General features: G+C 64.3%; 55 protein-coding genes and 1 pseudogene (1 of these 56 only partly in view). 29 read left to right on the top strand and 27 right to left on the bottom strand.

Going from position 1 to position 56,134, the window contains the following annotated elements; genetic code table 11:
• Window positions 1–130 precede the first annotated feature (130 nt).
• Window positions 131–1,378 carry an NAD(P)/FAD-dependent oxidoreductase gene (locus AB4118_RS20375; RefSeq protein ID WP_441491461.1) on the bottom strand — a complete coding sequence of 416 codons (1,248 nt, stop codon included), beginning with the start codon at window positions 1,376–1,378 and terminating at the stop codon, window positions 131–133.
• A 263-nt stretch (window positions 1,379–1,641) separates the two neighbouring features.
• Between AB4118_RS20375 and AB4118_RS20370 the strand changes: the two genes are divergently transcribed.
• From AB4118_RS20370 to AB4118_RS20345, 6 genes are all read left to right on the top strand, one after another.
• Window positions 1,642–2,622: a hypothetical protein gene (locus AB4118_RS20370; RefSeq protein ID WP_441491460.1), complete on the top strand. Its 981-nt coding sequence runs from the start codon at window positions 1,642–1,644 to the stop codon at window positions 2,620–2,622.
• A 45-nt stretch (window positions 2,623–2,667) separates the two neighbouring features.
• The gene (locus AB4118_RS20365; protein WP_441491459.1) at window positions 2,668–3,345 is read left to right on the top strand and encodes a glutathione S-transferase family protein; all 678 of its coding nucleotides are present in this window, start codon (window positions 2,668–2,670) and stop codon (window positions 3,343–3,345) included.
• Between the two features lie 53 nt (window positions 3,346–3,398).
• Complete coding sequence (rpe, locus tag AB4118_RS20360; protein WP_441491458.1) at window positions 3,399–4,082, top strand: ribulose-phosphate 3-epimerase; 684 nt, start codon at window positions 3,399–3,401, stop codon at window positions 4,080–4,082.
• Window positions 4,083–4,228: 146 nt separating this feature from the next.
• Window positions 4,229–5,530: an adenylosuccinate lyase gene (gene purB, locus AB4118_RS20355; RefSeq protein ID WP_441491457.1), complete on the top strand. Its 1,302-nt coding sequence runs from the start codon at window positions 4,229–4,231 to the stop codon at window positions 5,528–5,530.
• Between the two features lie 9 nt (window positions 5,531–5,539).
• Window positions 5,540–6,286, top strand: a complete 747-nt coding sequence (locus AB4118_RS20350) for a metallophosphoesterase family protein (RefSeq protein ID WP_441491456.1) — start codon at window positions 5,540–5,542, stop codon at window positions 6,284–6,286.
• A gap of 5 nt (window positions 6,287–6,291) precedes the next feature.
• Window positions 6,292–6,843, top strand: coding sequence for an RBBP9/YdeN family alpha/beta hydrolase (locus AB4118_RS20345; RefSeq protein WP_441491455.1), 552 nt, complete (start codon window positions 6,292–6,294; stop codon window positions 6,841–6,843).
• A gap of 77 nt (window positions 6,844–6,920) precedes the next feature.
• Here the strand turns inward: AB4118_RS20345 and AB4118_RS20340 are convergent, their stop codons facing one another.
• From AB4118_RS20340 to AB4118_RS20305, 8 genes and pseudogenes are all read right to left on the bottom strand, one after another.
• A complete protein-coding gene (locus AB4118_RS20340) occupies window positions 6,921–8,036 on the bottom strand; it encodes a branched-chain amino acid ABC transporter substrate-binding protein (RefSeq protein ID WP_441491454.1) in 1,116 nt (371 codons plus the stop codon).
• A gap of 150 nt (window positions 8,037–8,186) precedes the next feature.
• Window positions 8,187–8,540, bottom strand: coding sequence for a DUF6867 family protein (locus tag AB4118_RS20335; RefSeq protein ID WP_113514111.1), 354 nt, complete (start codon window positions 8,538–8,540; stop codon window positions 8,187–8,189).
• 71 nt (window positions 8,541–8,611) lie between these two features.
• Window positions 8,612–9,343 carry an ABC transporter ATP-binding protein gene (locus AB4118_RS20330; RefSeq protein WP_441491453.1) on the bottom strand — a complete coding sequence of 244 codons (732 nt, stop codon included), beginning with the start codon at window positions 9,341–9,343 and terminating at the stop codon, window positions 8,612–8,614.
• Window positions 9,344–9,369: 26 nt separating this feature from the next.
• A pseudogene (locus AB4118_RS20325) lies at window positions 9,370–10,179 on the bottom strand (ABC transporter ATP-binding protein); the annotation flags it as partial.
• The gene (gene livM / locus AB4118_RS20320) at window positions 10,179–11,561 is read right to left on the bottom strand and encodes a high-affinity branched-chain amino acid ABC transporter permease LivM (protein WP_113514117.1); all 1,383 of its coding nucleotides are present in this window, start codon (window positions 11,559–11,561) and stop codon (window positions 10,179–10,181) included. The gene livM and the pseudogene AB4118_RS20325, both read right to left, overlap by 1 nt.
• A 3-nt stretch (window positions 11,562–11,564) precedes the next feature.
• Window positions 11,565–12,482: a branched-chain amino acid ABC transporter permease gene (locus AB4118_RS20315; protein WP_113514119.1), complete on the bottom strand. Its 918-nt coding sequence runs from the start codon at window positions 12,480–12,482 to the stop codon at window positions 11,565–11,567.
• A gap of 538 nt (window positions 12,483–13,020) precedes the next feature.
• Complete coding sequence (locus AB4118_RS20310; RefSeq protein WP_441491452.1) at window positions 13,021–14,253, bottom strand: NAD(P)/FAD-dependent oxidoreductase; 1,233 nt, start codon at window positions 14,251–14,253, stop codon at window positions 13,021–13,023.
• Entirely contained in the window at window positions 14,250–14,576 is a 327-nt protein-coding gene (locus tag AB4118_RS20305; protein WP_441491451.1) for a cupin domain-containing protein, read from the bottom strand. The genes AB4118_RS20310 and AB4118_RS20305 overlap by 4 nt, the downstream gene beginning before the upstream one ends.
• Window positions 14,577–15,085: 509 nt before the next feature.
• Between AB4118_RS20305 and AB4118_RS20300 the strand changes: the two genes are divergently transcribed.
• Window positions 15,086–15,784 (top strand): GntR family transcriptional regulator, encoded by a 699-nt coding sequence (locus AB4118_RS20300; RefSeq protein ID WP_441476666.1) that lies wholly within the window; start codon window positions 15,086–15,088, stop codon window positions 15,782–15,784.
• Window positions 15,785–15,929: 145 nt separating this feature from the next.
• On the top strand, window positions 15,930–16,448 hold the full coding sequence (locus AB4118_RS20295) for a flavin reductase family protein (RefSeq protein WP_441491450.1): 519 nt from the start codon (window positions 15,930–15,932) through the stop codon (window positions 16,446–16,448).
• A gap of 7 nt (window positions 16,449–16,455) precedes the next feature.
• Here AB4118_RS20295 and pcaC read toward each other — a convergent pair whose 3' ends face one another.
• Genes pcaC through pcaB form a run of 5 tightly spaced genes read right to left on the bottom strand, consistent with a single transcriptional unit; the run spans window position 16,456 to window position 20,687 of the window.
• On the bottom strand, window positions 16,456–16,851 hold the full coding sequence (gene pcaC, locus AB4118_RS20290; RefSeq protein ID WP_441491449.1) for a 4-carboxymuconolactone decarboxylase: 396 nt from the start codon (window positions 16,849–16,851) through the stop codon (window positions 16,456–16,458).
• 10 nt (window positions 16,852–16,861) lie between these two features.
• Window positions 16,862–17,641, bottom strand: a complete 780-nt coding sequence (gene pcaD, locus AB4118_RS20285; RefSeq protein ID WP_441491448.1) for a 3-oxoadipate enol-lactonase — start codon at window positions 17,639–17,641, stop codon at window positions 16,862–16,864.
• Between the two features lie 19 nt (window positions 17,642–17,660).
• Window positions 17,661–18,071 carry an aconitase X swivel domain-containing protein gene (locus AB4118_RS20280; RefSeq protein ID WP_113514133.1) on the bottom strand — a complete coding sequence of 137 codons (411 nt, stop codon included), beginning with the start codon at window positions 18,069–18,071 and terminating at the stop codon, window positions 17,661–17,663.
• The gene (locus AB4118_RS20275; RefSeq protein ID WP_441491447.1) at window positions 18,062–19,321 is read right to left on the bottom strand and encodes an aconitase X; all 1,260 of its coding nucleotides are present in this window, start codon (window positions 19,319–19,321) and stop codon (window positions 18,062–18,064) included. The genes AB4118_RS20280 and AB4118_RS20275 overlap by 10 nt, the downstream gene beginning before the upstream one ends.
• Before the next feature lies 1 nt (window position 19,322).
• A complete protein-coding gene (pcaB, locus tag AB4118_RS20270) occupies window positions 19,323–20,687 on the bottom strand; it encodes a 3-carboxy-cis,cis-muconate cycloisomerase (protein WP_441491446.1) in 1,365 nt (454 codons plus the stop codon).
• A gap of 166 nt (window positions 20,688–20,853) precedes the next feature.
• Here pcaB and AB4118_RS20265 point away from each other — a divergent pair, with 166 nt between their 5' ends.
• A complete protein-coding gene (locus tag AB4118_RS20265) occupies window positions 20,854–21,306 on the top strand; it encodes an SRPBCC family protein (RefSeq protein ID WP_069880024.1) in 453 nt (150 codons plus the stop codon).
• 106 nt (window positions 21,307–21,412) lie between these two features.
• On the opposite strand, the gene AB4118_RS20260 is transcribed toward AB4118_RS20265, so the two are convergent.
• Entirely contained in the window at window positions 21,413–22,756 is a 1,344-nt protein-coding gene (locus AB4118_RS20260; RefSeq protein WP_441491445.1) for a methyl-accepting chemotaxis protein, read from the bottom strand.
• Between the two features lie 358 nt (window positions 22,757–23,114).
• Here AB4118_RS20260 and AB4118_RS20255 point away from each other — a divergent pair, with 358 nt between their 5' ends.
• From AB4118_RS20255 to AB4118_RS20225, 7 genes are all read left to right on the top strand, one after another.
• Window positions 23,115–23,615, top strand: coding sequence for a (2Fe-2S)-binding protein (locus AB4118_RS20255; RefSeq protein WP_113514142.1), 501 nt, complete (start codon window positions 23,115–23,117; stop codon window positions 23,613–23,615).
• 84 nt (window positions 23,616–23,699) lie between these two features.
• The gene (locus tag AB4118_RS20250; RefSeq protein ID WP_441491444.1) at window positions 23,700–26,063 is read left to right on the top strand and encodes a xanthine dehydrogenase family protein molybdopterin-binding subunit; all 2,364 of its coding nucleotides are present in this window, start codon (window positions 23,700–23,702) and stop codon (window positions 26,061–26,063) included.
• Window positions 26,064–26,080: 17 nt separating this feature from the next.
• Window positions 26,081–26,884, top strand: coding sequence for an FAD binding domain-containing protein (locus AB4118_RS20245; RefSeq protein WP_441491443.1), 804 nt, complete (start codon window positions 26,081–26,083; stop codon window positions 26,882–26,884).
• 79 nt (window positions 26,885–26,963) lie between these two features.
• Window positions 26,964–27,347: a RidA family protein gene (locus tag AB4118_RS20240; RefSeq protein ID WP_441491442.1), complete on the top strand. Its 384-nt coding sequence runs from the start codon at window positions 26,964–26,966 to the stop codon at window positions 27,345–27,347.
• Window positions 27,348–27,377: 30 nt separating this feature from the next.
• On the top strand, window positions 27,378–28,286 hold the full coding sequence (locus tag AB4118_RS20235; RefSeq protein WP_113514152.1) for an AAA family ATPase: 909 nt from the start codon (window positions 27,378–27,380) through the stop codon (window positions 28,284–28,286).
• A gap of 108 nt (window positions 28,287–28,394) precedes the next feature.
• Window positions 28,395–28,769: a nuclear transport factor 2 family protein gene (locus AB4118_RS20230; protein ID WP_162768090.1), complete on the top strand. Its 375-nt coding sequence runs from the start codon at window positions 28,395–28,397 to the stop codon at window positions 28,767–28,769.
• Window positions 28,770–28,823: 54 nt separating this feature from the next.
• Window positions 28,824–30,026, top strand: coding sequence for a vWA domain-containing protein (locus AB4118_RS20225; RefSeq protein WP_441491441.1), 1,203 nt, complete (start codon window positions 28,824–28,826; stop codon window positions 30,024–30,026).
• On the opposite strand, the gene AB4118_RS20220 is transcribed toward AB4118_RS20225, so the two are convergent.
• A complete protein-coding gene (locus AB4118_RS20220; protein ID WP_441491440.1) occupies window positions 30,023–30,670 on the bottom strand; it encodes an esterase/lipase family protein in 648 nt (215 codons plus the stop codon). The genes AB4118_RS20225 and AB4118_RS20220 overlap by 4 nt on opposite strands.
• Window positions 30,671–30,880: 210 nt before the next feature.
• Here AB4118_RS20220 and AB4118_RS20215 point away from each other — a divergent pair, with 210 nt between their 5' ends.
• The 6 genes from AB4118_RS20215 (at window position 30,881) to AB4118_RS20190 (ending at window position 35,293) form a co-directional block, all read left to right on the top strand.
• Window positions 30,881–31,204 (top strand): XdhC family protein, encoded by a 324-nt coding sequence (locus AB4118_RS20215; protein WP_441491439.1) that lies wholly within the window; start codon window positions 30,881–30,883, stop codon window positions 31,202–31,204.
• Window positions 31,204–31,833: a LysE family translocator gene (locus AB4118_RS20210; protein ID WP_441491438.1), complete on the top strand. Its 630-nt coding sequence runs from the start codon at window positions 31,204–31,206 to the stop codon at window positions 31,831–31,833. The genes AB4118_RS20215 and AB4118_RS20210 overlap by 1 nt, the downstream gene beginning before the upstream one ends.
• Window positions 31,834–31,836: 3 nt before the next feature.
• A complete protein-coding gene (locus tag AB4118_RS20205; RefSeq protein WP_441491437.1) occupies window positions 31,837–32,529 on the top strand; it encodes an XdhC family protein in 693 nt (230 codons plus the stop codon).
• The gene (locus tag AB4118_RS20200) at window positions 32,526–34,127 is read left to right on the top strand and encodes an NTP transferase domain-containing protein (protein WP_441491436.1); all 1,602 of its coding nucleotides are present in this window, start codon (window positions 32,526–32,528) and stop codon (window positions 34,125–34,127) included. Before AB4118_RS20205 ends, AB4118_RS20200 begins: the two co-directional genes overlap by 4 nt.
• A 222-nt stretch (window positions 34,128–34,349) precedes the next feature.
• Complete coding sequence (locus tag AB4118_RS20195; protein WP_043237212.1) at window positions 34,350–34,619, top strand: usg protein; 270 nt, start codon at window positions 34,350–34,352, stop codon at window positions 34,617–34,619.
• A gap of 77 nt (window positions 34,620–34,696) precedes the next feature.
• On the top strand, window positions 34,697–35,293 hold the full coding sequence (locus AB4118_RS20190; RefSeq protein ID WP_113514166.1) for an exopolysaccharide biosynthesis protein: 597 nt from the start codon (window positions 34,697–34,699) through the stop codon (window positions 35,291–35,293).
• Window positions 35,294–35,305: 12 nt separating this feature from the next.
• Here the strand turns inward: AB4118_RS20190 and AB4118_RS20185 are convergent, their stop codons facing one another.
• The 6 genes from AB4118_RS20185 to AB4118_RS20160 all read right to left on the bottom strand — a co-directional run bounded on the left by AB4118_RS20185 (window position 35,306) and on the right by AB4118_RS20160 (window position 42,610).
• Window positions 35,306–37,531: a putative bifunctional diguanylate cyclase/phosphodiesterase gene (locus AB4118_RS20185; protein ID WP_441491435.1), complete on the bottom strand. Its 2,226-nt coding sequence runs from the start codon at window positions 37,529–37,531 to the stop codon at window positions 35,306–35,308.
• Between the two features lie 85 nt (window positions 37,532–37,616).
• Window positions 37,617–38,366, bottom strand: coding sequence for a proteasome-type protease (locus tag AB4118_RS20180; protein WP_441491434.1), 750 nt, complete (start codon window positions 38,364–38,366; stop codon window positions 37,617–37,619).
• A 100-nt stretch (window positions 38,367–38,466) separates the two neighbouring features.
• Window positions 38,467–39,294: a transglutaminase family protein gene (locus AB4118_RS20175; RefSeq protein ID WP_441491433.1), complete on the bottom strand. Its 828-nt coding sequence runs from the start codon at window positions 39,292–39,294 to the stop codon at window positions 38,467–38,469.
• Between the two features lie 84 nt (window positions 39,295–39,378).
• Window positions 39,379–40,320, bottom strand: a complete 942-nt coding sequence (locus AB4118_RS20170; RefSeq protein WP_069882628.1) for an alpha-E domain-containing protein — start codon at window positions 40,318–40,320, stop codon at window positions 39,379–39,381.
• A gap of 73 nt (window positions 40,321–40,393) precedes the next feature.
• Window positions 40,394–41,809, bottom strand: a complete 1,416-nt coding sequence (locus AB4118_RS20165; protein WP_441491432.1) for a circularly permuted type 2 ATP-grasp protein — start codon at window positions 41,807–41,809, stop codon at window positions 40,394–40,396.
• A 180-nt stretch (window positions 41,810–41,989) separates the two neighbouring features.
• Window positions 41,990–42,610, bottom strand: coding sequence for a TetR/AcrR family transcriptional regulator (locus AB4118_RS20160; RefSeq protein WP_441491431.1), 621 nt, complete (start codon window positions 42,608–42,610; stop codon window positions 41,990–41,992).
• 126 nt (window positions 42,611–42,736) lie between these two features.
• Between AB4118_RS20160 and AB4118_RS20155 the strand changes: the two genes are divergently transcribed.
• The gene (locus tag AB4118_RS20155; RefSeq protein ID WP_441491430.1) at window positions 42,737–43,744 is read left to right on the top strand and encodes an NAD(P)-dependent oxidoreductase; all 1,008 of its coding nucleotides are present in this window, start codon (window positions 42,737–42,739) and stop codon (window positions 43,742–43,744) included.
• Window positions 43,745–43,890: 146 nt separating this feature from the next.
• Here the strand turns inward: AB4118_RS20155 and radC are convergent, their stop codons facing one another.
• From radC to AB4118_RS20135, 4 genes are all read right to left on the bottom strand, one after another.
• Window positions 43,891–44,628: a RadC family protein gene (radC, locus tag AB4118_RS20150; RefSeq protein WP_441491429.1), complete on the bottom strand. Its 738-nt coding sequence runs from the start codon at window positions 44,626–44,628 to the stop codon at window positions 43,891–43,893.
• A complete protein-coding gene (gene map, locus AB4118_RS20145) occupies window positions 44,625–45,449 on the bottom strand; it encodes a type I methionyl aminopeptidase (protein ID WP_069880041.1) in 825 nt (274 codons plus the stop codon). The genes radC and map overlap by 4 nt, the downstream gene beginning before the upstream one ends.
• A gap of 112 nt (window positions 45,450–45,561) precedes the next feature.
• A complete protein-coding gene (locus AB4118_RS20140) occupies window positions 45,562–46,179 on the bottom strand; it encodes a hypothetical protein (protein WP_441491428.1) in 618 nt (205 codons plus the stop codon).
• A 41-nt stretch (window positions 46,180–46,220) separates the two neighbouring features.
• On the bottom strand, window positions 46,221–47,615 hold the full coding sequence (locus AB4118_RS20135) for a selenium-binding family protein (RefSeq protein ID WP_441491427.1): 1,395 nt from the start codon (window positions 47,613–47,615) through the stop codon (window positions 46,221–46,223).
• A 206-nt stretch (window positions 47,616–47,821) separates the two neighbouring features.
• Between AB4118_RS20135 and AB4118_RS20130 the strand changes: the two genes are divergently transcribed.
• From AB4118_RS20130 to gpt, 4 genes are all read left to right on the top strand, one after another.
• Window positions 47,822–48,679: an FkbM family methyltransferase gene (locus AB4118_RS20130; RefSeq protein WP_441491426.1), complete on the top strand. Its 858-nt coding sequence runs from the start codon at window positions 47,822–47,824 to the stop codon at window positions 48,677–48,679.
• A 220-nt stretch (window positions 48,680–48,899) separates the two neighbouring features.
• Window positions 48,900–49,658 carry a competence/damage-inducible protein A gene (locus tag AB4118_RS20125; protein ID WP_441491425.1) on the top strand — a complete coding sequence of 253 codons (759 nt, stop codon included), beginning with the start codon at window positions 48,900–48,902 and terminating at the stop codon, window positions 49,656–49,658.
• A gap of 339 nt (window positions 49,659–49,997) precedes the next feature.
• Complete coding sequence (locus tag AB4118_RS20120) at window positions 49,998–51,833, top strand: methyl-accepting chemotaxis protein (RefSeq protein WP_441491424.1); 1,836 nt, start codon at window positions 49,998–50,000, stop codon at window positions 51,831–51,833.
• Between the two features lie 115 nt (window positions 51,834–51,948).
• Window positions 51,949–52,458 carry a xanthine phosphoribosyltransferase gene (gene gpt / locus AB4118_RS20115; RefSeq protein WP_441491423.1) on the top strand — a complete coding sequence of 170 codons (510 nt, stop codon included), beginning with the start codon at window positions 51,949–51,951 and terminating at the stop codon, window positions 52,456–52,458.
• A gap of 71 nt (window positions 52,459–52,529) precedes the next feature.
• Here gpt and AB4118_RS20110 read toward each other — a convergent pair whose 3' ends face one another.
• Window positions 52,530–53,459, bottom strand: a complete 930-nt coding sequence (locus tag AB4118_RS20110) for a DMT family transporter (RefSeq protein ID WP_441491422.1) — start codon at window positions 53,457–53,459, stop codon at window positions 52,530–52,532.
• Between the two features lie 454 nt (window positions 53,460–53,913).
• On the opposite strand from AB4118_RS20110, the gene AB4118_RS20105 reads away from it, so the two are divergent.
• Entirely contained in the window at window positions 53,914–54,801 is an 888-nt protein-coding gene (locus AB4118_RS20105) for a hypothetical protein (protein WP_441491421.1), read from the top strand.
• Between the two features lie 965 nt (window positions 54,802–55,766).
• On the top strand, window positions 55,767–56,134 hold the 5' portion of the coding sequence (locus tag AB4118_RS20100) for a hypothetical protein (protein ID WP_441491420.1). The gene runs 280 nt beyond the window's last position; only the first 368 of its 648 coding nucleotides appear in the window; it begins with the start codon at window positions 55,767–55,769; the stop codon falls past the right edge of the window.

Genomic DNA, 56,134 nt, shown 5'->3' with positions numbered 1-56,134 from the left:
CGAGGGGCGATGACGCATGCCGGCTCGCTGTCTGGTGCGTGCGGCGTCAGGCCCGAGCCTGACCCGGTCTCCTTGCGAAGCATCCTTCCCGGCGGCGGCAAGCGCCCCCGGAAATGACGGCATCTCCGCCTCAGGTGAAACGGGCCGGTGCAAACGGGGCAGGATCGACGAAGACCTTCTCGCCGGTCACCATCTCGGCAACCATGCGCCCGGTCACTGCGGCCAGCGTCAGCCCGTGATGGGCATGGCCGAACGAGAACCAGAGATTGCGGTGCTTCGGCGCCGGGCCGATGATCGGCATCATATCAGGCGTGCAGGGGCGGTTGCCGAGCCAGGGCTCGGCATCGACCCGCTCGCCGAGCGGGAACAGCGTCTTGGCGATCGGTTCTGCGCGAGCGAGCTGAACCGGCGTCTTTGGCGAGTCGCGCAGCGCGAACTCGGCGCCCGTGGTCAACCGAATGCCCTTCACCATCGGAGCCAGGAAGTAGCCGCGCTCGGTGTCGAGGACAGGGTGGTTCAGCACGGCGTTGCCGAGCGGCTTGTAGTGCATGTGGTACCCGCGCTTGACCGCGAGCGGCAGGTGATAGCCGAGCCGGTTGGTCAGGACATCGGCCCAGGGGCCGAGCGCGATCACGGCGTCATGCGCGCTGGCGCGGGTGCCGTCGGCGAGCGCGATGCTCCAACCCTGGCCGTCCTGCGCGAGCGTGCCGGCATCGCCCTGCGCAAGTTGTCCGCCGAGCTTTTCGAACAGAGCGACATACGCCTTCGACAGGCCAAGCGGGTCGATCACCGTGACTGGGTCGGTCCAGTGCAGGCCGCCGATGAGGCTCTGGTCGAGATGGGGCTCCTCGGCTCGCAGCGTCGCGACATCGAGCGGGCGGTAGTTCAGCCCGAATTCCTTGTTCCACTTGGTCGCCTCGGCCAGCCTTGCATCCTGCTCGGCCGCAGAGCGGAAAACCTTCATCCAGCCCTTGCGGCGCAGCAGATGCGTCGCCCCGGCTTCGGTCGCGAGCGCGTCATGCTCGGTGACGCAATGCTCGATCAGGGTGGCGTATTGGTGAGCGATCGCCTCGTGCTTGGAGGGGCGCGAATGCAGCCAGTAGGACAGCAGGAAGGGCGCGAGCTTGGGAATCGCGTTCCAATGATAGGACGCGTCGATGGTGTTGTTCATCGCGTAGCGGAACAAGGCGCCGAAATCATGCGGGAAGCCGTAGGGATAAACGCCTTCGCGCTGGATCAGTCCGGCATTGCCATAGCTGGTTTCCTCGCCTGGTCCGCGCCGGTCGACCAGCAACACGGAACGGCCGGCCTTCTGCAGGTGCAGCGCCACCGAGATGCCGACGATCCCCGCGCCGAGAACAATCGTATCGGTCCGCATTTTTACGCTCCTGTCAGCCCTGTTGCCTCGCTCAAAATACCGCTCTGCGCCGCGATGTCAGCGGCATGGTGTATATTTGCGGTCGAACGGCGAAAGTTTCGCAAGTTTTGCGCCAACCAGGTGCGGATCGCGCGCTGCGCTTACAAACTGTTCTCTTCCGCGCAAGATTCTGCGCCACGCAGAACCGGTCTTCCCGAACGGCGGGTGACGCCGGCGCCGGGATCGGCCAGTGTGGCGCAGTTGTCGCACCGATTCAGGCCTTCATGCTCTCGCGTTTCGCCGCCTTCCTCGCTGCAGGCCTTGCCCTTCTTGGCCGCTACGGCACGCAGGGCTTCGCACTTTCGATCTTTCTGGGGCTGGCACTGCCGCAGTTCTCGGCGGCGGCGCGGCCGCTGCTGCCGGTCACTATCTTCTGTTTCACCACGGTCGTCTTCCTGCGCGCCGATTTCAGCATCATAGCCGGGCTGATCCGCCGTCCCGGCAAGCTGATCGTCACCTGCCTGTGGCTCATTCTCGGCCCGGCGGTGCTGATCGGCGCTGCGTTCCTGCTCGTCGGTCGCGCGGCACTCGATCCCGGCCTGATCCTCGGGCTTGCCATCATGGGCGCGGCACCGCCGATCATGTCTTCGCCGGCGGTCGCGATCCTCTACGGCTTCGAGCCTTCGCTGATCATCGCGGGCGTGGTGGTGACCACGGTGCTCAGTCCGCTGGTGGCCCCGGTGGTGGTGGAGCTGCTGGCGGGGGCTGCCGTGCCGCTGGATCGCTGGGCGCTGACGCTCCGTCTCGTGCTGTTCGTCGGCGGCGGCATGGTGGTGGCGGCGATCCTGCGGCACTGGCTCGGCGCAGCCCGGATCCGAGCGATGAAGGCCAATCTCGATGGCTTTGGCGTGCTGATGTATTTCATCTTTGCCATTGCGGCGATGGATGGCGTGACGCGGACAGCCATGGCCAATCCCGGACAGGTCATGCTGTTCCTGGCCATCGCCTTTTCGGTTTCCGCCGCCGGCCTTCTGCTCACGACACTCGCCTTGCGGATGTTCAAACGCTCGGAACGCTTCATGATCGGCTATGGCACCGGTCAACGGAACATGGGGTTGCTGGTTGCTGCGCTTGGGGCCGGCGTGCCGCAGACGACTTTCCTGTATTTTGCACTGGCGCAGTTCCCGATCTATCTGCTGCCCTGGCTGCTGCGCGGCATCGCCGGGAAGATCAAGCGCGCTGAAACGCCTGCTGACGCGGGTTGACGATCCGGCCTGAGACGATCGCTCCAGCAATCCAGGAGCGATGCCATGATCACTCTCTATTCCGGGCCTCTGAGCCTGTTCTCCCGCAAGGTCGAGATCGCGCTGCGGGAGAAGGGCCTCGCCTTCGAGCGTATCATGGTGCCGTTCAACCAGGTTACTGGCTACGATCCGCGCCACCCCGAAGTGCTGGCGCTCAACCCGAAGCGGCAGGTGCCGGTGATCAATGACGAGGGGCTCGTCCTCTACGATTCCACCATCATTCTCGAATATCTCGACGAGGCCTATCCCCTGCCACCGCTCCTTCCCCGCAATCCAGCGGCCAGAGCGCGCGCGCGGTTGGACGAGCTTTTCGCCGACGAGATCCTGTTCGCCGCGCTGCGGCCGCTGATGCACCGCAACGAGCCGCCGACGACGGATCGCAACAAGCGCGCAGCACAGGAGACGGATGCGCTGATCGCCGAGGCCGAGCTCGAGCAGCGCTATTGCGGGCTCAACGAGAGGCTGGCGGGTCGCGACTATTTCGGCGAGGCCCTCTCGGTGGCCGATATCGGCATGTTCATGAGCGTGTTCTGGGCCGTGCGCCTCGGCGGCCCGGCGCTTGCACGCTATCCCGACCTCTCAGCCTGGTTCAGCCGGTTGGGCAGCCGGCCGGCCTTCGCGACGGCGGTGGAGGAGGTCGAGGAAGCGGACCGGCGACTGTCCTACCCCGTCAAACGCCGCTGAAAGCTCCCGGTTTTGATTGCAGCGCTGGCCTGCGGGCGCTAAACGCTTCGCGCATGACCAGCCCCATGCGCATCGCCCCTTCCATCCTCTCCGCCGATTTCTCGAAGCTCGGGGAGGAGGTTCGCGCGATCGATGCAGCGGGCGCCGACTGGATCCATTGCGATGTGATGGACGGGCATTTCGTGCCTAACATCACCTTCGGTCCCGATGTGCTGAAGGCGATCCGTCCGCACACCAAAAAGTTCTTCGACGTGCATCTGATGATCGCGCCGGTCGACCCCTATGTCGAAGCCTTCGCCAAGGCGGGCGCTGACCTGATCTCATTCCATGTCGAGGCCGGCCCGCACGCGCATCGGACGCTGCAGGCCATCAAGGCGCAAGGCAAGCAGGCCGGCATCGTGCTCAATCCCGGCACGCCGGAAAGCGCCATCGAGCCGCTCCTAAACGATGTCGACCTGATCCTGCTGATGACCGTCAATCCGGGCTTTGGCGGCCAGAGCTTCATCCATTCCGTGGTCGAGAAGATCGCGCGGGTGTGCGCCATGATCGGCGAGCGTCCGATCGCACTCGAGATCGATGGCGGCGCCACGCCGGAAACGGCACCATTGGCCACGAAAGCCGGCGCCAACGTGCTCGTTGCCGGCTCGGCAGTGTTCAAGGGCGGGCCATCGGCCTATGCCGGCAATATCGCCGCGATCCGCCAGGCGGCGGAAGCCGCCCGCGGCGACTGGGTTTGAATTTGTAACTGCGCCGTCATTCCGGGCGCAGCGAAGCGAAGCTCCGGAGCCCATTGCAGTGCGCCTTGCTCTGCGATGGTGTCTGGATCGGCGTGGCTTCGCCGCTTGTCCGGAATCACGTCGCGCGCTGTCCTGAAAGGCCAACCATGATCCCGCGCTATTCCCGTCCCGAGATGGTCGCCATCTGGGAGCCGCAGACGAGGTTCCGGATCTGGTTCGAGATCGAGGCGCATGCCACCGACAAGCTGGCCGAGCTCGGCGTCGTGCCGAAGGAGGCCGCGGCGACGATCTGGGCCAAGGCCAGGGACGCGGTCTTCGATGTCGCCCGCATCGACGAGATCGAGCGCGTCACCAAGCATGACGTCATCGCCTTCCTGACGCATCTGGCCGAGATCGTTGGCCCCGAGGCGCGTTTCGTGCACCAGGGCATGACCTCGTCGGACATTCTCGATACCACGCTGTCGGTGCAACTCGCACGCGCCACCGATATCCTGATCGCCGATGTCGACGCGCTGCTGGCCGCGATCAAGCGCCGCGCGTTCGAACACAAATTCACGCCGACGATCGGCCGCTCGCACGGCATCCATGCCGAACCGGTGACCTTCGGCCTCAAGCTGGCGCAGGCCTATGCCGAGTTCAGCCGCTGCCGGGACCGTCTGGTCGCGGCCCGCTCCGAGATCGCGACCTGCGCCATTTCCGGCGCGGTCGGCACCTTCGCCAATATCGATCCGCAGGTCGAAGCCCATGTCGCCGAGAAGATGGGCCTCGCCGTCGAGCCGGTCTCGACACAGGTGATTCCGCGCGACCGTCACGCCATGTATTTTGCGACGCTTGGCGTCGTTGCCTCCTGCGTCGAGCGCCTGGCGACCGAGATCCGTCATCTCCAGCGCACCGAGGTCTATGAGGCGGAGGAGTTCTTTTCGCCGGGCCAGAAGGGCTCTTCGGCGATGCCGCACAAGCGCAATCCTGTGCTGACCGAGAACCTGACCGGCCTTTCGCGCCTCGTTCGCGGCATGGTGACGCCGGCGCTTGAGAATGTCGCGCTCTGGCACGAGCGTGATATCTCGCATTCCTCGGTCGAGCGCATGATCGGCCCCGATGCCACGGTCACGCTCGATTTCGCGCTCGCGCGGCTTACAGGCGTCGTCGACAAGCTGCTGGTCTACCCGCAGAACATGCGCAAGAATCTCGACCGGCTCGGCGGCCTGCATAATTCGCAGCGCGTCCTGCTCGCCTTGACGCAGGCCGGCGCCAGCCGCGAGGAGAGCTATTCGCTGGTCCAACGCAACGCGATGCGCACCTGGGAACATGGCGAGGATTTTCTCACCAATCTCAAGGCCGACAAGGACGTGACGGCGAAGCTCTCGGCTGCCGAGCTCGAGGCGATGTTCGACGAGGGCTATCACTTCAAGCATGTCGACACGATCTTCGCGCGCGTCTTCGGGTAGCCTGAACCCATGCGGATTGCTGTCCTCGCCGATATCCATGGCAATCTCGCTGCGCTCGAGGCGGTCGCCGAGGATCTGGAGCGCACCCGGCCCGATATCGTTGTCAATCTCGGCGATTGCCTGTCCGGGCCGCTGCAGGCGCGCGAGACAGCCGATTTCCTGATGGCGCGGAACTGGCTGACGGTGCGCGGCAATCATGATCGCTATCTGGCCGAGAGGCCCCGCGAGGCTCTCGGCCTTTCGGATCGGGCCGCGGCCGAGCAACTGGATGAGCGGCATTTCGCTTGGCTGCGCTCATTGCCGTTCATGGCGCGTGCCGCGGAGGATGTGGCGCTGTTCCATGCCACCCCGAGCGCCGATGACGTCTACCTGGCCGAGCGGCCAACGCCACATGGCCACGCGCTTCGTTCCGATGAAGAGGTTCGGGCGAGCCTTGCAGATGTCGATGCGACGCTGATCCTCTGCGGCCATTCGCATATCCCACGGGCGATGGAACTCTCCGACGGGCGTAGCCTGTTCAATCCCGGCAGCGTCGGATTGCCGGCCTATGACGATGACAAACCCTTTCCGCATGTCATGCAGGCGGAAAGCCCGCATGCGCGCTACGGCATTGCCGAGCGCTGCCGCGCGGGCTGGCGCTTTTCGTTTCACGCCCTACGTTACGACTGGTCCGCTGCGGCTGACCTTGCCCTGTCCCGGGGCCGACGCGACTGGGCTCATGCCCTGTCGCGTGGCCTCGTCCTGAAACCCGATTGATTGCAATGCGCTCGTCCGACGCCGACATCCTCATCATTCCTGGCTGGTCCGGCTCCGGCGCGGACCATTGGCAGAGCCGCTGGGAGGCCAAGCTCACTACCGCCCGGCGCATCGAGCAGGACGATTGGTACAAACCTGCCCGGGACGCCTGGGCAAACCGGATCGTCGCCGCGGTCCGTGAAGCCAAGCGGCCGGTGGTTCTGGTTGCCCATTCCGCCGGCGTCAGCGCGGTGGCGCATGCGGCAGAGCATCTGAAGCCCGGCGAAGTCGCGGGAGCTTTCCTGGTTGCGCCGGCCTCCGAGCGCGCGAAGCAGGCGATCCCCGGTATGGCGCACGACTTCATCGCGCATCGGCGCGAGAAACTGCCATTCCCCGCCATCCTCATCTCCAGCACGACCGATCCCTACTGCGCGCAGGATGAAGCAAGGGCGCTGGCCGAGGCCTGGGGCGCCGAGTTCGTCGATGCCGGCGATGGCGGCCATCTCAATTCAGAATCCGGGCATGGTCCCTGGCCGGACGGTCTGCTGCGCTTCGCAACCTTCCTCAAGACACTGTAGAACTGCCCGCCAAACGAAACCCGCCCCGGATCGCTCCGGGACGGGCTGGTCGGATCAGGATCGATTAGCAGCCGAGATCAATTCTCGACGTAGGTTATCTTGCCGTCGGCGCCCTTCTTCCAGGTGTAGACGGTGTAGTCCGGACGGGTGATGTCGCCCTTCTTGTCGAAGGAGATGTCGCCGATCACGGTCTTCACGGCCTCCCCACCATGGAGCGCGGCGGCTATCTTCTTCGGGTCGGTCGAGTTCGCGCGCTTGGCGCCTTCGGCCATGATCTGCACGGCGGCGTAGCTGTACAGCGTATAGGCTTCCGGCTTGAACTTGCGCGCCTCGAACTTCTTGAGGACGGCAGCAGCCTCGGGACGCTTCTGCGGGTCCGGCGGGAAGGTCATCAGCGTGCCTTCAACGCCGGGACCGCCGATCGTGGCGAACTCGTCGGTTGTGATGCCGTCGCCGGAGACCAGCACGGTCTTCAGGCCCTGGTCGCGCATCTGGCGCACGATCAGACCGCCTTCGGTGTGCAGGCCACCCCAGTAGAGGTAGTCGGCACCGGCTGCCTTGATCTTGGAGACGAGGGCCGAGAAGTCCTTCTCGCCCGCATTCACGCCTTCATAGAGCACTTCCTTGACGCCGCCGGCATTGATGCCCTTCTTGGTCTCGTCTGCGAGGCCCTGGCCATAGGTCGTCTTGTCGTGGACGACGGCGATCTTCTTGTCCTTGAAGTTCTTCAGAAGATAGGCGGCGGCGACGCTGCCCTGCTGGTCGTCGCGACCGCAGGTCCGGAAGGTGTTCCAGAGACCGCGCTCGGTGACCTTCGGGTTGGTGGCCGAGGGGCTGATCATCAGGATGCCGTTCTCGGCGTAGACTTCGGATGCCGGCATCGTGACGCCGGAGTTGAAGTGACCGACCACCCACTTGACGCCGTCGCCGACGAACTTGTTGGCGACGGAGACGCCTTGCTTCGGATCGGAGACGTCGTCGCCGACCGAGACGGTGATCTTCTGGCCGAGCACGCCGCCGGCCGCATTGATATCCTCCACCGCCTGTTCGACGCCGTTCTTGAGCTGTGCGCCAAAGGCTGCGTTCGGGCCGGTGATCGGGCCGCCGACGCCGAGCTTGATCTGAGCATTGGCCACGCCGGAGAAGGCGAGGACCGCGCCGAGCGCGATACCGCCCAACAGCAGTTTCTTCATGAGATGAGACTCCCCTGTATTGTCACTATGAACGGGCCAAAGTTTCGGCCCGTCTCGGCGCGTGGTGCCACCGTGAAATGCAGTCTTGCGCTTTTTCGACGGTCTGTCACGCGGCAAGCTCGGTGTGGTTTTTCGCTCTTTCAGAGGGGGTTAGCCGCCTTCCCGGGGCTTCCAGCCGAAGGGTCCGGTGCGCTCATAGAGCCAGCGATATTGCGTCGTCATCTGCCGGGCGCGGTTGTAGCGCCAGCCGGCAAAGCCGAAGGCCATCAGCACGATCGTGTCGATGATATAATAGTGCAGGGTCAGCAGAGTGGCCTGGAACAGGGCAAAATGGATGAAGCGGACGAAGAGGCCCAGCACGAGAATATAGAGCACCAGTTGGAATGCCGGCCGCCAGGTCATCGCCACCGCCCGCCCGGTCATCCAGGCCGCCCAGCCGCCCATGACGACGGTGACCAGCAGGAACAGCCAGATGGTCGGCTCCTCGTAGATTATGCCTTGCATCGTTGTGCTCCTAGGATTCTGAGCCTGATGTCGACCGCATGTCGCCCTGAACCTCGATGTGTCATGCGGCTCTAGTGCCGCCCGCCTTCGAGATAGGCGGCCCGGACTTGCGGGTTCGCCAGCAATTCCTGGCCGGTGCCGCTCATGGTGATGACGCCGTTGACCATGACGTAGCCGCGATGGGCGAGCTTCAGGGCGTGGAAGGCGTTCTGCTCGACCAGGAACACGGTCAGCCCCTGCGTGCGGTTGAGTTCGCGGATCGCCTCGAAGATCTGCTTGACGATCAGTGGCGCCAGCCCGAGCGACGGCTCGTCGAGCAGCAGCAGCTTCGGCCGCGCCATGAGCGCGCGCGCGATCGCCACCATCTGCTGCTCGCCGCCCGAAAGTGTGCCGCCGCGCTGCTGCAGGCGCTCGCGAATGCGCGGAAAGAGCTCGCAGATCTTTTCGAGATCCTCTTCGAAATGGGCGAGGTCGCGTACCGCGGCGCCCATCTGCAGGTTCTCGAACACGGTCATGCGCGGGAAGATGCGGCGCCCTTCCGGCGATTGGGCGATGCCGAGCCGGGCGATCTCGTGGCTCGGCAGCCTGGTGATGTCCCGGCCCTCATAGGTCACCGTGCCTTCACGGGCCTGCGGATTGCCGAAGATCGTCATCATCAGCGTCGATTTGCCGGCGCCGTTGGCGCCGATCATCGTCACGATCTCACCCTCATGCACGTCGACATCGACGCCCTTCAGAGCGATGATCTTGCCGTAATAGGTCTTGACCCCGCGAACGGAGAGCAGAGGCGCGGCGTCCGTCATCACAGTCCGACCTCTGCTTCCACTTTGGCGACTTCCTCGTCGTCGACGCCGAGATAGGCTGCGATCACGCGCGGATCGGCCTGCACCTCGGCCGGGGTGCCGTCGGAGATCTTGGTGCCATAGTCGAGCACCACGACGTGATCGGAAATCTGCATCACCACCGACATGTCATGCTCGATCAGCAGCAGGGCCGTGCCGATATCCTTGCGGATCGAGAGCAGAAGCGTGTTGAGATCGTGGCTCTCGCGCGGGTTCAAGCCCGCCGCGGGTTCGTCCAGGCAGAGCAGCACGGGGTCGGTGCACATGGCGCGCGCGATCTCGAGGCGGCGCTGATCGCCATAGGGCAGGTCGGCGGCCGGATCGTCGGCGCGATCGATCAGGTTGATCTTCTCCAGCCAGAACTTGGCCTTCTCGATCGCTTCCTTCTCGCGCGCCTTGTAGCCGCCGATGCCGAGCACGCCGAGGAAGGTGAAGCCCGACGCGATCATCAGCGGGTTGTGCTGCGCGATAAGCAGATTCTCCAGCACGGTCATGCCGCCGAACAGGCGAATGTTCTGGAAGGTGCGGGCGACCTTGGCCTTCCAGGAAATCCGGAAGTCGGGCATGCGCTCGAGCAGGAAGCTCGCGCCGCTGTCCTGGGTCAGCGTGATCATGCCTTCGGTCGGTTTGTAGAAGCCCGTGATGCAGTTGAAGACGGTGGTCTTGCCGGCTCCGTTGGGGCCGATCAGGGCGGTGATGTCGCCCTTGCGTGCCTCGAAGGAAAGATCGTTGACGGCGGTGAGGCCGCCGAAGCGCATCGTCAGATGTTCGACCTGAAGCAGAGGAGGGGTTGTCATCAGCCGTGGCCTTCCTGGACCATATCGGCCGAGATCGCCTTCTTCTCCTTGAGAAAGGCTGTCGGCTCGCGTGTCGATATCAGTCCGCGTGGCTTCCAGATCATGATTACGACCATGGCGAAGCCGAAGATCAGCATCCGGTATTTGGTCGGATCGAAATCGGGGCCGAAGATCTGCTTCAGCCAATCGAGTTCGCGCAGGAGTTCGGTGCCGCCGATCATCACGCTGGCCGCGATGGCGACGCCCCAGAGCGAGCCCATGCCGCCGAGCACGACGATGGCGAGAATGATCGCCGATTCCATGAAGACGAAAGACTCAGGCGAGATGAAGCCCTGGCGTGCAGCAAAGAATGAGCCAGCGAAGCCACCGAACATTGCACCGAGCGAAAAGGCCGTCAGCTTGGTGTTGGTGGTGTTGATGCCGAGAGAGCGGCAGGCGATCTCGTCCTCTCGTAGCGCCTCCCAGGCGCGTCCGACCGGCAGGCGACGCAGCCTGAGCGTGACGAACGCTGTGAGCAGGGCCAGTCCAAGGATGACGTAGTAGAGGAAGATGGTGCGATAGAGCGGCGAGAATTCGAGCCCGAACACTGCGGCAAAGCCGTCATCGGCCGCCGTGAACGGAATGCCGAAGAAGGTCGGGCGCGGAATGCCCGAGATGCCGGCATAGCCGTTCGAGAACTCGACCCAGTTGATCAGGATGAGGCGAATGATCTCGCCGAAGGCGAGGGTGACGATAGCGAGATAGTCGCCGCGCAACCTGAGCACGGGGAAGCCGAGCAGCATGCCCCAGAAGGCGGCGAGGATCCCGGACATCGGCAGCAGGATCCAGAAGGACAGGCCGAAATTCTTGGCGAGCAGCGCATAGGAATAGGCACCGACGGCGTAGAAGGCGACATATCCGAGATCGAGCAGGCCGGCGAGGCCGACAACGATGTTCAGCCCCCAGCCGAGCATGACGTAGATCAGGATCTGGACGCCAAAATTGTCGATCCACTTCAGCGCGCCGCCCCAGCCCGCCAGCGTGATGGCAATGATCGGGAAAGTGACGAGAAAGCCGAGCCCGGCCAGCGAGAACAGGCGCGAATGGCGCTGGAAGAAGCCGATCGTGCCATGCGGCAGCAGCCGCACCACCGATTTGCCTTCGCCGCGCTTCTGCTGGCGCAACGCCATCAGGAAGCGGCCGACGAAGATGATCGCAACAGCCCAGGCGACGGCGTCCCAACGTGGATCGAGGACGAGGACGTTGTCGAGGTTCTGGCGAGTGCCCCAGGCGATGATGGGGATGCACAGGCCGAAGGTGACGACGGCGGCGAAGGCGGCTTCCTTCAGCGCCTTCATCATGTCGAGTTGGCGTGCGGCCGGTAACTGTGTGACGGGAGCCATGCGTCAGACCTTCTCGACTTCGGGACGACCGAGGATGCCGGACGGCATGAAGACGAGCACCACCGCAAGGATGCAGAAGGCGGCGACGTCCTTGTAGTCGATGGTGAAATAGGCGGACCAGAACACTTCGATCAGGCCGATCAGCAATCCGCCGATCACGGCGCCGGGGAGGGAACCGATGCCACCCAGAACCGCCGCGGTGAAGGCCTTCACGCCTGGCGTGAAGCCGTCGGCGAAGTTCACGACGCCGTAGAGCACGAGGTACATCACGCCGGCGACGGCGGCGAGCGCTGCGCCCATCACGAAGGTGATGGAGATGGTGCGGTCGACGTCGATGCCGAGCAGGCCGGCCATCTTGCGGTCCTGTTCGCAGGCGCGCTGGGCGCGACCCAGAGAGGTCTTCTGCACGATGAACCAGAAGGCGGCGAGCAGGATCGCGGTGGTGAGGATGATGACGATCTGCTTGTAGGAGATCTGGACCGTGTAGGTCGCGCTGTCGATCAGCGTGATCGACTTGTTCAGCATTGGCGGGATCGACTTGTTGCGCGGGCCCTGCACGACCTGGACGAAATTCGTCAGGAAGATCGACATGCCGATGGCCGAAATCAGTGGGGCCAGTCGGAAGGAACCGCGCAGCGGCCGGTAGGCAACACGCTCGATCGTCCAGTTCCACAGCGACGTGAAGAACATCGCCAGCACCAGCACGAAGATCAATGCCAGGACGATGAGGCCGGCGCCGAACCAGGAGGCGATCAGCATGAAGAAGATCAGCGCGATGAACGCGGAGAGCATGAAAACGTCGCCATGGGCGAAGTTCACCATGCCGATGATTCCGAAGACCATCGTGTAGCCGATGGCGATGAGGCCGTAGATCGACCCCAGGGTCAGCCCGTTGATGAGCTGCTGGAGGAATACTTCCATTGACGACGTCTAACCCCTCGAACCAGCTCCCGTTCTCTTCGCCGGCATGACGCCGACGCATGCGGGATGCGATTGCTATGCAGAGCTACCAATGGCTTGCGCCTGCGACAATCCACCCATGCCATATTTCTGTCAAAAGCAATCTCGGACCGCTTGCTCTCGAAACAGGCAGAATTCTGTGCAGTGCAGCGCCAATTTGGCGCAAGATGATTGTCTATTGTGCGGTGCGGCATCCTCCTTCGTGCAAGTAAAAAGGGTGTTGGCGGGGACTGCCGGGTGCGATCGGTCACCTTGCAGCCGCGGGTCTGCGGGGCGCGATCGTCGGTGACGATCGTGCTGTCGTCGATCATCCGGGGCCAGCCCTCGATCGAAGGTATAATAACGTCCTGGCACTGCCGCCCTTGGCGGCATGGTCGTGCGTCGGGGGATGTGAGGGGCGCGCCCAGCCGCTTCGCCAGCTCGCGGCCGATGGTCAGTTTCCCGCAGCCCGGCCAACCATTGATATGGATGATCAGGTCGGGATCAGCCATGCCGCCCCTCAGAACCGGTTCGGGCTGAAATGGCCGAGATCAATCGCCGACGGGCGACCGGCGATCAGATCGGCGACGAGGCCGCCGGTCACCGCAGATTGCGTCATGCCGTAATGGCCGTGTCCGAAGGCGAGCACGACGCTTGGGTTGCGCGCTGCCTTGCCGATCACCGGTAGGGAATCCGGCAATGACGGCCGGAAACCCATCCAGAGACGGCCACTGCCGAAGGCAGGCAAGCCGTCGACGAGGTTGGCGGCCTTATCATAGAGCGCCCGCGTCCGCGCGTGATTGGGTGGTGCATCGAGGCCACCGAACTCGACCGCGCCGCCAATGCGCAAGCCGCTGTCGAGCGGGGTCATGACGAAGCCATGCCCTTCGAAACCGATGGGCCGGGATGTCAGCCCCGTGCTGCCGGGGAAGCTGACATTGTAGCCGCGCTCGGTCTCGAGCGGCACAGCGTTTCCGAGAGCGGCAGCGAGCGGCCCCGACCAGGCTCCTGCGGCGATCACGGCGCGGTCGACCACGCGCTGCCAGCCGTCGCGGCCGATCAGGGCAGGGCGCGCGGCCATTGAGAGGTTGATGACCTCGGCCTTCTCGAATTGGGCGCCGCGCGCCAGCGCCGCCTCGAAAAGGGCGAGCGACAGTTCGAGCGGGTCGCTGATATGGGCGGTCTCGGGGTGGAACGCTGCTCCGACGAAGCGGTCCTTCAGGGCGGGTTCGAATTGGCGAAGCACGTCAGGGCCGATCATCTCGACCTTGATGCCAAATTCGGCCTGCCGCTGCGCAATACGCCGAGCTTCCGCGAAGGCGGCGTTGTCGGTGAAGGCGTAGAGACCGCCATTGCGATGAATGTGGCGGCTGAGATGCGTGGTCTGGGCCAGTTTCAGCCAGGCCGGCAACGCCTGTTGCTGCAGGGCGCCGAGGCCCTGGATCGAGCGTTCATAGGCGGCTGGGCGCGCGGCCAGGATGAAGCGGACGAGCCAGGGCAGGAGCTTTGGCAGATAGACAGGGCGGATGGCGAGCGGTCCAAGCGGATCGGCCAGGAATCTCGGCACCTGCCGCAGGTTCTTCGGGCTCGCAATCGGCAGGATGTCCGTGTGTGCGATCCAGCCGGCATTGCCGCGTGAAGGGCCGAAGGCCGGCCCTTCCTTATCGATGATCAGAACCTCGTGACCGTCGTCAAGCAGGGCATGCGCAGTGGCGATGCCCACAATGCCTGCTCCGACGATCGCGATCTTCATGAAAGGCTGAGCTCCTTCAGGGCGCCCGGCTTCTTCCCCTCGATCTCGATAAAGGCGATCGGGTGGTCCGAGCCGTTCATCACGTCATGCTGGATTCCGGCCGGGCGCATATAGGCCTGGCCCTGAGCCAGCGGAACGTCGCTGACTTTCGTCCCGTCATGGATTCGCAGCGTGCCGTCGAACAGCATGATGACGAAATAGGGCCAGCCATGGCTGTGCCAGCCGGTCACGGCACCGGGCTCGAAGTCCCAACGGGTGATGCGGATCGTCTCGTCGTCCTGCTGGACGGTTGGAACGGCGGGTGTCGTGCAGGTAAAGGCCACGGTACCTCCCGGAGAATGGATCAGAGTTTCGGCAGGCTAGCCACTTGGCTTCCGCTGCCTTGACGACGGCCGCAAGGCAGGCGCGCTCCGCACCCTCCCGTGCGATACATGTGGCGATCACGCGAGTTGATCACCGCCGCCTCGACCAGCTTGATGTTCTGGCCGAGTCGCGCCGCGACGTCGAGCCGCGAATAGGTCCAGCGACGGATTGCTCCGGTCTCGGCCCTGCAACCAGATTTGGCGAGAGATCGTCGACGCCGATATGCGCCGCGAAGCGATCGGCGCGGGGCGATCTCGGCGAAGTCGAGCTCGCCAGTGGGGCGTGAGCCTGGTGGTCCGGAAGGCAGGGCGCTGATGCATTTCGTCATCGCAGAATGCTTCTTGCGTATGAGGACGTTTCGCTTGCAGATTGCATTGCGGCTGCGGCCGGCCCGTATCGGTCATGGTGATATATCAATGCTGGATGTCGCGTCAATCCTCGCCTTCCGTCCCGCGGGAGCGAAATGAGCATGCGTTCCAACGAAGAAACCCAGCTGCCTCTCGATACGGATGTGCGTGTTCCGCCCGGCGCTGCGACGAGCCTCTCGGAGACCGCCTATCGCCGTCTTGAGGAGGCCATCGTGACGCTCTCCCTGAGGCCCGGCGCGGTGCTGACCGAAGCCCAGTTGATCGATCTCGTCGGGGTCGGGCGCACGCCGGTTCGCGAGGCCCTGATCCGCCTCGCACAGCAGGGGCTGGTCGACATCCTGCCGCGCAAGGGCGTCGTCGTCACCGGCATCAACGCCATCGACATCATGGCTGCTCTGGATGCGCGGGAGGTGCTGGAGAGGCTGATCGCATCGGATGCGGCGAAGCGGGCGAGTCCGCGCGAGCGCATCGTCATCATCGAAAAGGCGCGCGCCATGCGCGCTGCAGCCGAGGCCGGCGATGCCAACGCCTATATGCGGCTCGACAAGGAGCTCGATGCGGCGGTCGCCGCCGCCGCACGCAGCCCCTATGCGACACGCGCCGTCGAACCGCTGCAGGCCCTGATCCGGCGCGCCTGGTACTATTTCGAGCGCGAGGACGATCTGGTGCCCGCGGCGGGGCATCATGTCGCCTTCGCCCAGGCCCTGGCAACGGAGGATCCTGCCGCGGCGAGTGCAGCCAGCGATGCCCTGATGCAGCACTTGCGCGCCGGCATGCTGGCGACGCTCGGCCGCGACTGAGAATTGAGGGGCGCGCGCCATTGATATATCTATTTCGAGGGCCGTGGAGCCCATGACGGCATGACATTGCGGCTGTGCGCTGGCCATCGCGCCGGAAAATCCCTACATCAGCCGGCGAAGACCTCCACTCCTGCAGATCGGGCTGATGACCAAGACGTTCCAGGCCGTGCCCCATGTGACGGCCATTCCTGATGCGCCGGCCTTCCGTCAGGCAATGGCGCAGGTCACGAGCGCCGTGCATATCGTCACCACGCGGGGCACGACGGGCCGCGCGGGCCTGACTGCGACCTCGGTCGCCTCGGTGTCCGACGCGCCGCCGACCATGCTGGTCTGTGTCGACGGCATCAGCCGCACGCTCGCCGCGATCGAGGCGAGCGGGACTTTCTGTATCAACACGCTGGCGGGCGATGACGGGGATCTCGCCGAGATCTTTGCGCGGCGTCGGGGCATCGAAGGCGAGGCCCGTTTCGCGACGGCCGAGTGGACGACGCTCGTGACCGGAGCGCCGGCACTCGTCGGCTCGCTTGTCGCCTTCGACTGCAGGCTGATCGAGGTGCACCGTGTCGCGACCCACCGCATCCTGATCGGAGAGGTCGTGGCGATCGGCGGCCGGGGCCAGGGCAGCGGGCTGGTCTACCGGCGGCGCGGCTTCTCCGAGGTCTAAAGGGCCGTCAGACCTCTCCGGCTTCCTCGTCGACCTCGGCGAAGACGATGGCCGCTTCCTTGAAAGCGTGATTGGCGGCTGGCACGCCGGCATAGATCGCCGTCTGCATCAGCACTTCCTTGATCTCGTCGCGCGTCAATCCGTTGTTCAATGCGCCACGGACATGGATTCGGAACTCGCCCCAGGAGCCGAGCGCGGCTGCAATCGAAAGCACGATGAGCGAGCGCTCACGCTTGATCAGCCCCGGCCGGTTCCAGATGTCGTTCCAGGCGGTTCGGGTGATGAACTCCTGCCAGTCGCCGTTGAACTCGGTGACACCGGCACTGGCCTTGTCGACATAGGCCTCACCAAGCACGGCGCGGCGGGTCTTCATGCCATTGGCATAGCGGGTGGCGTCGTCCATGGCGGCCTCCTCAGGCGTTCAGGAAGTCGAGAACAGCCCGGCCGAAGGCCTCGGGCTGCTCCAGATTGGAGAGATGGGCGGCATCGAGCGTGACAAGCTCTGCACCGTGGATGGAATCGGCGATCTGCTGGCCGACGGCGGGCGGTGTGGCCGGGTCGAGCGCGCCGACAATCACCAGCACGGGCAGGACGATTGCCGAGATCGCCTCGCGCTGATCCATGTCGCGGATCGCGGCGCAGCAGCCCGCATAGCCGAGCGGTGGCGTGGTGGTGAGCATCGCACTCACGGCCTCCACGGTCTTTCCGTCGCGCTCGCGGAAACCCGGGCTGAACCAGCGTTCCAGCGTCGGCTGCACCAGCGGCCCCATGCCATTGGCGCGGACATTGCGGATGCGGCCGTTCCAGAGATCGGGCGGTCCCATCCGGGCGGAGGTGTTGGCCAGCACCACGCGGTGGAGCCGCCTGGGGGCATGGGTTGCGAGCCATTGCCCGACCATTCCGCCCATGGACACGCCGCACCAGTGCACCTTGTCCAGGCCGAAATGGTCCGTGATGCCGATCGCGTCGCCGGCAAGTTCGGCCAGCGAATAGGGCCGGTCTGGCGCCGTCGATTTGCCATGGCCGCGCGAGTCGTAGCGCAGGACGCGGAACTGCTTGGTCCATTCGGGAATCTGCGGATCCCACATGTGCAGATCGGTGCCGAGTGAGTTCGAGAGCATCAGGACAGGTGCGTCCTCAGGCCCGTCGAAGCGGATATTGAAGGGCTCGCCCCGGATGATCTCGATCGGCATCGTCCTGTCTCTCCCTGGCCTATTGTACCGCGATGTTGCCGTCGCTGCTGATCAGAAGCGTCTTACCTGCAAGCGCCGCTTGCTGCGATGCGGGCAGCCGCAGAGCCGGCGGCGTCGGCCAACCCATCTCACGCGCGACGACGAGGCCGAGCAGCAGGATCGCATCGGGCGCATCCATCAGGATCGCCGCGGGCGCGTTCCCGGCATGGACGAGTTCGAGCAGCACGGCCGAGGCAGAGGACGAACCGATCGTGCCGGGCAGGGCGAGCACGGTGCCAGCGATGTTGCGGTCTCGCTCGGGATGGCGCGCGTCGATGATCATGCCCGTGCGCGGATCGACGCCGCCCCAGAAGCTGATTGCTGCGCTGAGCGCCAGGCACTCGCCCTTCACGTTGCCTCCGGGGATCAGGATTTCGCCCTTCAAGACCATGTCCTGGGCTCCCTGACGAGGCGACCGGCGACGGCGCTCTCGACGCATTCGGAGAGCGAGCCGTAGGTCACGGCGTAGCCGGTATTGCCCGGTGCATATTGCGCGAACTTGCCGGAGTTCGTCATCAGCACCGCGCCTTCGATCTCGGGCAGGATCGGCGTCACCACCACGCACGTATCGACGACGAAGATGACGCCGGCGGCTTCGAGGCGCTTGCGGCGCCCCTGCGCTTCCAGAGGTTGGAGCACGTGGCGACCGGTATTGGCGTAAAGCGGGCGGACAAGCGTGCGGTCGCCAAGCAGGCTTTCCAGCTCACTGATCTCCATCAGGGAAAGGTGCGGCGAGCCGATCGCGACGGCGTCGATACGGTTGGTGGCGCCTGCCGTGGAGAGCCGCGCAAGGGTCGCCTGCACCTCCCGATGCGTCAGCACGATGCGCTGTTTCGGGGGGCGGTGCCCGAGTGCCGTGGCGAGATCGGGAGCTTCGGGCGTGACACCGGCGACATGAAACAAGCCGACGCCTCCGGCCGAGGCAGCAGCCGCACCGAGCGCCTTTAGACGGTCCTCGGTCGTACAATCCTGAAGCCCCTCGATGACGACGACCGTGCTCCCGGCAGCGCGTCCAAGAAAGGTGCCGAGCACGGGATAGAACACATCCGACCGGCGCAGCTCCTTCGAGAGCCCTCCGACATCGAGCAGCAACTCCGCGACACGGTTCTCGGCGCGGTGGAGGCCGTAATCCGGGGCGCGCCCGGCAATCGCGCAGGCGATGTCGAGGAAATCGCCATAGCGGTTGGTGCGCGCGCCCAGCACCGAGTTGCAGAAGACGACGGCATTCGACTCGCCCCAGGCGACGTCGCTGCCCTGTGCGGGGCGGTGTCCGGCCTGGTAGGGCGCACAGGTCCAGCTCGGTTCGCAGCCCATCGCCTCATAGGCGCGCATCATGCGGGCCGCCATATCGCGCTGATGCGCGGCGAGGCGGATCGCGGCACAGCCGGCGGGGGCGAGGGAGCCGACATTCAGCGTCGCCCGCACAGCGACCCTGGCGCCGCCCTCGACCAGTTTCTCCGCGAAGAGCGTGCCGGAATCGCCGTGGTAGAGCGCGCCGTCGATATGGGCCGAGGCAACGGGTATCAACCTCCGCGCACCCATCAGGCGAGCGGCTTCGGCGACGATACGCAAGGCCATCGCTGAGCCGCCGCCTCGCGCGCCGGAGGCCATCGCCCGTTCCTCGTCGGTCAGTTGCAGCATGTCAGTCCATATACTCGCGCTCTTCTTCGTAGAGCGCGAGTATCCGGTCGATGATGCAGTCGCTCGCTCCGCGATAGGTCGCGGGATCGAACAAGATGTCGAGTTCGCTTTCACCAAGGCGGCCGGCGAGCGCCGGATGCTCGGCGAGAATGGACTTGAGATGCCTGCCGCTGGCCACGCAGTCGCGGCTTGCCTCCTCGAGCAGGTGATGCGCCTCGGCCCGGCCGATCGACGCTGCGAGCGTGAGCGAAACCCGCTCGGCCATGACCAGGCCGTGGGTGAGCTCGAGATTCTGCCGCATCCGTTCCGGAAAGACCTGCAGGCCCTCGATCAGCGCCACACTTTGATGGAGTGCCGTACCGGCGATGATGAAGAGTTCGGCAAGCGTGCGCCATTCGGCATGCCAGCCGCCCATGGCGCGCTCGTGCTCCTGCGGCATCGCCGCGAGCATGGTCGAGACCAGCCCCGGAGCGCGCTTCGCTCCGGCGAGGATCAGGGTGCACAGCACCGGGTTGCGCTTGTGCGGCATGGCGGAGGAGCCGCCCTTGCCGGGCGCTTCCGGCTCGGCCAGTTCGCCGATTTCGGTCTGCGCCATCAGCGCCGTGTCCTGCGCGATCTTGCCGAGATGCCCCATGACGATGCCAAGTTCGGCCGCGATCCGCGCCGGCCGGTGCCGCTCCGTGTGCCAGGGCGTCAGGACCGCGCCGATCGCCGGCATCGTCCTGCAGAAGTTCTGGAGCACGGCTTCAGCCTTGTCGCCGAGCGAGGCCAGGGTCCCGGCTGCTCCACCCAACTGATGCGAAGCCTGGCCGTAGATCATGAAATCGTCGTGGAAGCGAACGATCGGCCCAAGCCACTGCGCCACCTTGACGCCGAAGCTGATCGGCACGGCATGCTGGAGGAAGGTGCGCCCGATCATCGGAGTGTTTCGATGGCGCTTCGTCAGTTCGGCGAGGGCGTGGGCGAGACGGGCGGAGCGCCGGAGGATCAGCCGGTAGGCCGTGCGATATTGCTGGGCCTGGCCGGAATCGATCACGTCCTGGCTGGTTGCGCCATAATGCACCCATTTGGCCGCTTCCGGATCGACCGCAGCGACCTGGGCGGTCAATTCCTTGACCAGCGGGATTGCGGGGTTGCCTGCAAGAGTCGCGGCCTTGCCGATGGCGCCGATGTCATAAAGCTCGGCCTTGCAGGCCGCCGCGATCACGTCGGCCGCGGCCGCGGGGATGACGTCGGCGGCCGCTTCGGCGCGAGCGAGCGCGGCCTCGAAATCCAGCATGCCTTGCAGAAGTGCCCGGTCTTCGAACAGGCTTGCCATCTCGTGATCGGCGAAGAGCTCGCCATAGAGACCGGGCAGGTCAGTCATGGCGGCTCCGCGTGTTCGGAAATGCGTGGCGCAATGCAGGCTCGCTCCCCTTGTCTAGGCTGGCGCTTTCCGATCAAGGATAGACCAATGGGTCCTTGGATAGACCCGAGGCGCGCTCGCCCGCAACATGGGCCGTTCGGCGCAGCCAAGATGGAGGAGTGACGCCGTGGCGATGACGATGAATGGCGAGGTCACCTTACCCGCCAGCAAGGATGTGGTCTGGGCAAAGCTCAACGATGCCGAGGTGCTGAAGGCCTGCATTCCCGGCTGCGAACAGCTTACCAAGGACGACGATACGCATTTCTCGGCGGTGGTGAAGGTCAAGCTCGGGCCGGTGAAGGCGACCTTCCGCGGCAAGGTCGAGCTTGCCGATCTCGATCCGCCGAATGGCTACCGGATCGCGGGCGAGGGCGAGGGCGGGATCGCCGGATTCGCCAAGGGCGGCGCCAAGGTCGTGCTCAGTGACGCGGAAGCAGGGCAGACATTGCTGAGTTACGAGGTCGAGGCGCAGGTCGGCGGCAAGCTGATGCAGCTTGGTTCCCGACTGATCGATTCGGTCTCGAAGAAGCTTGCCGACGAATTCTTTGCGAATTTCGCCAAGGCGGTCAGCGAAGGCTGAGCGCGCCCAAAGCATCGGCCCCAAACGTGGATGCGGTTCTCGGGAAATCCGATGCAAATGCAGGAGGTTAGATCACCGAACCGGATACACTATCCGGTTCGGTGATCTACGAGGCCTTGCGCAGCGACGCGAGAGCCTCGCTGACGGTCGCTTCCGCCGCTCCGATCTGGAGCGCGATGTCCGACGCGGCTGTGTTGGCACGCTCGAGCGCTCTTGCCGTCGTGGCAAGTCCGTCATTGACGGCGGTCGCACTGGCGATGGCTTCGTCGGAGCTGTTTGCGACCTCGGCCGCATCGCGGGCGATGCTGGTCGTGACGAAGCTTTGCTGGGCGACGGCATCCGAGATCGCTTCGGAATCGCCCCTGATCTCGCCAATCGTCTTGCCGATCGACGCAGAGCGGACGCCGCAGACCTCGGCACTGGCGGCCAGTTCGGCGATCTGCCGGGCAATATCCTGCGTCGCGCTGGCGGTCTGGGTCGCCAGCGATTTCACTTCGGAGGCGACGACCGCGAAGCCGCGGCCAGCCTCCCCGGCGCGTGCGGCCTCGATGGTGGCGTTCAGCGCGAGCAGATTGGTCTGTGCCGCGATATCGGCGATGAGTCCGACTACGGTGCCGATGCTGCCGGTGACCTCGCGCAGCCTTGCGATGGCCGAATTCATCGCCTCCGCGTCGTCGACGGCCCGATTGGCAATCGCGAGGCTTTGCCGGGCGCGGTGCCCGATCTCGGCGATATTGGCCGACATCTCTTCTGTGGCGGCCGCCGTCTGGATCGCCTTTTCGCGCACGAGGGCGGAGGCGTGGGCGAGGCTACCAATCTGATTCTTGATGAAGGTGGTGGCTTCGGTCGTCTCGAACGAGGTCGAGACGAACTGCTCGACCGCGCCGCTGATCGTCGTATCGAGCTGACCGATGCGGGACTTCATCAGTGCAGCGGCGTTGTCGAGGGCCTGTCCGCGCCGTTCGGCCTCGCCAGCCTCGATCTGCTGATCGATCGTGATCGCGGTATTGATGTCGTAGGTCAGGATCCGCTCGATGATGTAGAGATCGCGGCCCACCTTCTTCGGCGACAGGACAAGGCGCCAACGGCTGGCGACCGAGATCGCCTGGTACAATGCGAAGGCGATCGAGACCCGCGGGCGTGGACCGACCTTGGCCACGCGCTCCAGCACACATAAGCGCTCGATCGAATTGCAATAGGCTTCGCCGAACTCTCCATCGAACAGCTGCTTGAAATGTGCGGCTTCGGCCGGATAGAGCGTTTCGGCGACGGGCTCTACCGTGCTGCGCAGGGGCGCATGGATCACGAAGGCACGGGCAAAATCCTTGGCAACGAGGCCCTCAATCACGCGGTCCACAATGGAGCGATAGCTTCGCAGGCGCTCCCGCTGGGCCTCGTCGAAGCCGATGGCGCGCAGGCGCCGCTGGATTTGATCAGAGATGGTCGACACCGACACGTTCATGATCCCGAGCAGAGCTTCGATAGCGATCAGCAAAGCTGTGATCTCCGGCGTTAACATTCTGCGAATGCAGGCCGTTCTCGCGCGCGTTTTCGTACGCGTGTGTTTGTTGCAGTGCAGCGTTGATGCTTGGCGAAAACAGCACTCAAAGTCCGCAAAATCGCCGCTTCGTCTTGTTGCCATCGCGCTTGACCGCGCAAAATCCCGGGTCCACATTCCGTTTCGAGCTGTTCCAAGAAAAAACTGCCTGATGAGGCTAGAGGTTTCGCGAACGGCTCCGGCTCCGGATTTCAGTGGCTGGGAGGGTCACTGGCCGGGCGCCGGACGTAGGGTCCCAGGAGATGTGCTCATGGCCACGGTTTCGTTGACGGTGAACGGCAAGGCCGTCACCGCGAATGTTGATCCTCGCACTCTGCTGGTGCAGCTCCTGCGCGAGAACCTACGACTGACCGGTACGCATGTCGGCTGCGACACCAGCCAGTGCGGTGCCTGTGTCGTCCATCTCGACGGCAAAGCCGTGAAGTCCTGTACGACGCTTGCTCTTTCGGTCGATGGCGCCACGGTGACGACGATCGAAGGGCTCGCCGTGAACGGCGTGCTGCATCCGATGCAGGAGGCATTTCGCGAGCATCACGGCCTGCAATGCGGCTACTGCACTCCAGGCATGATCATGGCTGCGGTCGATATGGTGAGCCGTCGTGGCCATTCGCTCGATGAAGCGACGATCCGTGATGATCTCGATGGCAATATCTGTCGGTGCACGGGCTACCACAACATCGTCAAGGCGATCGCTGCCGGGGCGGAGGCGATGGGCAAGGCGGCGACGCCGACGCGCAAGGCTGCCGAGTGACGCCTTCGGCCGGCGCGCTCCCGCGCAGGCCGGTTCTCAAGCCATGAGGCGTCCGCCAGAGGCGCTGTGCGAGGAGGGAACACCATGTCCGCAACCGGAATCGGCGCCGCTGTCCGCCGCAAGGAAGATCACCGTTTCATCACCGGCCAGGGCCGCTACACCGACGACATCAACAGGCCGGGCCAGACCTACGCCTATTTCCTGCGTTCGCCGCATGCCCATGCCACGCTCAACAGGATCGACGCCAAGGCCGCGGCGACGATGCCGGGCGTGCTTGGGATCTATACAGGCGAGGATCTTGCCGCCGATAAGATCGGTGGGCTGATCTGCGGCTGGATGATCCATAACAAGGACGGTTCGCCGATGCGGGCCAGCCCGCACCCGGCGCTGGCGCAGGGCAAGGTCCGCTATGTCGGCGACCATGTCGCGGTCGTGGTGGCCGAGACGCTGGCGCAGGCCAGGGACGCGGCTGAGGCGATCGGCGTCGATTACGGCGTGCTGCCGGCGGTGGTCGACACGGCGAGTGCTGCGAGCTCGAAGACCCAGGTCCATGCCGAGTCTGCCGACAACACGGTCTTTAACTGGCATCTCGGCGACAAGGCTGCGACCGAAAAGGCGTTCAAGGCGGCCAAGCACGTCACGAAGCTCGACCTCGTCAATAACCGCCTGGTGCCGAACCCGATGGAGCCGCGCGCGGCCGTCGGCGATTACGACCAGGGCGAGGGCGCCTTCACGCTCTACACAACGAGCCAGAACCCGCATGTTGCGCGGCTCGTCCTTTCCGCCTTCATCGGCATTGCGCCGGAGAACAAGCTGCGTGTCGTCGCGCCGGATGTCGGCGGCGGCTTCGGCTCCAAGATCTTCATCTATGCCGAGGAGACGGTTTGCGTCTGGGCTGCGAAGAAGGTGGGCCGGCCGGTGAAATGGACCTCGGACCGTACCGAGGCCTTCCTCTCCGATGCGCATGGGCGCGACCATGTCACCCATGCCGAGCTCGCGACCGACGCTGATGGCAAGATGATCGGCATGCGGGTGAAGACGACGGCCAATCTCGGTGCCTACCTTTCGACCTTTTCGTCCTCGGTGCCGACCTATCTCTACGCCCCGTTGCTGTCGGGCCAGTACGATATCCCGGCGATCTATTGCGAGGTCGATGCGGTCTACACCAATACGGCTCCGGTCGATGCCTATCGAGGCGCCGGCCGGCCGGAGGCGACCTTCGTGGTCGAGCGCCTGGTCGAGATTGCGGCGCGCGAACTCGGCAAGGATCCGGCCAAGTTCCGGATGCAGAACTACATCAAGAAGTTCCCGCATCAGACGCCGGTGATCATGATGTATGACACCGGCAACTATGCTGCCTCGATGAAGAAGGCGCTGGAGATCATCGACTACAAGGGGCTCGCCAAGCGTAAGCGCGACTCGGCCCGCAACGGCAAGCTGCGTGGCATCGGCTTCTCCTCCTATATCGAGGCCTGCGGTATCGCACCGTCGGCTGCGGTCGGCTCGCTGGGGGCTGGCGTCGGCCTGTGGGAATCGGCGGAGGTGCGGGTCAACCCCGTTGGGACCGTCGAGGTGCTGACCGGCTCGCACAGCCACGGCCAGGGCCATGAGACGACCTTTGCCCAGCTCGTCAGCGACCGGCTCGGCATCCCGATCGAGAATGTCTCGATCATCCATGGCGACACCGACAAGGTGCAGATGGGCATGGGTACCTATGGCTCCCGTTCGGGCGCGGTCGGCATGTCCGCGATCGCCAAGGCTGTCGACAAGGTCATCGCCAAGGGCAAGAAGGTCGCGGCCTATGTGCTCGAGGCGGACGAGGCCGATATCGATTTCAAGGATGGCAACTTCCGCGTGAAGGGCACGGACAAGACGCTCGATTTCGGCTCCTGTGCGCTGCAGGCCTATGTCGCCCACAAGTTCAACGGGCAGGATCTCGAGCCGGGGCTGAAGGAAGGTGCGTTCTACGATCCGACGAACTTCACCTTCCCGGCCGGTGTCCATATCTGCGAGGTCGAGATCGATCCCGAGACCGGCATCACCAGAATCGAACGCTGGGCGGCCGTCGACGATTTCGGCATCGTGATCAACCCGATGATCGTCGAGGGCCAGGTCCATGGCGGCATTGCCCAGGGCGTCGGCCAGGCGCTGCTCGAAGGGGCGCGCTACAATCAGGACGGCCAGCTCGTGACTGCGAGCTTCATGGATTACTGCATGCCGCGTGCGGACGATCTGCCGTCCTTCGATGTCGGCATGACGGTGACGCCGTGCCCGTCCAACCCGCTGGGCATCAAGGGCTGCGGCGAGGCGGGCGCGATTGCCTCGCCGCCGGCCGTGATCAACGCCATCACCGATGCGCTCGGCCATGAGGAGGTCACCATGCCGGCAACGCCGCAGGTGGTCTGGCGCGCAGCGCAGAAGAGCATCAAGCGAATGGCCGCCGAGTGATCTGAAAGGACAACACGATGTACGCTTTCACCTATCATCGCCCGGCCACGGCCCGCCAGGCCGCTGGTCTCCTCGCCAAGAAGGAGGATGCCAAGCTGCTGGCCGGCGGGCACACCCTGCTGCCGACCATGAAGCAGCGCCTCGCGTCGCCGACACACCTCGTCGATCTCGGCGGTTGCGCCGATCTCAGGGGCATCGAGCGCAAGGGGCGCAATGTCGTCATCGGTGCGATGACGACCCATGCCGAAGTGGCGGACTCGGCTGTCGTCCGGGAGGCGATCCCAGCGCTGGCCTATCTCGCCTCGCATATTGGCGACCCGCATGTGCGCCATCGCGGCACGATTGGCGGCTCTGTCGCCAATAACGACCCGGCGGCGGATTATCCGGCGGCGCTCATGGCGCTCGGCGCCACCATTGTCACCAACAAGCGCAAGCTCACGGCCGAAGAGTTCTTCACCGGCCTCTACGAGACGGCGCTGGAGGAGGGCGAGATCGTTGTCAGGATCTCCTTCCCGCTGGTGTCGAAGGCAGGCTACGCCAAGTTCCGCAACCCGGCTTCCCGCTATGCACTGGTCGGCGTCTTCGTGGCCAAGCGGGGCTCGGAGGTCAGTGTCGCGGTGACGGGAGCCGGTGAAGGCGGGGTCTTCCGCTGGCCGGAGGCCGAGGCCGCCCTGAAGGCCCGGTTCGCTGCGAAATCTCTCGATGGCATCAAGCACACGGCCAAGGGCATCAATGCCGACATGCATGCCGATGCCGAGTATCGGGCCCATCTGATTGGCGTGATGGCACGGGAAGCAGTTGCCAGGGCGACGGGCAAATAGCCGAAGCCGATTGACCTGCGACGGAATCCTCCCCCACACAGGGGAGGATTTTTGCTGATTGGCTGGTTGCGAGCGGAACATGGACAAGATGGTCATCACGGCGCCCGAAGCGCCCGAAGCAGCCGGCGGCTATGCCCAGGCCCTGCTGGTTTCCGGCGCGAGCCGACAGCTCTACATCAGCGGGCAGATTCCGAGCACGCGCGATGGAACGGTGCCGGAGAGCTTTGCCGAGCAATCGCGGTTGGTCTGGCGCAATATCGAGGCCCAGTTGCACGCTGCCGGCATGACGCTCGACAACCTCGTCAAGGTCACGACCTTTCTCTCCGATCGCCGCTTTGCCGCGGAGAGCCGGCAGTCGCGCAAGGAGATCCTCGGCGACCGGAAGGTTGCGCTCTCCGTCGTCATCGCTGGGATCTTCGACGAGGCTTGGCTTCTCGAGATCGAGGCCATAGCTGCCGCCTGACTGGCTCTGTTCTTTTGTCGCGAGAAGCCCTTGAAAACTCCCGGTTCCATCGACGCCACGCTTTCTCTCCTGCAATCGCAGGGCTATGTCGCCGATCGGGCGCTGGCGACTGTGCTCTATCTGGCTCTGCGCATGAAGCGACCGCTGCTGCTGGAGGGCGAGGCCGGCACGGGGAAGACCGAGATTGCCAAGGTGCTGGCGGCCGCGCTCGGGCGGCGCCTGATCCGGCTGCAATGCTATGAGGGGCTCGATCTCGCCTCCGCAGTCTATGAGTGGAACTATGCGGGCCAGATGATGGCGATCCGTCTCGCGGAGGCGGGTGGCGCTGCGGGGGATCGTGCCCGACTCGAATCCGACATCTTCTCGGAGCGCTATCTGGTCAAGCGCCCGCTCTTGCAGGCGCTGGAGCCGCAGGAGGGCGGGGCGCCAATCCTGCTGATCGACGAACTCGACCGCACCGACGAGGCCTTCGAGGCCTTCCTGCTCGAGGTGCTGGCCGACGCGCAGGTGACGATTCCCGAGCTTGGCACGATCAAGGCGGCGGAGCCGCCGATCGTGATCCTGACCTCGAACCGTACACGCGAGATCCACGACGCGTTGAAGCGCCGTTGCCTCTACCACTGGGTCGGCTACCCCGACACGGCTCGCGAGCTTGCCATCCTGAAAGCGCGCGCACCGGAGGCCCCGGCCAAGCTGGCAAAGCAGGTCGTCGCCTTCGTGCAGGCGATCCGCAAGGAGGAGCTGTTCAAGGCGCCGGGCGTCGCCGAGACACTCGATTGGGCAAGTGCGCTGGTCGAACTCGACGCAGTCGCGCTTGACCCCGCGATCGTCTCGGACACGCTGGGGGCGCTGCTCAAGTACCAGGACGACATCCAGGCGATGCAGGGCTCGAAGGTGAAGGAACTGCTGGACCAGGTGAAGGCCGACGTGCGGGGATAGGCGCGCCTGCCGTGAGGACAGGCCTTGTGTACCGACCCAGGTCTTTCCTCTCATTCGCGTCGCAGCAGGTGGATGCGCGGGACCGGCCCGCGCATGATGGAGCAAGCGATGAACGACGACATCAAGGCGATCGAAGCCGCTACCTGGACTTATCTCGACGGGCTCTATGAGGGCGATGTCGGCAAGCTGAGCCAGATCTTTCATCCGACAAGCGCACTGACCCAATCGCTCCACGGCGAACTGAAGATCGTGCCGCGCGCCGAGTGGTTCGAGGCCGTGCGCAATCGCCAGTCTCCGAAGGCTGCTGGGATGGAGCGCAGCGACCATATCCTGACCATCGATCTCGTGGGCCCGGCCCTGGCTCTGGTGAAGCTAAAATGCCAGATGCCGCCGCGCTATTTCACGGATCTGCTCTCCTTCGTAAAAGTCGACGGCAAATGGGTCATTGCGCAGAAGGTCTTCATGACCGAGACCGCAGCGTGATCGCGCGGCAAGCCCTGGCCGGCGATCCGCGTCTACCATGACGGTGAGAACCTCGTGACCGGCAAGCTGCCTGAGAACATCGTCTATTTCGCGCGGGCGCTGCGCATCGCCGGTGTGCCCGTTGGTGCGGGGGCGGTGGTCGAGGCCGTCGAGGCGCTGGCGGATGGTGCGCTCGGTGCACGCGACGACGTTTACTGGGCGCTGCATGCGATCTTCGTGAAGCGGCACGAGGACAGCGTGATCTACGACCAGGCCTTTCGTCTGTTCTGGCGGCGGCGCAATCTGATCGAGAAGATCATGGCGCAAATGTCCCCCGTCTCTCCGGGGGCGGATAGTCAGCCGGAGAAGGCGGAAGCGGGTGCGTTGCGGGTCGCTGAAGCATTTGCTCCGCCGCGAGACGAGCATGACGAACCCCCGGTCGAACTGACCGAGCTTTCGGCGCGCCTGACCGTCTCCGATCGCGAAATGCTGAAGTCACGCGACTTCGCCCAGATGAGTGCGGCGGAGATCGCCAAGGCCAAGCAGCTGATGTCCGAGCTGCGCCTGCCGCGGGATACCGTGCCGACGCGGCGTTTCCAGGCATCGCATGTCGGCGCGCGCATCGACCCACGCCGCACCTTCCGGCGTTCGCTCAGGGGGGGAGGCGGCTCGATCGACCTCGCATTTCGCGAGCGCGCCGAGATCCATCCCCCGGTGGTCGCGCTCGTCGATATCTCGGGCTCGATGGCAGAGTATTCGCGCATCTTTCTGCATTTCCTGCACGCGATCACGGAGAAGCGCCGCCGGGTGCATTCCTTCGTCTTCGGCACGCGCTTGACCAATGTCACGCGGAGCCTGAGGGCCCGGGACCCTGACGAGGCGCTGGCCCTTGCCGGCAGGGCAGCGCCGGACTGGGAAGGTGGCACCCGCATTGCCGATGCCCTGCACAGCTTCAATCGCGTCTGGTCGCGGCGCGTGCTTTCGGGCGGGGCGATCGTTCTGCTTTTCACCGACGGGCTGGAGCGACATCTCGATGGCGAGCTCGCCTTCGAGATGGACCGGCTGCACCGCTCCTGCCGCCAGCTCGTCTGGCTCAATCCGCTGCTGCGCTTCGATGCATTTCAGGCGCGGGCCAGCGGCATCCGGGCGATGCTGCCGCATGTCGATTCGTTCAGGCCGATACACAACCTCGCGGCGATGGCCGATCTCTGCGCCGTGCTCTCGCCGGACGCAGACCGGAGAAGTGATCCACGCCTGTGGTTGAAGAAGGCGGGCTAGGCGGGTCTGCTGAAGCGGCCATGCTGTAGGAAGTGCCGCGTCTGCTCGATCGCCTCGCGGTTGCGCATGATCAGTGGATGTGTCGCGTGCAGCGTGATGTGATCGCTCATCCCGGTGGCGCGGGTGCGCACAACCGAGACCCGGCCGTCATTTGGCCGCGGCAATAGCAGGGACGAGAGTGGATAGAACGAGCGGTCGCCAGCGATCACGCCGAGCGGATAGTCGACTGGGCCGAGGATGCGGAGCAACTGCTCCGGCCTTGCCGTAACCAGCTCCGCGCCGGCCGGACCGAAGAACGCGCGATAGAGCGGGTTTCCCTTCAGCAGATCGGCGATCTCGCTGCCCTCGTTGGGGGGCGCCAGCATCACGACATGGCCGAGCCGCTCTGGGCGGTGGCGGGTGATATAGGAGCGCGCCACTAGCCCTCCCATCGAATGAGTGACGAAATGCAGTCGGCCGTCGAGCCCGCCGCTGAAGCGCGCGATCGGCTCATGCAGTTGCGAGGCAATGTCGTCGAGGCCGTTGCTGCGCGCGGGATAGTCGAGGTTCAGTGTCCCGTAGCCATCGGCCTTCAGAATGCGTTCGAGCCCCGAGAGCGATCCGGAGCGCCGCGCAATGCCGTGCAGTAGAACGATGCCGTCCATGGGCCGCCATGCCTCAATGCGCGCTGGATAGAGGGATCGTTACCGTAGGTCGAGGAGGGGCACGTGTTTTCGCCATCCGGATGCCCGCCGCATGCTCGAAACCTGCGGCGACTATGCTTAAGTAGGCGGGGCTCGCGGCCCGCTCGCGCGTATGATGCGGTGCGTCTAAACTGCGCTCCGGCGCCGCGGGCCGAACAGGGACCGATAGCCATGATCAGTACCGACACCGATATTCTCGCCACGGCCGAGAGTTGGGCCAAGGCCGGGCGCGGCGTGGCGCTTGCCACTGTGATCGAGACCTGGGGCTCCGCCCCCCGCCCGGTGGGCTCGCATCTTGTCATCGATCAAGAGGGTAATTTCCTCGGCTCGGTCTCCGGAGGCTGCGTCGAGGGCGCCGTGGTGGAAGAGGCTGCCGACGTCATCGCCGATGGACAGGCGCGCACGCTTGAATTCGGCGTCGCGGACGAGACGGCCTGGAAGGTCGGTCTCTCCTGCGGCGGTCGCATTCGGGTCTATGTCGAGAAGGTGCACTGATGGCTTCCTGGGAAACACTTGCCGCCTTTGCGGTGTTGACGATCGCTGTCGCTTATTTCCCCGGCCCGGCTCTGCTTTACACGGCGGCGCAGACGATTACTCATGGCCGCCGCGCTGGCTTCATGGCGATGCTGGGCATCCATCTCGGCTGCTACCTGCATGTCATCGCAGCTGCCTTCGGCCTCTCGGCCGTGTTCAAGCATGTGCCGGAACTCTATGTCGCGGTGAAGCTCGCCGGCGCGCTCTATCTGGTCTGGCTCGGCATCAGCATGATCCGCTCCAGGCTCGGCGGAACGGATGTCGATGTCTCGCCGCCCAAGACCGTGAAACGGGCGTTGCTCGATTCCTTCATCGTCGAGGTGCTGAACCCCAAGGTGGCGCTGTTCTTCATCGCGTTGTTGCCGCAGTTCGTTGACCCCGCGGCGTCCCTGCCGGTCTGGGCGCAGTTCCTGATCCTCGGCACGATCGTGAATTTCGCCTTTTCCTCGGCCGATTTCGTGACGGTGCTGGGAGCATCGGCGGTCGTCAAGACGATGAAGAAGACCAAGGCTGGATTTGCCTTCGGCCGCTGGCTCGGTGGTTCTCTGATGATCGGCCTTGGCGTCAAGCTTGCGACCGACAGGGGCTGAGGCATGGATCTTTCGCTGCTCTCCGCGCTCAATGTCGAGCGCGCCGCCCGCCGTGCCGCAGTGCTGGTCACTGATATCGGCAGCGGTGCTCAACGGCTGGTAGGGGAGGCCGATCTCGCGACCGATCCGCTGGCGGACCTGCTCGACAAGCAATTGCGTACCGGCAAGAGCGGTACGGTCGAGACGGAGGGGACACGTTACTTCCTGACCGTGCAGGTGCCTCCGCCGCGCGTCGTGGTCACCGGTGCGGTGCATATCTCGCAGGCGATGGCGCCGATGGCGAAGTTGCTGGATCTCGATGTCGCCATCATCGATCCGCGGACCGCCTTTGCTACGCCCGAACGCTTTCCCGACGTGACGCTGCTGCCGGAGTGGCCGGATGAAGCGATCAAGCAGCTCGGCCTCGATAGCTATACCGCCTTCGTCGCCCTGACCCACGATCCGAAAATCGACGATCCCGGGCTGGAGGCGGCCTTGCGCTCGGACTGCTTCTATATCGGGGCGCTGGGCAGCCGGAAGACGCATGGCAGGCGCATCGAGCGCCTGACGGCGGCTGGCTTCGATGAGGCGACGCTGGCCCGCATCCATGCGCCGATCGGCCTGGACATCGGCGCGGTCTCTCCATCAGAGATCGCGCTCGCCATTCTCGGTGAGATCGTGATGACACTGCGTGGCCCGCGCAGGGCACTCTCATGAAATTCGGCCCGGTCGCTATCGCCGATGCCGTCGGCTCCGTTGCGGCGCATTCGGTGCGGGCAGGCGAGGTCATCGTCCGCAAGGGGGCGACGATCACGGAGGATGATGCGCGCCGCTTGGCGGGAGCTGGCGTCACCGAACTGGTCGCAGTCCAGCTCGAAGCCGGCGACGTCGACGAAAATGTGGCTGCCGAACGTCTTGCAAGGGCGCTCGCCGGGCGCGGCGTGGTGACCGAGGCTCCCTTTACCGGCAGGGTCAATCTCTTTGCCGCGACTGCGGGTGTTCTGATGCTCGACGTGCCGGCGCTCGACGCCTTCAACACGATCGACGAGGCCATCACCGTCGCGACGCTGCCAGCCCTCAGGGCGGTCGTTGCGGGCGAAATGGTCGCCACCGTGAAGATCATTCCCTATGGCGTCCCGAGTCAGCGCGTCGACGACGCGATCGGGCGGATCGGAGCGATCCGCCCGATCGCGGTCACCGAATACCACCTCAAATCGGTGGCCGTGGTTTCGACATTGCTGCCCGGTCTCAAGCCTTCGGTGGTCGACAAGACGCTGCGGGTAATGGCGGAGCGTCTTGCTCCGGCAGGTGCAAGGGTCGAATCGGACGAGCGTGTGCCGCATCAATCGGGACCGCTCGCGGAATCCATCCGCAGGGCGGTGGCGGGACCAGCCGATATCGTCGTCGTCTTCGGTGCCTCGGCGATCACCGATCGCCGCGACGTGATCCCGCTGGCTCTGCAAGAGGCAGGCGGCCGCATCGAACATCTCGGCATGCCGGTCGACCCCGGCAACCTGCTGCTGCTCGGCGAACTTGACGGCAAGCTGGTGATCGGCGCGCCGGGCTGCGCCCGTTCGCCCAAGGAGAATGGGTTCGACTGGGTGCTGCAGCGCGCGCTAGCCGGTGTTCCCGTGACCCGTGCGGACATTCAGAAGATGGGGGTCGGCGGCCTTCTGATGGAGATCGTCACGCGGCCGCAGCCGCGTGCACCTGGCCATCAGGCTGTGGCACCCGTTGCCGGGCTTGTGCTCGCGGCCGGGCGCTCGACCCGGATGGGGGAACGCAACAAGCTGCTGCAGACGGTCCGTGGCGAGCCTCTCGTTCGTCATGCCGTGAAAGCGCAGCTCGCCTCCCGCGCTACGCCCGTATTGGTGGTCACCGGGCATCAGGCGGCCGAGGTCAGGGCGGCGCTCGCGGGGCTCGATGTCGCATTCGTGGACAACCCCGATTTCGCGGCCGGCCTATCCAGCTCGGTCCGCGCCGGCCTCAGGGCCTTGCCGGACGATGTCCCGGGTGCGGTGGTCTCGCTCGGCGATATGCCGAACGTGACCCCGCAGGTGATCAATCGGCTGGCCGAGGCCTTCGCCGACCGGCCCGACGCTCTCGCCGTGGTGCCAACCCTGTTCGGTCAGCGCGGCAACCCGGCACTGTTGTCGCGTGCGCTTTTCCCGGCGGTGGAGCGCCTCTCGGGCGACCAGGGGGCTCGCCGCCTGCTGGACGCCGCCGGAGAGTCGGTCGTGGAGGTGCCGCTCGACGATCCAGCGATTGCGATCGATGTCGATACGCCTGAGGCCCTGAAGGCACTGACGGGATAGAGCCCTGGTAGACCTGACATTGCCCCCGGGCTGTACGCTGTAACTTGGATGCGCGCAGCCATGCGGGGGGCGCCCGCTCGCGCCGCGGCGACCAACGATGGTCGCGGATGCACGCGATGTGCGGTCGCTTTGGCATTGGTTTTGCAAGCTTTTGTTAACCAGGCAGGCGCAGCCTCAAGAAATCGGCTACACTTTCATCGCATCGCGACGAGGGAGGGGGCGATGGTATCAGAGGACTTCATAAAGCAACTCAAGGGCTACGGGCTGACCACGGCGACGATCCTATACCGCATGCCGGATCATCCCAGCGTGCTGCAGACCTTCATCTGGCAGCATTATGATGTGGCGCCGCGCTTTCCGGTGCTCCGCGATTTCCTCGACTTCTGGCGTCGTGAGCTCGATGGACCGCTGCATTCAGTGGTCGTTGCGCATTCGCGTCTGCTCAGGCCGGCTGAGATCGTAAACGTGAACGGCGTGCTGACGCTGCATTGAGCGTCTGCGCCATGGGCGCTTGTTGGGCAAAGGGCGAGCGTGCTAGGTCGCAGCTCCCCAATGGCAGACCATCACGCTTGTCATCGCCCTTGCGCACATCCGGACTGCTGACGGCTCTCGCGACCTTACCCGGTGAGCGTATTCCCGTCGGAACCATCGTCGCCGCTCTGAAGGATCGGACCTACGCACTGCTCGTGGTCCTGCTCGGGCTGCCGAACTGCCTGCCTATGCCGCCGCCCATTCCCCTGGTCTGCGGGCTCGTGCTTGCCTTCGTGGCGGCGCAGATGCTGGCCGGGCGCGCCATGCCGTGGTTGCCCGAGGGGCTGCTCGACAAGACCATCGGCAAACCGGAACTGGCGAAGGCCGTGTCGCGCGCGTTGCCTCCGTTGGTCCGGCTGGAACGGATTTCGCGGCCGCGCCTGACGATGCTGGGAGGGACCGTCGCGATCCCGATCCTTGGCCTGCTGATCTTGATCCTCGCGCTTGGCCTCGTGGTGTCGGCACCGTTCATCGGACAGATCCCGCTCGGTCTTGCCGTGTGCCTGGTGGGGCTGGGGCTGGTCGAGCGCGACGGACTGTTCATCATCGCGGGGACGCTGGTCGGTATTGGCGGCCTTGTCCTGAGCGCCGGATTTGCCTACGCGATCGTCAGCGGAATCTCCGAACTGATCTGACGATCGGCGCGGTCAGGCCGCAACGAGACTGGCTGCGAATGGCATGTCGAGGGCGCGCAGCCGCTCGATCTCCTCAGGCGGAACTGCCTTGGAGAACAGGAAGCCCTGCAGTTCGTGGCAACCGATCGCCTGCAGAAAGCGGTGCTGCTCGGGCGTCTCGACGCCCTCGGCGCAGACCCGCAGGCCGAGAGCCCGGCCGAGATGCACGATCGAGTGGACAAGGATCGCGGATTCGCCAGTCGTCTCCATATATTCCAGGAAGGACCGGTCGATCTTGATCTTGTCGAAGGCGAAGCGCCGCAAGTAGATCAGGCTGGAATAGCCGATCCCGAAATCGTCGAGCGCGAGGCCGACACCATAGGCGCGCAGATCCATCAGCGCGGCCTCGGCGGCGTCGGCGTCCTCGACGACGACGCCTTCAGTCAGCTCCAGCTCGAGACGGCTCGGATCGAACCCGGTTTCCTCGATGATCCGGATGGTATTCTGGACGAAATCCTTGTGTCGGAACTGCACCGGCGAGACATTCACGGCAAGCCGCAACTCCGGCCAGTGCTTTGCCTCGAGGCAGGCGCGGCGCAGCACCCATTCGCTCAGCGGCACGATCAGCCCGCGCTCCTCAGCGATGGCGACGAACTCCGAGGGGGGAACCATGCCATGGAGCGGATGTGGCCACCGCACGAGGGCCTCGACACCGGTGATGACGGTCCCGTCGACGGAGACCTGCGGCTGGAAGTGCAACTGCAGCTCGTCCCTTGCTATCGCCTTGCGCAGGTCTTCCTCGACCACGCGCTTCATCTGGAGCGCACGGTTCATGCGCGGCTCGAAGAAGGAGTAGCGGTTCCGGCCCTCGTTCTTGGATTGGTAGAGCGCCGTATCGGCCAGTCTGAGCAGCGTCTCGCGGTCGTGCCCATCCTGGGGAGCGAGCGCGATGCCGATCGAGCAGCCGATCACGGTGTCGATGCCCATCAGGTTGAAGGGGCGCGTCAGCGCTTCTAGAATCCGCTCTCCCAGTGCAGCGCTGCCACTGGCATCGTGCAGGTTGGTCTGGATGATGCCGAACTCGTCGCCGCCAATGCGGGCGACGGTATCGCCCGTCCGCATGACGCCTGCGAGTCGTTCGGCGACCTGCCGGATCAATTCGTCGCCCGCCTTGTGGCCATAGGTATCATTGACGGATTTGAAGCGATCGAGATCAAGCAGGAGTACGGACAGCCCGGTCTTGGTCCGGGTGATCTGAGCCAGCTCCTGGTCGAGTCTGAGATCGAAGGTCCGACGGTTGGGCAGCAGCGACAGTTCGTCCTGTGCGGCAAGGCGCTGGATCTGCACTTCGCGCAGCCGGATTTCATTGGCCGCTCCGCGCAGACGGCGGATCGCATAGAGCAGGATACCGGCAAAGATCAGCCCGGCTGCCGCCAGCGCCCAGATGAACTGCCGGATCATGGCATCCCCGGGGCGCTCCGGTGTCCAGGTCAACCAGGCCCTGGTGACGCCGTCGGGGGCGGCGAGGTCGCGGCGCACCAAGGGATTGGCTGGCATCGTCCGGGTGATGCGCAGGCCGTTGATGCGATAGCGCGTGGCCATCTCGTCGAAGATCGTGCTCGTCACGCGCCGATAGCCGATAAGGTTGACCGGCGCGTCCGCCTTCAGAAGGTGGAGATTGAGAAGCTGCTCGAGATCGGCGGTCAAAATGGCCAGGACTTCGTGGCCATCATAGATCAGGCTCGAACGAAAGCCTGGCATGAACCCTGCGCGGGTGGCTGCATTGTCGTTCGCTGGCTTTTGTGACGGGCTCGGGAGTGTGGGGTCAAAGAGACGCAGGCCCTCGTAGCCCGCCTGATAGGCTTCGACGTTGTTCTCGACGCCTGCCAGGACGCGGCCGCTCCTGGTGACGAGATAGACGCCGTCAAATTCCTCAAAGCGCTGGCTTAGCTTCGTGAAGGCCCACCTCAGTGTTGCCGCGGGAATGGCCGGGTGGAAGGCCGCCTGAAGCGTGCCGGTAGACGCCAGGCTTTCCAGCCGCAGGCGCCGCAGCCGAAGCTGGTTCTCCATCGCGGCCTCGATCCGGTCGCGCTGACGGGTTGCTTCGACGGTATTCGCGTTATGCGCAATCGTCAGGACGACGGTGATCGCTGCAGCCATGACCAGCAAAAAGGCACAGGCGAGCGTCGTCACGGTGCTGGTGAGCATCCGCGCCGAGGAGTCCGCGTTGGTCGTCTTCGCGACAAAGGGCGAATGCATCAAGGGTCTCAGAACCGTCGGAACCTGCACCTTTGCAGCCGATTCTTGATATCCGGTTGCTAAACGGGCAGGCAGACATCAAATTTCAACCTCCGGATGGTCCGTAAGGAGGTCGCGGGATCGCCTGATGCGCCGCGCGCAGTGCCGCGGACCAACGCTCGCGCAGGTCGTGGAAATAGGGTTCCCCCGCCTCGATACGCCGATTGAGCTCGGGCTCTTCGCCATCTCGCCGCATCACGATGAGGTCAATCGGCAGGCCAACTCCGAGATTCGAACGCATCGTCGAATCCATCGAGATCAGACCAACCTTCAGCGCGTCGTAGAGATGGGTCTTGAAGGTCACGGCGCGGTCCAGAATCGGCTTGCCGTATTTGTGCTCGCCGATCTGGAGGAAGGGCGCGTCCATGCCACATTCGATGAAGTTTCCCGCGCCGTAGACCATGAAGAGCCGCATGGGCTGGCCCATGATCTGACCTCCAAAGAGGAGAGAGATATCGAATTTCAGCCCGGCCTCCGCCAGGGCCGGGCCGTCCATCTCCCTGACGGCGCGGACGGCACGGCCGACGAGCTGCGCTGCCCTAAACATCGAGCCAACGCTCTGGAGCGTATCGAGTTCTCCGGTCTCGGGATTGAGAAGTCCTTCATGGAGCAGGCTCACCACCGATTGGGTGACGGAGAGATTGCCTGCCGTCGCCAGCGCGAAGCTGCGTTCGCCCGGCCAGGAAAAGACATGCAGCTTACGGAAGGTCGAGATGTCGTCGAGCCCAGCATTGGTGCGGGTGTCGGCGATCATCACGAGCCCGTCCTGCACGAGAAGTCCGGCACAATAGGTCACGGGGTCGGTTCCTTCAGCTTGCCGGTCCAGGCGCGTTCATGCGCGCCGGGAAATCCTGATCGGGCCGCCCTAGCTGCTGTGGCGGTCGCAATCGCTTTGCCTATTGATTGGCGAGCTGTGCGTTTGCAGCGCGGGCGCTGACCAGCACGGCGAGGTTTTCGCCGCTGCCGCCCTTGCGTGCACCGCGGACAGGCGCCGCATCGGCGAAATCGAGGCCGGCTGCGATGCGGACATGAGTGTCGATCGGGCACAAGCCGTTGGCGCAATCGAATCCGATCCAGCCATAATCTTCGAGATAGGCCTCGGCCCAGGCATGCGCCCCTTCCGCCTCGGGCAGGGCATCGGATTGCGCGACATAGCCGGAGACGTAGCGGGCCGGGACTCCGAGCTGGCGCGCGCAGGTCATGAAGACATGCGTGAGATCCTGCGGGATGCCGCCGCGGGCCGCGAAGGCGGCTGCAGCCCCTACGCCGGTACGCTGGCCGGAACGGTCGCAGGCAAGCAAGTCGTGCAGCGCTTCTGTCAACGCGTGCATCTTGGCGAGCGGTGTCGAGTCGGCGCGCGTTGCCGCCACGGCGAAGTCGCGCAAGGCGTCGTCGGGCGTCGTCAGCAAGGTATCGCGCCGGAACACTTCGGGCGGCACGCGCTCGATCGTTCCGCGAATGACACCGGCCAGATCCAGAGTCTCGATGACGCCGCCGACATGAATCGCGAGATCGGAGATCGGGCCATCGGCCGAGAAGGTATGGACGATGTTGCCATGCGCATCCTGGCCCGCGCGCAGATTTCCGTCGACGGTCGGCTCGATGCGCCAGGACATCACATGCTGGCCGTCATGATCGCGCGGGGTCAGCCGCAGAATCTGCGTCAGCTGGCGTACGGGCTCGTCATAGGCATAGGTAATCGAGTGGGAAATCCTGATCCGCATGGGCGATCGCTGTCTCGACGGGCGCGTTGGTTTCCGGTCCATATCTAGTGTTCTGCGGGCGGGCAGGCGAGCCCGCCGCGTTCTTTATTGCAGATACTGCTCCGAGATCGTGAGGCCGAGGCGGCCGTTCTCGCTGATGAAGTCCTCGATGAATTCGTGCAGCCCGTGCTGGAAGACGGAGTCGATGCGCGCGTTCGAAAGGCTTGCCAGCGTCTTGCGAGCCTGGCGCTGAGCCGGGCCGTGCCGGCCATAGGCATCGCCGAGAGCGTCGAGGAAGCGTGAGATGTTCTCGTAGCAGGCGGCGAGCGAGCGCGGCATCCGGCGGTTGAGGATCAGCAGATCGGCGATCAGCTGCGGCTTCACGGCCTCGCGATAAACCCAGTGATAGGCAGTCAGTGCCGAGACCTCGCGCAGCACCGTGGTCCATTGGAAATAGTCGAGCGAGCCGCCGACCTGTTCGCTCTCGGGCAGCAGCACATGGTATTTCACGTCGAGGATGCGGGCGGTGTTGTCGGCGCGCTCGATATAGACGCCGAGCCGCGAGAACCAGTAGCTGTCGTCGCGCAGCATGGTCCGGTAGGCCGAGCCGTCGAAGACCAGTGAGACGTTCTTCACCCAGTCGAGGAACCGGGCGAACTCCTCGCGGTCCATGCGCTTCTTCTCGAACCGTTGCAGTTCCAGCCAGGCGCTGTTCAGCGCGTCCCACATTTCCGAGGTGAGCGCGGTGCGTACCGCACGAGCATTCGAGCGGGCCAGCGCGAAGCAATTGCGAATCGAGGACAGGTTATCCGGGTTGAAGGTGAGGAAATCGCAGACATTGCGCTCATTCGCCTCGCCATAGGCCTTGGCGAAGGTCTCTTCGCAACCGGCGGTCGCGACCGCACTGTGCCATTCGGTCCCGGCGCCACCATAGGACGAGGGCAGGTTGGTGAGCCGCATCGTCGCATCGAGGATGCGGGCGAGATATTCGGCGCGCTCGACGTAGCGGGAGACCCAGTAGAGGCTGTCGGCGGTGCGGGAGAGCATGGTCAGATCCGGCCTTTTCGCAATGCGCGGGGCTGCGTCCTGGAAGCGGGAATGCGGAAATGCGCTGTTGCCATCATGCATCGAGCACCCAGGTGTCCTTTGTTCCGCCGCCCTGGCTGGAATTGACCACGAGCGAGCCTTCCTTCAGCGCAACGCGGGTGAGGCCGCCGGGCACGCAGGAAATGCCGTTGGCGCCGGAGAGCACATAGGGCCGCAGGTCGACATGCCGCGGTGCGACGCCGGAGGCGACGAAGGTCGGGCAGGTGGAGAGCGCCAGCGTCGGCTGGGCGATGAAGCCTTCCGGCTGGGCCTTCAGCTTCTTGCGGAATGTTTCGATCTGGGCCTTGTTGGCATGGGGGCCGACAAGCATGCCATAGCCGCCGGAGCCGTTGACCTCCTTGACGACGAGCTTGTCGAGATTGTCGAGCACATAAGCATTGGCCTCCGGCTCGCGGCAGCGGAAGGTCGGGACGTTCTTCAGGATCGGCTCCTCGCCGGTGAAGAACTTCACGATCTCCGGCATGTAGCTGTAGACCGCCTTGTCGTCGGCGACGCCGGTGCCGACCGCATTGGCGAGCGTAACATTTCCCGCCTTGTAGGCGCCGATGATGCCCGGCACGCCAAGCACCGAATCCCCGCGGAAGACCAGCGGGTCGATGAAGTCGTCGTCGATGCGGCGGTAGATCACATCGACGCGCTTCGGCCCCTGCGTCGTGCGCATATAGACGACATCGTCCTTGACCAGCAGGTCCGAGCCCTCGACCAACTCGACGCCGAGCTTGTCGGCGAGGAAGGAGTGCTCGTAGAAGGCCGAATTATACTGTCCGGGCGTGAGCAGGCAGATCGTCGGATCTGACGAGGCGCGGCGCGGCGCGACCGAGCGCAGGGTCGCGAGCAACTGGTCGGGATAGTTGTCGACCGGTGCGACGCGGTGCATCGCGAAGAGCTCCGGGAAGAGCCGGAGCATCACCTCGCGATTCTCCATCATGTAGGAGACCCCGGAGGGGGTGCGGGCATTGTCTTCGAGCACATAGAATGTGTCGGCGTCGACGCGCACGATGTCGATGCCGGCGATATGGCAGTAAATGCCGTGCGGCACCTGGAAGTCGACCATCTCCAACTGGTAGCAGGCGTTGCGGTAGACCAGGTCCGGCGGAATGATCCCGGCCTTCAGGCATTCCTTCGGCCCGTAGACGTCGGCGAGGAACATGTTCAGAGCGGTGACGCGCTGGCGCAGGCCTTTCTCGAGCTTGGCCCATTCCGGCTTGGTCAGGACGCGCGGGATGATGTCGAACGGGATCAGCCGTTCGGTGGATTCTTCGTCGCCATAGACGGCAAAGGTAATGCCGATGCGCCGGAAGAAGAGTTCAGCCTGGCTGCGTCGCAGAGCCAGCATTTCGGGTGGGGCTTCCTTCAACCAACGATCAAGCGCTGCGTAGGCGGGCCGCAATTCGGCACCGATACCGGTCATTTCGTCGAAGGCGACCATGTCAGGCGTCTTTCCCCATTTTGACCAGCCTATGCGCATTCGTGACGGTTCGGAAAGGGGGCGCTTGATCACGGATAAATCGAGCCCTGCCCAATCCTTGGGCAGCATTCGGGCCGATTGCAACGTGGCCGAGGTGCAGGCGGGCCTGGGCGCATTGGGCCTGGTGCGGGATGGTGCGGTTTACGATGCGTCCTCGCCTGAAGATGCGCTGCTCGACTTACCGATCAGCCGGACGATCAGCGCGGCCAGCAATTCGGTCGCTCTTGCCTCATTGGCCTTGCCGCGCAGCACCTCGCCTGACACGGATTCGGCAGCTCCTAGGATCGCGACACAGCGTAGGTGCAGGTCCTCTGCGGGGAGCTGGCCGGCATAGGGAGCCAGTGCCTCGCGATAGAGCGAGATATAGCCGTCGACGAGCTCCCGCTGGACGGCCTCCATCGCTTCCGTGCCCTTGAGGGCGGCTGAAAGCGAGTGCCATTCCGGGCCGATCGACGTTGCGCAGGAGAGATAGGATTCGGCGACCGCGCGTGCGACCTTGTCGAGGCGCGGCTCCAGTTGGTCGAGGGCCTCCGCCAGTGCTCCGCCCTGTTGTTCGTCGATCCGGCAATAGAGCGCGATCATCAATGCCTCGCGCGAGCCGAAATGATCATAGGCCACCGGCTTGCTGACGCCGACCCGTTCGGCGACGCGCCCGAGCGTCAGCGCGTCTGCGCCGTCTTCGCCCACCATCGTCATGGCGCAATCGAGCAACTGCTCGCGGCGCTCCACCCTGGGCAGCTTCTTCGCAGATCCCGTCGACATCGGCGTCTCCGCTTCTCCCCTTGCAGCGCAGTTGACAATGCTTCTATGCAATCCTACTAAAGGTAACTTACTTTTAGTAGGCGATCAATAGACCGATCGCGGCTTGGCGCTCCAGGAGATTTGTCCATGTCCACCCCCCAACGCCCCGTCCTGATCATTGGTGGATCGGGCGTCGTCGGCGGCCAGGCGGCCGCAGCGCTGCGCCGCTTGCAATTCGACCTTCCGATCGCCATCGGCGGGCGCGATCTCGCCAAGGCGCAGGTGGTTGCTCAGAAGGTCGGGGGCGCGATTGCGACGCGGGTCGATCTTGACCGCCGGGACCTCGGCCAGCCGGAGGGAGCGCAGTACAGCGCCATAGTCGTCTTCGTGAAGGACGATGGCCTGAACTCGATGCGCTACGCGCAGGATCACGGTATCCCCTATATCAGCGTATCGAGCGGCACCTTCGAGATCGGTCCGGAGGTCGCGCAGTTCATTCACGCGGCAACGAAGGCCCCGGTGCTTCTCGCAAGCCAGTGGCTGGCCGGTGCTGCGGTGTTTCCGGCCCTGGTCATTGCCAAGGATTTCCGCACGATCGATTCCATTGCGATCGGCGCACTGCTCGACGAGCAGGATATGGGTGGCCCGGCGGCCTTGACGGACTACAACCGCATCACGGGAGCGGCACCGGCCGCGCTGACGCTGACGGGCGGCAAGTTCAGCTGGGTCAATGGTGAGGATGCCAAGGCGCGCTATCGTAGCGTCGATGGTGTCGAGCTCGACGCAACCGCCTATTCTCCACTCGATATCGTCAGCCTCGCCGCGGTGACCGATGCCAGATCGGTGCGGCTCGACCTTGCCTTCTCCGAATCCGCCAGCCGCCGCCGTGGCGAGCCCTTCTCGACCGAAATCACGATCGCGATCGACGGCGTGCTGAGGAATGGCGAGCGCAGCACGATGCGCCACGAGATCGTCCATCCCGATGGCCAGGCGCCCCTGACTGCACTTGGCGTCGCGCTCGCCGTCGAAAGGATGCTGGGACTCGCAGGCGGCGCCGCTCCGCAGCCCGGCCTCTATCTGCCGGAATCGATCCTGGCTCCTGATTACTATGTCGGCCGCATGAAGGAGTTCGGTGCTCAGTTCCGCCAGACCTGAGACAGAGACTGAGCAGGATCAAGGCGGCGCGAGGCTTCGCGCCGCCTTGATCATCGGATCGGATATCGTATCCAATCCGATGACCTAACCTTCTGTGATTGCATCGGCTTTCCCGAAAACCACAATCCACTTTTCGGGCCGATGCCTTAGATCAGCCCGAGCCCCCGGAAGCTCGCATGGCCGTCGCGGCCGACGATGACGTGGTCGTGGATCACGATGCCGAGGGGCTTTGCGATATCGACGAGTTCGCGCGTCATCTTCACGTCGGCGCCCGAGGGGGTCGGGTCGCCTGACGGATGGTTATGGACAAGGATGATCGCACTTGCTGAGAGTTCCAGGGCGCGGCGCATCACCTCGCGGGGGTAGACGGGAGTGTGGTCGACCGTTCCGGTCTGCTGGACCTCGTCGGCGATCAGCGCGTTCTTCTTGTCGAGGAAGAGGATGCGGAACTGCTCGCGTTCGGCAAAGGCCATCGCCATTCGGCAATAGTCGAGAACCGCCGACCAGGATGACAGCACCGGGCGTTTCGCCACCGCTCCCCTCGCCATGCGCTGCAGGGCGGCCGCGACGATCTTGAGATCCTGCGCAACGCCGGAGCCGACGCCCTTGACCTCAGTCAATCGCGCGGCCGGCGCGCCAAGCACCTCGGCGAATGAGCCGAAGCGCCGGATCAGGTCCTTGGCGAGCGGCTTCACGTCGCGCTGCGGGATGGAGCGGAACAACAGAAGCTCGAGCAACTCGTAATCGGGCAGGGTGTCGGCGCCCGACTCCTGGAAGCGATCGCGAAGCCTTTGGCGATGACCGTGGTAGTGCGGCACGGCAACGGCCGTGGGTTCTTCCGGCAACGGGACTTGTGATCCGCGCTGACCGCCCTCTTGCTTCATCGTGCCGCGAGCGGATTGTCGCGGCCTGCCGGCGACAGCGTGAAGATCTCGCAGCCGGTCTCTGTGACACCGACCGTGTGCTCGAACTGGGCCGAAAGCGAGCGGTCGCGGGTGACCGCCGTCCAGCCGTCGGAAAGCACCTTCACGCCCGCCTTGCCGAGGTTGATCATCGGCTCGATGGTGAAAAGCATCCCGGGCTTGAGCAAGACGCCTTCGCCGGGACTGCCGTAATGCAGGATGTTGGGTGCATCGTGAAAGACCTGGCCCAGGCCGTGGCCGCAGAAATCGCGCACCACCGAGCAACGCTCGGCTTCGGCATAGCGCTGGATGGCGAAACCGATATCGCCGGTCGTCGCGCCGGCGCGCACGGCCTTGATTCCGCGGAGCAGGCTTTCATAGGTGATTTCGACCAGCCGCTCGGCCTTGCGGGGAATGTCGCCGACCCCATACATCCGGCTGGAATCGCCATACCAGCCATCGACGATCAGCGTGTAGTCGATATTGAGGATGTCGCCTTCGCGCAGCGGTTTGTCGTCCGGGATGCCGTGACAGACCACATGGTTGATCGAGGTGCAGATCGATTTTGTATAGCCGCGATAGAACAGGGTCGCCGGGTAGGCGCCATTGTCCATGGCGAACTGGAAGGCAAGCTCGTCGAGGCGTTGCGTGGTGACGCCCGGCCGGACGTGCTCGCCGAGCATGTCGAGGCCTTCTGCCGTCAGGCGGCCGGCCTTGCGCATGGCCGCGAAGGCTTCGGGACCATGAAGTTTGATGGCCGGTTCGCGCATCCGCGCCCGTCCCAGATTTTCGTCGAATGTCATGGTGGGCAAGAAGCTCCTTGCCCATCATATCTATTGCGTTTGGCCGGCTGCGCAAGATGATTGCGCCCGTGCCAGCTCGAACTGGAGGGTGCAAGCGCTGTTTTGGCGGTGCTTAGCGGACCATGTTAAGGCCTGTCGCCGCCAGAACGATGATCCAGAGTGTGTCGAGATTGATCCAGCCCCGCCGCAGGAACGCCAGCCCCAGCCATTCATAGACGATCGCCGCAATCGTTGCTGTCACAGCCAGCATTGCAGCCATGTGCAGGGCGATGGCGGCCAGCGAGACCGGCAGCGAACCCGCGGCAGTCAATTCCCGCGCCGGCGTCGCAGCAAGGCAGAGCGGGATGATGGCCGGTACAAGCATCAGGCCGGCCCCGTGGCTGGTCGCCATCAGGAATGACCAGGCGCCGAGTCCGGCAAGCCCCGTCTGCATGCCGACCCGGACGCGATGCCGGTGGCCGAAGACGGCGTGGGAGGCCGCCCACCCCAGAAGCAGAAGGCCCGCGAGCCTTTGCAGCGCTTCGTGGTCAATGATGGTCCCGAGGGCAACTACCGCCGCGACCACCGCGGCGACCGAGGCCGCATGCCCCAGCGCGATCGGAAGGAGGGACAACCACACAACGCGACGGCTCTCGCGATGCAGACCGAGCGCAACCGCAAAGAGCCAGCCCATGGCCGGGTTCAGCCCATGGAAGGCACCGAGCCCGGCGAGCATGAGCCAAGGCGACATCTCAGCCTCCCGTTCGAGCGATCATGCCGGGAGCAGGGGCGTCAGGGATAGCAATAGGAATCGGACGAGCAGTCGCCGCCCTCCAGCCTGACCTGGTGAGGCCGGTGCCCCTTGGGCCAGTCGACGAAGAACTTGTCGTCGAAGCGGATGCCGCCCTTCTCCCCGACATCGAGCTTTACCATCCAACCGTCGATTCCATTGGGATAGAATTGCGGATCGATGGCCCCGTAGAGCGAGTTCGTGAAATAAACCCGCTTGCCGTCGCGGCTGATCTCGACCATTTGCGGGCCGCCGTTGAGATGCCCGTTCTTCGCTCCGGGGTGGGAGGCGCGGGAAACGATGCCGCCGATGCGGACCCGGCCGGTTTCCACAGGCTTGAACGGATCCGACACATCGTACTGAATCATGTCACCGGTGCCCCAGCAGGACACGTAGAGGTAGCGATCGTCCATCGAGAGGTCGATGTCGGTGACGAGGGGCGCAACCGCTTTGAACCCCTTCAGGACCGGTGGCAGGAGATCAGGATCAGCCGGCTCGGCAGGGATCTCGATGACTTTCCTGACCGCCCATTTCGTACCCTCGCGATACCAGGTCCAGATCGAGGCGGAGAGATCCTTCAAGCTGATGACGCAGCCGACGAAGCCATAGGCCTTCCTCGGGTCATGGGCTGGGCGCAGTTCAAAGACGAGTTGATGCTCCTCGCCGAAATCGATCTCCTGTTGATGCTTGCGCGTGTGCAGGTCCCAGAAATGCAGCCGCCGCCCGTATTGGCTGCTGAGCAGAACTTCCGGAATCAGTCCATTCTCGAACGTATCGGGCGTGCCCCATTCGCTGGTCACCATGGTGTCGTGGCCGAGATGCCACCAGAAATCATAGGCGAGCTTCTGGGAGCCACGATCCATCTCCCATTGCCCCAGTACGTCGAAGCTGACGGGGTCGAGGAGGAAGATGCCGCCGGGTTCCTTGCCTTCGGCATTGCCAAGTGCATTCACGTAAATGCCCTCCGGCCCGCAATGAATGGTGTGCAGCCGCGAATACCTGGCCTTCTCGGCGATCTCCTCCGGCTCGATGACCCGCGCGATCGTCGGTTTCCTCGGATCGGGTCTGGTGTCGATGATATGCAGCCGCGATGAGCGCAGGCCGGGAACGACGAGGTAGCGTCGCTCCATATGGGGGTGCGGCGCATTCGGGCACAGACAGGACGAGCAAGCATTCCAGCCGAAATGATGCAGCTCATCGCCGGTATTCGGCATCTCGACCTGACCGACGATCTGCGCATAGCTCAACGACGCGGGATCGACGTCGACGACGGCGATCGCGTCGGGTTTCCTGCGCTCCGGATCGAAGGAGGCCACGTAGGCCAGCCGCTCGGCGGGAGCCTTGGCCGCCAGCCGCGGCGAGGGGTAAAAGGAAGGATCGGGTCGCCAGCTTACCATGATCATTCTCCCGAGCACCCCAGCACCCCGGACAACAGGCCTCTCTATAGCCCAGACCTCGCGTTGCGGCTTGCTGTTTTCTGGCTCGACGTTGAAGCGGTCTGCCTGATCCGTGGGGGCCCGCTGCACCATGGCGGAGGGCCTGGTACCCCTCGATCGATCAAGTTGCTGGCGCGCGACGGCTTTGACGTGTATCAGGCGCTCCAATGGCAATGAACGATATCCAATCGACGGAAGCCCGTCCCTTCGGCGCTTTCGCACCTCAGGGCCTCGTGGCCCAGATCATCAACTGGACACGCGGGGCTCCGGACAGCTACCTCGGTCGCAAATTCGCCTATGCGCTGCGCCGCATCGGGCTGAGTTCGCTTGCGGGCCAGCCCGTCGATATCGAAGCGCTTGGCGTGCAGATGCGCCTCCATCCAGACGGCAATGTCTGCGAGAAGCGCGTATTGTTCACGCCGCAATATTTTGATCCTTACGAGCGGGAACTGCTGACGGGGCGGGCGCGCCAGCGTGAAGGTTTCCGCTTCATCGATATCGGCTCGAATATCGGCGCCTATTCGCTTTGCGTTGCGGCGGCAGCTGGCCCGGGAGCGCGTATCCTGGCCGTCGAGCCGCAGCCCGAGATCTTTTCGCGCCTGACGTTCAACATTGCGCAAAATCCGTTTGGCTCGGTCAAGGCCATTGCGTGCGCGCTGGCCGATAAGCCGGGCGAGTTGACGCTGTTTCTCGACCCGAACAACCGTGGCGAGTCGAGCGTCCGCATCCTGCGCTCCAGTGCCGGCAGCACGGTTCGGGTGCCGGCGACGACACTGCTCGCCCTGATGGAGAACGAGGGCTATGACCGCCTCGACGCAGTCAAGCTCGATGTCGAGGGGGCTGAGGACCTGATCCTCGAGCCCTTCCTGCGCGATGCGCCCGAAGCGCTCTGGCCCGAGCTGATCATCATCGAGGATTCGCGCAACCGTTGGCAGAGCGATCTCATCGCCCTCCTGACCGCGAGCGGTTATGTGCTCACAGCTCAGACACGCATCAACCTCATCTTCGAACGCAAGCGCGGCTGACGTTTTCGCTGCTGTTCAGCGCCTCATGCATAGCGGGCAGGCCATACACGGCGTTTCTGCCGCTTGAGCCGTTTGCGCCAAGGTCCTAGCTCTAAAGCGTGATCAGGAAAGCTCATGTCGCAGCGCTCCTAACCCGGCGCGGCATGAGCGGGCGGCGGATCAGCATCATCGTCACGAGCTGGCGGCATGTCTTGCCGTCCGGCACCTGGAGGAGCCGGCCATGACCGACGCACCGCTGAATCGTCCACCCGTCACGGCCGCAATCCTGGTGATCGGCGACGAGATTCTGTCGGGGCGGACGAAGGACAAGAATATCGGCTACATCGCCGAGTATCTGACCAATATCGGCATCGAGTTGCGCCAGGTTCGTGTCGTGCCCGATTCCCTTGACGAGATCGTCTCTGCGGTCAATGCATTGCGCTCTCGCTATACATATGTCTTTACCACGGGCGGCATCGGCCCGACCCATGACGACATCACGGCCGACTCGGTCGCTGCGGCTTTCGGCGTGCCGATCAATGTCGATCCGCGCGCGGTTGCGATGCTGTCAGAGCGCTTTCCGCCGGACCAGCTCAACGAAGCGCGCATGCGCATGGCGCGCATCCCCGAGGGCGGGGAGTTGATCGCGAACTCCGTCTCGAAGGCTCCGGGCTTCATCATCGCCAATGTCATCGTCATGGCGGGCGTGCCGGCGATCATGCAAGCGATGCTCGACGTGGTCGGACCCACTCTCAAGACAGGAACGCGCATTCTGTCCGACACGGTGCGGGCCGGACTGCGTGAAGGCGATATCGGCACGGCTCTCGGCGAGATCGCTCAGGCTCATCCGCAGGTCGCGATCGGCTCCTATCCCTTCTGGTCCGAGACTGGTCCTGATACGAATGTCGTGGTGCGCTCGCGCGATCCTGAGAAATTAGATCAGGCGATGGCGGCGGTGAAGCAGATGATCGAGCATGAGCGCGCTCGATTACGTCGGTGATCTCTTTCCTTATTTAGTTATTTTTGATCATATATTTTAAGATTATTCTTTTTATTGCATTGTTTACTTTTGATAATTGTCAGAATCAATTGATTTTAAGTCTTTATGAATAGAAAACTATAGTTTTTGATGTATTCGTTGCCGCGAATACATCGCTAATAGTGCCTGTTAAACCATTTATAAACCGTCATAATTCATCCTCGACTTGCGGTCGGCTTGCCGGCAGCGCTCATGTCGACGCGGCGGTTCCGGGGGGAACGGTGTCGGTGTGGGCTGCATGTGTCCGGCCCGTGCGGAGTGCTCTGCGCTCCCGTGCCGGAACAGCGATCGGGAGGTTGTATGTCGCGCCTTTCCAGCCTGTTCTCCAATCGACGCCTTGCCGCCCAGGTCGCGGCGATCAACCGCTCACAAGCCGTCATCGAATTCGATCTGAACGGCATGATCCTCAACGCCAACGAGAATTTCCTGAACGTGCTGGGCTATACCCTCGACGAAATCAGGGGGCAGCACCACCGCATGTTCGTCGATCCGGCCGAGCGGGAGAGCGCGGCCTATCGCAGGTTTTGGGAGGATCTCGGGCGTGGTGAATTCTCGACGGGCCAGTACTTGCGTGTCGGCAAGGGAGGCAAGGAGGTCTGGATCCAGGCCAGCTACAACCCGCTCCTTGGTGCCGGTGGCAAACCGCGAGGCGTGATCAAATACGCCTTTGATGTCACGGCACAGAAGAACCGCCTCGCTGATCTTGAAGGGCAGCAGGCTGCCATCAGCAAGGCGCAGGCGGTAATCGAATTCGACCTCAAGGGGCATGTGCTGACGGCCAACGAGAACTTTCTTGCTGTACTCGGCTATTCGCTTGGCGAGATCCAGGGGCAGCATCACCGCATGTTCGTCGATCCGGTCGAGCGCGAGAGCTTGGCCTATCGCCAGTTCTGGGAGCGCCTCGGGCGTGGCGAATACGATGCCGCGCAATATCGCCGCATCGGCAAGGGCGGCAAGGAGGTCTGGATCCAGGCATCCTACAATCCGATCTTCGACGCCAAGGGCACGCCCTTCAAGGTCGTGAAGTTCGCAACCGACATCACTGCGACCTTCCGCGGTCAGCAGCTCGAGGCCGCGGTGAAGGAGACTGGCGAGGTCATCGCTCGTGCCAAGTGCAAGGACCTGACGGGGCGCATCGCGCTCGCGGGCAAGAGCGGCGAGGTTGCGCAGCTCTGCGCCGGCGTCAACGATCTGCTCGACACCATGTCCGAGATGGTCGGCTCGGTCCGCGACATCTCGCACCAGATCGCCAGCGCATCGAGCAAGATCTCGTCCGACAGTGCCCAGCTCGCCGAGCGCACGGAAGCCAATGCCTCCAGCCTGCAGGAGACTGCGGCGACAACCGAGGAGCTCGCGGCTTCCGTGAAGCACAGCGCGGGTCACTCCCGCACCGCCGTCAGCCTCGGCCACGAGGCGCGCGACGTCGCGGAGCGTGGCGGCACGATCGTTGCCGAGGCGGTGAGTGCGATGACGCGGATCGAGCAGGCTTCGGCCGGCATATCCGAGATCATCTCGATGATCGACGGCATCGCGTTCCAGACCAATCTGCTGGCGCTGAATGCCGCGGTCGAGGCGGCCCGCGCGGGGGATGCCGGGCGCGGGTTCGCGGTCGTGGCAACCGAGGTGAGGGCTCTTGCCGCGCGTTGCAGCGAATCCGCCAACGGGGTCAAATCGCTGATCGCCAATTCGAGCGACCAGATCCATACCGGCGTCAGTCTGGTGAAGAATGCCGGCGCGACGCTTCAGGAAATCGTCTCGGCTGCGAGCCGCGTCGCCTCGACGGTCAACGAAATCTCGGAAGCAACGGCCGAGCAGGCCAATGGTATCGATGAGATGGCCAGGACGGTCGCTCATATGGACGAGATCACCCAGCAGAATGCCCTGCTTGCCGATGAGAGCGCGAACGTGGCGCAGGAGCTGAGGCAGGATACCGAGCGCTTGAGCGCGATGGTCGCAGCATTCCGGCTGCAAGATGGCGGACCAGGTTTCGAAACCGTGATTGCGCGCCAGATCGAGCAGAGGGCGCCACATCTCACCAGGACCATTCCCGCTCCGCTTTCGCCGCCTGCCAAGGGGGCGCCGAAGCTGAGGCGCGTCGTGTCAGGCGGCCCTGCCGATGGCTGGTCGGAGTTCTGATACCCGCTGAAACACGACCGATTGGGGATGAAGCGGGACGCGCCTCTTGCCAGCGCCCCGCTTATAGGCTTTCCGGATTGTCACAGAAACCGTGACAGCCGCTCCGGAGCCCCCAATGGCCGAACCGACCTCCAACAAGGCCTTCCCTGTCTCCTGGGACCAGTTCCATCGCGATGCGCGCGCGCTCGCCTGGCGGCTGGCCGAGAAGGGGCCCTTCGAGGCCATCGTCTGCATCACCCGCGGTGGTCTGGTACCGGCGGCGATCATCTGCCGCGAACTGGGCTTGCGCCTGATCGAGACGGTCTGCGTCGCGAGCTACCACGACTACAAGAACCAGTCCGAGCTCAAGGTGCTGAAGGACGTCGCTCCCTCGATCAGGGCGATCGGTGACGGCAAGGGGAGGGGCGTTCTGGTGGTCGACGATCTCACCGACACAGGGAAGACGGCGCGTGTCGTGCGCGAAATGCTGCCCAATGCCCATTTCGCAACGGTCTATGCGAAGCCGGCCGGGGTGCCGACGGTCGACACCTTCGTTACCGAGGTCAGCCAGGACACCTGGATCTATTTTCCCTGGGATATGGGGCTGGCCTATGTCGAGCCGATCGCCAAGGATCACAAGGGCTGAGCCCCGGGCTTCGCCGCTTGAGCGGTCATTCCGGGCGCGGCAACCCGTCTGGAATGACCGGCAAGGGCTCGTTACGCCAGACTGCGCGCGCGCAGCGCGATCAACATGCCGGTGATTGCGAGCGCCATGCCGGCGATCTCGACCGGGGACGGTCGCTCGCCGAGCAGGAGCGTGCCGGCGAGCGCGGTCACGACCGGTACCAGCGGCAGGAACAGGGCCGCCCGTCCGGCGCCAAGGATGGCGACGGCCTGCGTGTAGAGAAACAGCGCGAAGGCGCCGACCAGCAATCCCTGATAGATCGCCTGCAGCGCTATGGCTGAAAGTGCCGCCTGCGTCAGATGCACGGGCATCACCAGTGCGACGAGCGGCAGGAGCGGCACCGACAGCAGGCATGTCGCCATGGTGACTTCGATCGCATCAGCGCCCCAGCGCCGGCAGAGCAGGCCGAAGGCCGACCAGAGCAAGGCGATCAGCACGAAGAGCATGTCGCCGATCCAGGCGCCTTCGCGGGTCGGCGTGTTGGCCAGGGCCTCCATCGAGAACAGCGCGACGCCGAGAACGATGACGCTGAGACCGGCGAGGCGGGCCGTGCTCGCGCGCTCGCCGAGCACCCACCATGCGAGCAATGCGGTGCAGACCGGGATCAGTCCGGGCGAGATGACCGAGGAATGCAGGGCGGGGGCGAAATGGGCGCCGCCGACGAGGATCAGGCTATAGGTCGGGCCTACGATCGCGGTCAGGATGATGGCTCGCCGCCAGCCGAGCTTGCCGACCGGAAAAGGCTTCATGCGCCTGAGCGCGAAGGGCAGCAGCACGAGTGCGGCGGCTGCAAAGCGCAGGATCGTGACATCGGCTGCGGTCATGCCATCTGCGACCGATTGCCGTGAGATCACGGCCTGAATGCCCCAGATCGCTGCCGCCAGGATGCCGCAGGCAAAGCCGAGCCAGGGGCGTTGCTGCCTGGCGAGAGACAGCGATTGCGGCCGGATGGCTTGGTTCACGCGAAAACTCTCGGAGGGCGGCGAGGCAGCGCCATATGCGGGCTCTAGCCATCGCGCGACAAGCGCGGCGGACAGGCGACGGGGCTGTTGGCGGCGCATGGCGCAGCAACGCGAGTTTGCCTGGCATGGAGCCGTCGCGACGATGGAGCCTGCCCTCTGCACTGCTTCTGCAGGCCCCTCACACAGGCCCGCTAACTCAGGTCGGACGAGCGCTGGGGAGGAGAGAAAGCCCTGCACGAGGGATGCAGTTCCTCCGTTAGATCGTCATTGCCTTAACAGCTTTTGCATTGTTTGCCGTTACGTCATGGCCGGCGGCGGCCGGGCTATGAGCGTCGATGGTCGCAGGCGCGGCGGTGCGTGCGTTTTCGGGGGCATATTGTTCCCCTCTGTTTGCAGCGCGATCCCGCTGATGGCAGCCCGAAATGAGATGAGCAGGACGGCGAGGGCAAGGGCAATGCAGCAAAGGCCAGAATTTCTGGAAAATTCCGTCATCATCGGCGCCCACCCCGACGATGAACTGCTCTGGTTCAATTCAATCCTGCGCGACGCTGACGAGGTCGTCATCGTCTACCGCCATTTCTGGGGGAAGCCCGGGATTGGCGAAGCGCGGGCGGCCGCAATCGCCGAATATCCCCGCGGCAACGTCACCTGTCTCGATGTCGACGAGTCGGGCGCCTATGGCTGCGCCAACTGGGCTGATCCCGTGCTGACCGGGGCCGGTATCGGTTTCGGCATCGAGGCCGAGCGCCGGGCAATGACGCGCCTCGCCCGCAAGTCCGTTGCAGCCCTGCCGGCGGTGAAGCTCGAGCGCATCGCCGCCGCCAGCGTATCCAGGGCCTATGAAACGAACTTCCAGATCATATGCGAGTTGCTGAGACGGCGCCTGCGGCCAGAGACGAACGTCTTCACGCATAATCCCTGGGGCGAGTACGGGCATGAAGAGCACATCCAGGTGTTCCGCGCCCTGAATGTGCTGCGCGAGGAGATCGGCTTTCGGCTCTGGATGTCGAATTACTGCACCGAACGCGCCTTGCCCCTGGCGATGCGTCATTTCTCGCGTGCGCCCGGCGGTTACATCAGATTGCCGACCGACAAGGTCTTCGCCAATGCGGTCGCGGACGTCTACCGCAAGCACAATTGCTGGACCTGGGACGATAACTGGGCATGGTTCGACGAGGAATGCTTCATGGAAGCGCCGAGGGAGGCCTCGGCGACGGCAGCGCACCGGCACCTTTTTCCGCTCAATTTCTTCACGATTGGCGAGGAGCGGCCGAGGAACTGGCTACCCGTGGCCATGACGATATCGGCGGCGTTCGCGTTCACCCTTGCCGAAGCCATCTGAGTTGGATCGATTTCGGCTCGGGTGCTCGTTCCAGCAGAACGTTGGCGGTGCAAATCCGGGTGGGCGCCCGGTCGTTCGCGGCGCATGCAACCGTTCCGGCGATATGGGTGAGGAGAACCATTTAACGTCTTGCGACATCGTCGTTTCCTGGGCGCGCGACCATCCCTCTCACTGCGCTGCTTTGACTTCATTGTGACATAACATTTGTTGCGGCGCACATTTTTGCCGTAAACCAAGGTTAGTGAGCGGTCGTCCGGCAGCGTTTGCAAATTGAATTTGCCAACTCTGTGCCTGCGCTTAAGCCTATCATCGCTACCTATGCCTTCCTCTTGGTCATAAGTCCGAGATCCTTCTCTCTATGATCGATTGACGTTCCCCGCGAAGGGTGGTTCGCGGCGAATTATATTGTCAGTCATCATAAGAATAAAGAAAGGGGCGGAATGATTTCATTCCTTCAACTTAAGTCGCGCAGTATCGGCGCTGGTGCGCTGCTGCTCCTGGCAGCCTGCCTGGTTGTCACATTCAGCTTTACTCAGGCGCCGGCTGAAACCCGGTCTCGCTCCGGAGCCGGCGCTCCGCCTCCGGCAGCCTCATCACATTCGGCGCGCGATTGGGTGCCTTACGATCTACCGGAGACGGCCCCGCCTCGGCGCGATAGCAGCCTTCGGCTCACGGTAGATCGCCCAACTGCGGGAGCTACCAATGCCGGTCGTCGTCCTGCCGTCGCGGCCAATCGCGGTCGCCCTCCTGCACCGGCGACCATTGCCGGTCGTGCTCTTCCGGCAGAGACGATTGCCGACCATCCGCTTGCGGCAGAGGCCAGTGCCGAGCGCCCTCTGGGGGCAGAGACCATTGCTGATCACCCTCTCGCGGCAGAGGCCAGCGCCGATCATCCCCCCGCGGAAGCGACCAATGCTGTTTCAAGCATCGCCGCGGACAGTGTCACGGCGCCGGCCGTCAAGTTCATGAGCTCGGCGCTACGGCCGATCACTTTCAGCCTTCTGATCGCCAAACCCGGGGAACTGCTGAAATCGGCCATCAAGGTGATGCATCTGCTCGGCATCATTCTGGGATTGGGCGCCGCGACGGTCCTCGATCTCGTGATCGTCAAATTCCTCGTCTCCGGAAAGATCAAGGCTGAACAGGTTGCGATGGTCAAATTCATGACCGGTATCGTATCGGCTGGCCTCGCGGTGCTCTGGGTTTCCGGAATTCTGTACCTGGCGCATTACGCGATGTTTGACCCGGTCAAGCTCGGGAACCAGAAGGTCTGGGCCAAGATCGCGATCGTCGGCGTTCTCACGATCAACGGCTACTTCATCCACAAAACGGT

The sequence above is a fragment of the Allobosea sp. 2RAB26 genome, from assembly GCF_052115465.1.
Lineage (GTDB): Bacteria > Pseudomonadota > Alphaproteobacteria > Rhizobiales > Beijerinckiaceae > Allobosea.
This window is presented reverse-complemented; position numbering and strand designations above follow the sequence as displayed.

Bases quoted from the DNA above. Each gene is read 5' to 3' on its own strand.
- AB4118_RS20335 (WP_113514111.1), bottom strand. From the start codon at position 8,540: ATGCAAGGCATAATCTACGAGGAGCCGACCATCTGGCTGTTCCTGCTG.
- AB4118_RS20340 (WP_441491454.1), bottom strand. From the start codon at position 8,036: ATGAAGAAACTGCTGTTGGGCGGTATCGCGCTCGGCGCGGTCCTCGCC.
- AB4118_RS20215 (WP_441491439.1), top strand. From the start codon at position 30,881: ATGATCAGTACCGACACCGATATTCTCGCCACGGCCGAGAGTTGGGCC.
- AB4118_RS20160 (WP_441491431.1), bottom strand. From the start codon at position 42,610: ATGTCGACGGGATCTGCGAAGAAGCTGCCCAGGGTGGAGCGCCGCGAG.
- AB4118_RS20120 (WP_441491424.1), top strand. From the start codon at position 49,998: ATGTCGCGCCTTTCCAGCCTGTTCTCCAATCGACGCCTTGCCGCCCAG.
- AB4118_RS20195 (WP_043237212.1), top strand. From the start codon at position 34,350: ATGGTATCAGAGGACTTCATAAAGCAACTCAAGGGCTACGGGCTGACC.
- AB4118_RS20230 (WP_162768090.1), top strand. From the start codon at position 28,395: ATGAACGACGACATCAAGGCGATCGAAGCCGCTACCTGGACTTATCTC.
- map (WP_069880041.1), bottom strand. From the start codon at position 45,449: ATGACATTCGACGAAAATCTGGGACGGGCGCGGATGCGCGAACCGGCC.
- AB4118_RS20255 (WP_113514142.1), top strand. From the start codon at position 23,115: ATGGCCACGGTTTCGTTGACGGTGAACGGCAAGGCCGTCACCGCGAAT.
- AB4118_RS20200 (WP_441491436.1), top strand. From the start codon at position 32,526: ATGAAATTCGGCCCGGTCGCTATCGCCGATGCCGTCGGCTCCGTTGCG.
- livM (WP_113514117.1), bottom strand. From the start codon at position 11,561: ATGGCTCCCGTCACACAGTTACCGGCCGCACGCCAACTCGACATGATG.
- pcaC (WP_441491449.1), bottom strand. From the start codon at position 16,851: ATGGACGACGCCACCCGCTATGCCAATGGCATGAAGACCCGCCGCGCC.
- purB (WP_441491457.1), top strand. From the start codon at position 4,229: ATGATCCCGCGCTATTCCCGTCCCGAGATGGTCGCCATCTGGGAGCCG.
- AB4118_RS20175 (WP_441491433.1), bottom strand. From the start codon at position 39,294: ATGCGGATCAGGATTTCCCACTCGATTACCTATGCCTATGACGAGCCC.
- AB4118_RS20165 (WP_441491432.1), bottom strand. From the start codon at position 41,809: ATGGTCGCCTTCGACGAAATGACCGGTATCGGTGCCGAATTGCGGCCC.
- AB4118_RS20315 (WP_113514119.1), bottom strand. From the start codon at position 12,482: ATGGAAGTATTCCTCCAGCAGCTCATCAACGGGCTGACCCTGGGGTCG.
- AB4118_RS20345 (WP_441491455.1), top strand. From the start codon at position 6,292: ATGCGCTCGTCCGACGCCGACATCCTCATCATTCCTGGCTGGTCCGGC.
- AB4118_RS20135 (WP_441491427.1), bottom strand. From the start codon at position 47,615: ATGGTAAGCTGGCGACCCGATCCTTCCTTTTACCCCTCGCCGCGGCTG.
- AB4118_RS20170 (WP_069882628.1), bottom strand. From the start codon at position 40,320: ATGCTCTCCCGCACCGCCGACAGCCTCTACTGGGTCTCCCGCTACGTC.
- AB4118_RS20310 (WP_441491452.1), bottom strand. From the start codon at position 14,253: ATGAAGATCGCGATCGTCGGAGCAGGCATTGTGGGCATCGCCACTGCG.
- AB4118_RS20130 (WP_441491426.1), top strand. From the start codon at position 47,822: ATGGCAATGAACGATATCCAATCGACGGAAGCCCGTCCCTTCGGCGCT.
- AB4118_RS20375 (WP_441491461.1), bottom strand. From the start codon at position 1,378: ATGCGGACCGATACGATTGTTCTCGGCGCGGGGATCGTCGGCATCTCG.
- AB4118_RS20300 (WP_441476666.1), top strand. From the start codon at position 15,086: ATGCGTTCCAACGAAGAAACCCAGCTGCCTCTCGATACGGATGTGCGT.
- AB4118_RS20155 (WP_441491430.1), top strand. From the start codon at position 42,737: ATGTCCACCCCCCAACGCCCCGTCCTGATCATTGGTGGATCGGGCGTC.
- AB4118_RS20210 (WP_441491438.1), top strand. From the start codon at position 31,204: ATGGCTTCCTGGGAAACACTTGCCGCCTTTGCGGTGTTGACGATCGCT.
- AB4118_RS20205 (WP_441491437.1), top strand. From the start codon at position 31,837: ATGGATCTTTCGCTGCTCTCCGCGCTCAATGTCGAGCGCGCCGCCCGC.
- AB4118_RS20245 (WP_441491443.1), top strand. From the start codon at position 26,081: ATGTACGCTTTCACCTATCATCGCCCGGCCACGGCCCGCCAGGCCGCT.
- AB4118_RS20185 (WP_441491435.1), bottom strand. From the start codon at position 37,531: ATGCATTCGCCCTTTGTCGCGAAGACGACCAACGCGGACTCCTCGGCG.
- AB4118_RS20370 (WP_441491460.1), top strand. From the start codon at position 1,642: ATGCTCTCGCGTTTCGCCGCCTTCCTCGCTGCAGGCCTTGCCCTTCTT.
- gpt (WP_441491423.1), top strand. From the start codon at position 51,949: ATGGCCGAACCGACCTCCAACAAGGCCTTCCCTGTCTCCTGGGACCAG.
- radC (WP_441491429.1), bottom strand. From the start codon at position 44,628: ATGAAGCAAGAGGGCGGTCAGCGCGGATCACAAGTCCCGTTGCCGGAA.
- pcaD (WP_441491448.1), bottom strand. From the start codon at position 17,641: ATGCCGATCGAGATCATCCGGGGCGAGCCCTTCAATATCCGCTTCGAC.
- AB4118_RS20350 (WP_441491456.1), top strand. From the start codon at position 5,540: ATGCGGATTGCTGTCCTCGCCGATATCCATGGCAATCTCGCTGCGCTC.
- AB4118_RS20275 (WP_441491447.1), bottom strand. From the start codon at position 19,321: ATGCTGCAACTGACCGACGAGGAACGGGCGATGGCCTCCGGCGCGCGA.
- pcaB (WP_441491446.1), bottom strand. From the start codon at position 20,687: ATGACTGACCTGCCCGGTCTCTATGGCGAGCTCTTCGCCGATCACGAG.
- AB4118_RS20240 (WP_441491442.1), top strand. From the start codon at position 26,964: ATGGACAAGATGGTCATCACGGCGCCCGAAGCGCCCGAAGCAGCCGGC.
- AB4118_RS20295 (WP_441491450.1), top strand. From the start codon at position 15,930: ATGACCAAGACGTTCCAGGCCGTGCCCCATGTGACGGCCATTCCTGAT.
- AB4118_RS20365 (WP_441491459.1), top strand. From the start codon at position 2,668: ATGATCACTCTCTATTCCGGGCCTCTGAGCCTGTTCTCCCGCAAGGTC.
- AB4118_RS20220 (WP_441491440.1), bottom strand. From the start codon at position 30,670: ATGGACGGCATCGTTCTACTGCACGGCATTGCGCGGCGCTCCGGATCG.
- AB4118_RS20105 (WP_441491421.1), top strand. From the start codon at position 53,914: ATGCAGCAAAGGCCAGAATTTCTGGAAAATTCCGTCATCATCGGCGCC.
- AB4118_RS20280 (WP_113514133.1), bottom strand. From the start codon at position 18,071: ATGGTCTTGAAGGGCGAAATCCTGATCCCCGGAGGCAACGTGAAGGGC.
- AB4118_RS20250 (WP_441491444.1), top strand. From the start codon at position 23,700: ATGTCCGCAACCGGAATCGGCGCCGCTGTCCGCCGCAAGGAAGATCAC.
- AB4118_RS20125 (WP_441491425.1), top strand. From the start codon at position 48,900: ATGACCGACGCACCGCTGAATCGTCCACCCGTCACGGCCGCAATCCTG.
- AB4118_RS20330 (WP_441491453.1), bottom strand. From the start codon at position 9,343: ATGACGGACGCCGCGCCTCTGCTCTCCGTTCGCGGGGTCAAGACCTAT.
- rpe (WP_441491458.1), top strand. From the start codon at position 3,399: ATGACCAGCCCCATGCGCATCGCCCCTTCCATCCTCTCCGCCGATTTC.
- AB4118_RS20140 (WP_441491428.1), bottom strand. From the start codon at position 46,179: ATGTCGCCTTGGCTCATGCTCGCCGGGCTCGGTGCCTTCCATGGGCTG.